Raw genomic sequence first — 57,671 nt, forward strand, 5'->3', positions numbered from 1 at the left:
ATCAACCAGTATATTCGTTCGGCTGAAGTTGCCGCGAAGCATAAAGTGATGATCGATATGCACGAACCTGTCCGCCCAACCGGGCTCCATCGCACCTGGCCTAATTTTGTTGCCTCTGAAGCTGGTCGCGGAAATGAATGGAATGCATTCAGCGAAGGCAGTCCGCCCGAGCATGAAACCATTCTTCCTTTTACCAGGCTGATGGGCGGCCCCATGGACTACACTCCGGGGATCTTTAAGCTCCGTGGATACGCTGCCGCTGACCCCAAACGTCAAATGCATACAACACTTGCCAAACAACTGGCCTTGTATGTTACGATGTACAGTCCATTGCAGATGGCAGCGGATCTTCCGGAGAACTATGAGCGGTATCCCGATGCCTTTCAATTCATCAGGGACGTTGCACTTGACTGGGACGATACAAAGGTCATCGAAGCGGAGCCGGGAGATTACCTGACCATTGCACGGAAAGAAAAGGCAAAGCCGAATTGGTTCATCGGTGCGATAACTGATGAGAACAGCAGAGAGAGTACGGTTAAGCTCGATTTTCTTGACAGGGATACAAAATATGACGCAATGATCTATGCAGATGCTGATAAGGCGGACTGGCAAACAAATCCCGAAGCGTATCAGATCCGCAAAATGACTGTTGACCGGAATACTGTTTTGAAATTGAAGTTGGCGAAGGGTGGAGGAGCTGCGGTCAGTATTGTTCCCGTTAAATAACTATTCCCTTAGAACATATCATTGATAATAATGTTAAGCTCGGAATCAAGTTTCGAGAGGTCTCGCTGTTTCTACAGGGAGGCCTTTTTTTTATGGGTGCGCGCTGAAGCCTGTCGCAGGTGTTGCCTGCATGAGAAAAAAGAAACGGTGAATGCTGCAAACCAAACGACAATGGGGTCAATCTGTGTAGGTCATTTCCTGGTCTTCTGCTTATAATTTCCTGATCTGAATATTGCTCAGATAATAAAGATTTTTTTCATTTACATAAAAACTCAATCCTTTTAGTATCGCAGCAGCAGGGAATCCCGAAGCGCATTCATATATTTTGCTGTTGTTGCACAAGACCACTACGCTTTCTCCTTTTCTTTGCAAACTGATCGTTGCTCTGTTTAGAGGCTTGCTGCCGGTGAACCCTGACAGTGAATAATAGCTGGATACTTTACAAGTGGTTAAACCGTTAATGATCACCCAACCTGCAGCATCAGCCCGGTTCATATCGCCCGGAGAGACATTGAGGGTGATGCTTTTTTCGCCGGTGCCACCGGTGAATTTCAGTTGCATATCTATTCCCGGAGTTCCCCAGGGTACGTCGCCCTTGCGTACGAGCAGATCATAACTCAGCTCAAAATCTCCGTTTATGTTTTGCGGGAAGTTCTTTGCTGTTGCCGTTCGTCTCAGTTGAAGCCAATTGCCATCTACCTTCTCTACGTTTGTTACTGAAACCTGTTCCCCTGACACTTCGCTTCGCTGGGTTGTCCAGCTTTGCGGAGGAGTACCTACGGCTGTACCGGAAAAATCTTCAAAGAACAGAATGGACTTATCGGACGCATTCTTTTTGGCAGCAGCGGAAAGTGTTACTGCCGGGCTGTTATTCTTTTGTCCATTTTCCGTCACTGCCCCGAGAGGTTTGTAAGGTTCGATCACTTTGTCATTCCCAAAGAAATAGCGGTATACATAGTCATAATTAAAACGGCTGACGAAATTATCCATCATTTGGACATTGCCCGTATAAGAAGCATTGAGAGGCCCATCGATCTTAAAAACGATCCATTGCGGAGCACCCGTTGCAAGCGCTTGCTTAACACCTTTCTTCAGGCGCAGCAAGGGGAAATTATTTTCTACCCAGCCGTTCTTTCCGGTTGTGACTGTTTCGGTCCTGATCCAGCTGATGTCTTTGCCTTCTTCTATCTGTGAAAAAGACAGCAGATCAATGCTGAGATCTGCATCCGGGCAATACACATACTTGCTCAACTGATCTTTGAATTTGTTTTTAAACAGCTGAAATCCTCGTTTCGCATCATCCACCACGCGTGGCATCCGTGTTGTCAGGCCATTGTTGACAGCCATTTTATGAAGCAGGGGGAATTGTGTTTCTATCCTGCTGATGAGCTCACCCATGGTGACCTGCTCAAATGGCAAGGGTTTTCGGTCCCGGGTCATGATAACTACATAGGTATGCGAATTATTGTTGATTGACTTTGCCGGCAATATATAATGTTCATAGTTTGCGAGGTTAGGACTTTTATTGAAGTTGCGGTATTCCAGGGCGGCGGGCATCCATTCTTTCTCGAACCTTCCTTTTATACCCGGCTCGTACCTGGGCATAATGCAGTAATAGTCGTCAGTGTATGAAAGCCCGATCACCTGCTTGCTGATCAGCTGCACGTTATTCGCCATGATATCAAGCCCCATGTAACAATGGTTGCCGGGTGTGGGCCAGAATTTTTTGGTAGCGGTTTTAGAAATGCATTGGTGGAACTTTGCAAATGCACCATATGTATTGGGTAAAGCATTGCGGTTATTCTTTTCAGCTTCATTGGAATCGTAGCTTTTGCTGCTTTCCGCGTAGGATGGTTCAGGGGCAAGCAGAGAAAGTTTAAGCTCTCCGAGCAGACCCAGCTGGGAGTACGTTTGCTGGATCCAGGATCCTATTTTCTGCGATGCATCTGTTTGAGCAGCAGTATAACTCCAGCCGTGTTGCGCAAACGGCTTTGACGGTTGTTTTACAACGATCGAATTCATCCATCCGAGATCAATATCTTCCAGGCTATTACCGACATAGATGCCACGGCTGTCGGGCGTTTGCGCCATAGCGTGAAAAGAGGAGAGCAGGAGAATAGCGATCAGATGCGGTTTCATGTGCTGGTTATTGATGGAAAGTGACGATTATGTGCGTTCTCAAAGATGGCGATTGCAGGTGGGAAAAATAATCGCTTGAAAAGGGGAGATTGAAGGTGGTTAGGATCCCCTTAAAAAGGGATGCGTGGATGTTATGCGTAGACCAGGTTCTACGCATAAGAAGGTGATATGCGTAGACCAGAGTCTACGCATATCAGAAGTAGACCAGAGTCTACGCATATCAGAGGATGTTGATTCAGCTGTTACCCTGGCCAGTACTGTTTATGTTGTCTGAGTGCGTCTGCCAAGGCATTCGAGATAGTCAATTGTTTAGCTGCGTCCCAATGTTTTGTTGAATTAGTTGCGTCGATATCGAAGAAGAGTTTACCAGGGTCGGTTTGAATGGTAATGTCAATAAAAACGCTCGCGTGTTGGTCATCCAGCAGAAAATGAAAACAATTCGGTCCCTTCTTTTCAGATTGAACGCCGAGTTTCCATTGCTCAAAATCTAAGGTGATTGGCCATTTGTTCATATAGCAAGATTTGTTATTCTTAAATTTAATCAAATCAGGAATAGAACGCTTGAATACCGTGACGTTTTATTCCCCTTGTTGAAAAAAAACACTGGCCTTTTTAAAAGGGCTTTTGATCCTATTCAAGACAAAAACGCGCCGGCAACAAACGGTTACCGGCGCGCAGTTTATTGAATACCAAAATGGTAGATGCTATTTCTTTCTCAGCACTACATGCATTGCCTGTTCCCCGTTGATCTTCTCCACCTCATTAAATCCCAGCTTCGGCAGATCCAGGCCTTCGAGCAGATGCTCACCTGAACCAAGCAGGACAGGGGAGATCGTCAATTGTATTTCATCGATCAAGCCGGCCTGCAGATACTGCCTGATGGTTGACGTGCCGCCGCCGATCCTGATATCCTTACCATTGGCCGCATCCTTTGCTTTTTCCAAAGCGGATACTATTCCGTCAGTGATAAAATAGAACGTTGTACCTCCCTTCATTTCCAATGGTTCTCTGGCATGATTGGTCAGAACAAATACGGGGCAATGATAAGGAGGCTCCGGGCCCCACCAGCCCTGCCATTCATTATCGGGCCAGGGGCCGCGGATCGGGCCAAACATGTTACGACCCATGATCCAGGCGCCGCAGTGTGCCATAGAGCTATTGGCAATGTCGTTATCCAGGCCTTCCGTTCCACCTTCTTTACCCATCATCTGGTGAAACATTTTGGTGGTCCTCATCCAGGTATGAAGATGTTCCGCGCCCACTCCCATTGGCTGTTCAAGTGTTTGGCCAGGCCCCGCTCCGTATCCATCGAGCGAAATAGTGAATGCTGTTACTTTGACTTTGCCCATACGTTATCGTTTTTTAATTGTAAATGCTGTTTTCGATGACCGGTGATCGGGAACAGCAGGCGAACTTGCTCTCCAAGATAATTAATTCAAAGGTCATTTCCCTTTGCCCGGGTGCGCTAAAGTTCCGAAGATCAGACAGGAGGGAAGAGGGCTGCAAGCGACAGTTTATGTGTCTATTCCGACAGTCTCCAACATAAATATCACTACACGTCGCAAACAGCCCGTTGAATGTCTGATACCACCTGCGTTCGAATGAGATCTTCGCCGCATCTTTGATGTGCTGACGTTCATAAACAAGCAACAGCAATATCAGTGGAGAAGCAACCACTCAAAAAAACGGGCGGAACCGAAAAGCCAGATGAGTAGGAATAAAAAAACATTTTATGGCAAATAATTCTGTTTCATTACACCGGGTGGTTAAAGCATCTCCGGAGAAAGTTTATCGCGCTTTTACAGAGGCGGCAGCAATGGCCTCGTGGCTTCCTCCGTATGGATTCGTATGCATAGTACACGAAATGAATGCAGAGAAAGGCGGCTCTTTCCGGATGTCATTCCAGAATTTTTCGACCGGTAATAGTCATTCTTTTGGAGGGGTATACGTAGAGCTTAAGCCAAATGAATTTTTGAAATACACGGATAAGTTTGATGATCCGAATCTGCCGGGTGAGATGACCACGACTGTTTCCCTGAGGAAAAATATTGCCGGAACGGAGATCAACATTACCCAGGAAGGGATCCCGGATATGATACCAGTGGAGATGTGCTATTTGGGCTGGCAGGAATCGCTGGATAAGCTCATGAGGTTGGTGGAGCCGAATATTCCGGATGCGTAGCAACTGTAACATTCTACCGGGCTGATCGTTTCAAACGATCAACTATGCGCAAGAACGTCTTTTTATTCCTGGTAATGGCGGCAGGCTGTCATTCCGGCCTTTACAGTCAGGTGAACCGCACGAGGCAGGTTCTCCTTGACAGTCTGACCAGCGTCGTTACGGCGGGGCAATATGAGGGCATTAACAGCATCCTGATCTCTCACCGGGGCAACCCGGTTTATGAGCGTTATTATGGCGGATGGACAAAAGATTCGTTACATGATTCCCGGTCAGCGTTCAAATCTGTTACCAGCCTGCTGATGGGTATTGCGATCGATCAGGGATTTATTAAGAACGCGCATCAGAAAGTGTATTCTTTCTTTCCGGAATTCCGCGGCTTTGCGGGTAAAGATTCGCTCAAGCGAAATATGACCATTGAAGATCTGCTGAACATGAAGGCGGGCTTTGATTGTGAAGAATTCAATGATGGTAAGGATTGCGAGTCTGCGATGTCCCTTTCAAATGACTGGGTACAATTCTCGCTGGCGATCCCGCTGAAGGACCCGCCCGGAACTGTCTGGGCTTACAACTCGAGTGCTCCCGTGATCCTCGGCGATATCATCAGCCGTGCGGCGGGGATGAGCATCATGGATTTTGCAAAACGCTATTTGTTTACTCCCCTGGGGATCACGCATTACAGATGGACGATCGATCCTGCGGGTCATGGCATGACTGCAGGATCATTTTATTTCCGCCCTGCTGATATGCTCAAGATCGGGGAACTGGTCCGGCAGCAGGGAATATGGAAGGGCAAAAGGATTGTTTCGGCGGCATGGATCAGGGCTTCGATGCAAACTCCGATCGGGATTGCCGATTTTTCCTTTGTGAAATTCAGCCGGTCTGCCGTGGCCATACCTCAGCCAACATACTATGGCTATTACTGGTATAAAGAGCGGATGGTCACAGCGAAATTCCAGGAAGATGTTTGGTTTGCATCAGGCAATGGCGGTCAATATATTCTGATTGTTCCGGGGCTCGACCTGGTAGTAGTGTTCATGCAGTCGAATTATAGTTCGTGGAAAGCGAAGAAAGCATTTGATCTCCTGATAAGATATATCCTGCCCGGATGGGAAGGGCGCAAGGATTTGCCGTATAAACAAACAACGCCCCATCGTCGATGACGAAATACAGGGTCAGTCCACAAGCCATTTGTATTTCATTTGTGATGGTAGATTCCAGCTGAGCAATCCATCGGCCATCGCTATCCGCCATCAGTCATGGGCCCTCAAAGCAGGTCAGTGAATGAGCTTGCCTTATGCATATATCCGGTTACCGGCAAATATGTGATACCGTTATTAACTTCCTTTCAACAGATAATCATTTCCATTAACCAAATATGTATCTTCGCGCCGCATTGGTTCAATTGATCCAACCTGGGTCACATTGATTAAAAGGGAATCAGGTGTAAATCCTGAGCAGACCCGCTACTGTAAGTTCTATAAAAACATTTTGACAATTCAGCCACTGTATGCTTAGGCGTATGGGAAGGCGTTCAAAATGAGAACAAGTCAGGAGACCTGCCAAAGCAGATATGTTTTAAGCTTTCGTGGAATGAAGCTTGGAATGCAAACCAATACTGACATTGTCAGTATTCCTTTGTTTTCTATTATCATCCTGTAAGCTATTTGATCATTTTATCAAATAGAAATGTCATTTTCTGTCATTCGGAGAGTGCTGCTGGCGCAGGCTTTGCTATTTGCCGTTGCTCAACTGGCTGCTCAGCAGGTTGATCCTGCCACTGTGTCAAAAACCGACACGGGAAAGGTGAAGTCATTGCCCGGCATCACAGTCTCGGCCGTTACGCATAAAGAAGTTATCCCGGCTCAAAAATTATCAGGGCAGGAACTGGAAAGCCTGAACAGCTTTTCTGTAGCGGACGCCATGCGATATTTCGCTGGTGTACAGGTGAAAGACTATGGTGGTATTGGCGGATTGAAAACTGTGGATATGCGCAGCATGGGAACCAATCACATGGGCGTTTTCTATGACGGCATTCAAATCGGCAATGCGCAAAATGGCCAGATCGACCTGGGCAGATTCTCCATGGACAATATCGAATCGATCTCACTTTATAATGGACAGAAGAGCGATATTTTCCAGCCGGCACGGGATTTTGGTTCCTCCGGTACTATTTACCTCAGAAGCAGGAGGCCCGTATTTGATTCAGCTGCTTCCATGCATTTTAAAGGTGTGGTGAAAGCGGGTTCATTCGACCTGATCAATCCATCTCTGTTATGGGAAAAGAAACTGAATGAGAAACTCCATTTCTCTTTAAGCAGTGAATACCTGCATTCATCAGGCAGGTATAAATTCCGTTACAAGCGGGTCTTTGAAGGGTCAGGCAATACCGCATGGGATACGACAGCAGTAAGGGAAAACGGAGATATCGAAGCGCAACGGGTGGAAGCTGGTTTATTCGGTAATGTCAAACGGGGACTGTGGAATGTTAAAGCTTATTTCTACAATTCGGGAAGAGGGATCCCCGGTGCGATCGTAAACAATGTATGGAAAAGAGCGCAGCGGCAGTGGGACAGGAACTTCTTTATTCAGGGATCTTTCCAGAAAAATATTGCACCGAAGTATGATCTCCAGGTTAACGCTAAATATGCGAATGACTACATGCGTTACCTGAATCCTGATACAACCTTGTTATACATAGATAACAACTTTCATCAGCAGGAATGGTATGTTTCAGCAGCAAATAAATATGCACTTGCAAGGAACTTCGACATTAACCTGTCAACCGACCTTCAATACAATACACTTACCTCTAACCTGGACGGGTTTGTGTTTCCCAAAAGATTTACGAGCCTGGTGGCCCTGGCTACTGCCGGAGAGATAGGAAGGGTAAAGTTACAGGCAAGCCTGCTTGCCACATTCGTTAGTGAATCTGTGACCCGCGGAAATAATGGTGGTGGGAATATCTCTGTCTCAGCCCCTTCCAAGCAGGAGTTTACCCCGGCATTTTTTCTTTCTTATAAACCTTTCCGGCAAAAAGAATTCAACATCCGTGCTTTTTATAAAAAGATCTTCCGGATGCCCACCTTCAATGATCTTTATTATACTGATATCGGTAATATTGCATTGCGTCCTGAATTCACTCACCAGTACAATCTCGGTTTTCAATATACCCGAAGTCCATTGCATTCCTTTTTGAAACGATGGCAACTACAGGCCGATGTCTATTACAACCGGGTCACCGATAAGATCATTGCCGTCCCAAAAGGCAGTGGCATGTATCGATGGATGATGATGAATATCGGCCTTGTTGAGATCAGAGGGATCGATGCGGTCTCTGATCAAAGCTTTCAATTGTCGCGGGACGCTGTTATTCATTTACGCGCTACATATACCTATCAGATGGCCCAGGATTTTACCACCCGGCGGAATCCGGATCTGCAGGCCGAAACCTGGGGTGGTCAAATTCCCTATATACCGTGGCATAGCGCATCGCTTATTGCAGGCATGCAGTATAAAAGCTGGAAGCTGAACTACAGTTATATCTACACCGGAGAACGGTATCATAATTCCGCGAATATCCCCGAGAATTATGAGCAACCCTGGTATACGAGCGATGTTTCCGCCGTGAAGAATTTCATCCTGAAACGTACTGCCTGCAAGATCTCAGCGGAGATCAATAACCTGTTCAGCCAGGATTGTGAAGTGGTGTTGAACTATCCGATGCCTAAACGTAATTATAAACTCATCTTATCTGTCGAGTTATGAAATTCAATTACATTATTTCAATAGTCATGTTGTTCGCGCTGGCCTCCTGCCGCAAGGATGTTGCTGTATTCATGAATGAGGATATTCCCGTTGATCCGCCGTCAGTGAATGGGTTCTCAGGATTCTACCTGCTGAATGAGGGCAATATGGGGAGTAATAAAAGCACGCTTGATTTCTTCGACTATAAAACGGGCGTGTATCAACGAAATATCTACGCAGCGGTGAATCCGACCGTTCCTAAAGAAATGGGAGATGTGGGAAATGATATCCGCATATATGGAGGCAGACTTTACGCTGTGATCAATGCTTCCAATAAAGTGGAAGTCATGAATGCAAAAACAGCGAAGCGGATCGGGCAGATCGATATTCCCAATTGCAGGTACATAAAGTTTGATAAGGGATTTGCCTATGTGACTTCTTATGCAGGACCAATTGAGATCAATCCAAACTATGCGCAAAAGGGTTATGTGGCAAAAGTTGATACCGCCACGCTGACGGTAGTGGATAAATGTATTGTCGGTTTTCAGCCAGATGAGTTGGAGATAACGGATGGAAAGATCTATGTGGCAAATTCAGGTGGTTATATGGGCGCTGGTAATACAGAAAAGTATGAACGAACGGTGTCAGTGATCGATCTGTCAACATTCACGGAAGACAAGAGGATCGATGTGGCATATAATCTTCATCATCTCAGAGCGGATAGGCGAGGGGATCTGTGGGTTACTTCAAGGGGTGACTATAAAACACTTCCTTCACGGCTCTTCTTTATCGATAAAGTGCAGCAGAAAGTAACGGACACATTGCCGATCGCTGTCAGCAACTTCTACCTGGAAGGAGACTCGCTGTATACATACAGCACCGAGTGGAGTTATATCACTTATTCAAATGTGATCACCTATAGTATCATCAATACGAGAACGCGTGAGATAGTCACTAACTCATTTATCTCTGACGGTACTGATAAACTGATAGAGATCCCCTATGGGATTATGGTGAATCCGCTCAATAAGGAGATCTATGTTACGGATGCCGGTAATTATGTTTCTCCGGGAATACTTTACTGCTTCGATAAGGAAGGTAAAAAGAAATGGAGTGTAAGGACCGGCGATATCCCGGCCCACTTTGCCTTATTGCCATGATCACCATGATCACCATGATTCTCAATAATGACCAACATAAATAACCAGAAACCAAAACGTATGAAAAGGATCACTTTTCTGACGCTGCTTACAGTCGTCATGTTTTTTATTTTCTCCTGCAGAAAGGGGGAATATTTCGCACCAACCATCTCTGATACCGGTAAGGATACGATCGTACTGAATATCGGCGATAAGACCATACTGGCTCCCGATATCAACAGCTTGTTGGGGAATACGTATAAATGGCTGGTGAATGGTACACAGGTTGCAACCGGAAACATCAATTACACATTCCAGGCAACGGAAGCCGGAAACTTTGATGTTGTACTGAAGGTGACCAGTTGGGGTGGCACTGATGAATATGCGTATAAGATCTTTGTAGAAAGACCCATTGTCGTCTCACTTGACAATATTCCTTCTGTGTCAATGTGTGAAGTACTGGAAGTGGTGCCGACAATTACTGGTCCGGATCGCAGGGATTACGAATACCAGTGGTCAATCGGGGATTCAGTGATCGGGAAAAAGCGTACGCTCAGTTTTATTTCTTTTCTGCCAGGAAATTATGAGCTGAAGCTTCGCGTTACTGCCGGGAAACAATCGACCACCTCCACAGGGTCTGTTACAGTAAAGCAGGCGCAGTACGTAAGAAATGCATACACTCTGCTGGAATATCTTCCCGCACCGGCCAGAAATCATAACTGGTCGATCATCGGTGCCGCACAAAACTGGGATTTTGGTTCTGAATTCCCTCTTGCATACAACGCATTTCTGGCGAAGGCCAGCGAATTGAGAAAACAAAACGCAGGCCCTGGGCTGCTACTGGGGTCATGGGGCGGATCAGCTACGCTCAGGTTTGATCATACGGTTGTTAACGTGCCGGGTAAAGCGGATATAGAATTGACGGCCATCATTTCCAATCTTGATCCGCCGGCTGTTTATGTCGCATACGACAGGAATAAAAATGGCAAGCCGGATACGGATGAATGGTATGAGATCAAGAACAAAGATTATGGCCTGGAGGATCTGCCTGCTTATGAAATGACATTCACCTATGACAGTACACTTGTTGATACCAGGCGCATATACACTTACTACAGCTGGAAAGATAACCAGCCGGAGCCTTCGAAGGGGCAGATCATGAATCAAAAGACATTCTCCAGTTCGCTTACCTATACCGGAGCATTTTCTGTAAGAGGTTTTTTTCCGGGTTATAATATGATCGATGTTGCGACAAAACAGGTGGGATTACTCGACGGTTGGAGCAATTCCTTTACGCGCAAGGGAAAGCGGATAACAAGGGATCTGTCGAGTGCCGGACAGTTCAGCCAGAAGCTGAATATCGATCTTGACCTGGCTGTTAACAGCAAAGGCGAGGCCGTTCAGCTGCCAGGCATCGATTTTATCAAGGTACAGAAAGTGGTGTATCCTTTCGCACGGGATATATTCAATCCGGGTGCGGGCGTACTTGATGCTAATATGAATGAAGACCGGATGCTGAGCGTATCTGGTATTTTGGATATGCATCTTAAAAACTAAAGCTGCGGGAGAACAGGACGCGCTTCCGGTCAAACGTTCCGGTGATAGCGGATCTCTCAGTAGTAATTGAACTTAAACTTATCAACCTGATAACATGAACAATAAACATAAATTTCTCGTTTGCCTGATCGGCATTTTATTTTTTATCGGCAGCTGCCGAAAAGAAACCATTGAGCAAATGGAAGAGGCGCCTGTTCTTTCAGGCATTGAGTCTGACTACTATGTTCTCGTGAGAGAGAGTATCGTTATCAGGCCTGCATTGCAGAACAGGATCGATTCGATCGAGTGGATCCTTGATGGCAGGAAAGTTGCCAGCGCATTGCAATACACTTTCCAGGCACCTGGCAATGCAGGTACGCACAGCCTGATCGTTATCGCGCACAATCGCGGCAATATCGTACAGGAGGTTGCTACCATCACTGTCGGAAGATATCAGCATGTGACGACGATGACCAATACGATCCTGAAAGTGGAAGCATCGCAAAAATTCGCCAATCTGACGGATGTGAAATGGGAAGTGCTTAATCCTCCATCTGAATTATTCAGGTTGTCGGATAACAGGACCTCCTCTGCATTATTCGCATCCGTTTCATTGGGAACTTACCAGCTGAAAGTGTCTTCAGGAGGGTTGGTTGATACGATCCTTGTTACTGTTCGTCAGCCGGACAAACCATATTCGCCCTATATCGCAAAAGTGTTTGATTACCTGCCTGCACCTGGTCAGTTTGTAAATGAGTTGCCGAAGTTCAACGCCGGAGATACCTATGAGACGATGATCACAAAGGTCAGTAACGACCTGGTGGGAGAGCAGACCAATATGATCACATTAGGAGGCTGGGGTGGTTATGTTGTAGTGGGATTTGATCACACCATTGTGAACGTGGCCGGCAGACGGGATTTCAGGATCGAAGGAAATGCGTTTGGCGCTGCTGCCAATCCCCGCCCCAATGCGCCTTTCGGTGGCAGTTGTGAACCCGGGGTCGTCATGGTTGCCTATGATAAAAATAAGAATGGAAAGCCTGATGAGGATGAATGGTATGAGATCCGTGGAAGCGCCAGTTTCTCTGCTCAACAGGAACCCTGGTACAGTCTGGCTGTGGCAAAAGGGATCGATGTTCGTACTTTCCGCGGTTATGAAATGACTTACCACCGCCCTGCATCTGAAATAGCAACCGGCGGACCTCAGAATCATATCGCCATACCTAATTATATCCGCTGGACGGATAACCAGGGACAGGATGGCTACAAGATCAAAAACACCTTCCATGCTCAGACTTACTACCCCGGATGGATCAGTGAAGATAAGATCACTTATAAGGGGATACGCCTCGCCAGGAATGGCGTAGACGAAAGTTCAGGAGGCAGCTACTACGTTTTGTATGGATTCAGATATGGCTATGTAGATAATTATCCGAATGCACATGATAATTCCGGCATTGATATCGATTGGGCCATTGATAAAGATGGTAACAGGGTAACCCTGCCGGGTATCGATTTTGTAAAAGTCTATAATGGAATTGACCAGGAAAATGGCTGGCTGGGTGAAGCATCCACTGAGATCGGAAGGGGCGAAGACCTGCACGTGGCAGGCAAGAAGATCGATACGATCAATCCGTAAGGATAGGGCTCAAAAGTTACCGGTTCAGACTACGGTTTTGTACTGGCTTTGATAATAACACTTTTACACGTTTAAACTTTCAACCGCTACGCGTACGCGCACACACACACAAACAAACAAACAAACATCACAAATAAACCAAAGAATGAACAAATCACTAATCGCCGCCGGTTCTCTTTTAACTTTAATGATCGCATCATGTTCAAAGGATGATGTGATCGAGCAGCCGGTTGCAACTCCTGAGATCTCGATCAGCAACATATCTTCAGAGAGCTCCGTTGCACAGGGAGACACGCTGTATTTCAAAGCTAAAGCCTCCGAAGGAAGTACCCTGTCATGGTCGGTGGATGGCACACCAGCTAGCGTTACAGACTCTGTTTTCAAATTCGTATCGGTTAAATTGGGAGCGCATACGATCGGCGTTACCGCTTCCAAAAGTGATAAGCAGTCTTCCGCGCAGACAGAAGTAACCGTTTATGGCAAGTACAGGAACGGAACCTTTATTCTGAATGAAGGAAACATGACGAGTGAGAACGGCTCCCTGACATTTATCAGCACTAAAGGTGTTGTTACGGACAGTGCTTATTTTAAAGCCAATGGCACGTTCCTGGGAAATGTAGCCCAGGATCTGTTTATCAATAACAATAAGATGTATATCATTTCCCAGAATGGGAAAACCAATGCAGTCGGTTCGGGTTTTGAAAATGATGGGATGCTGATCGTTGCAAATGCAGAGACATTAAAAAAAGAAGCGGCATACAATGAAGAGCTGACTGTACTTCGCTGGCCAACGCATGTTGCCGTGTTGAACGAGCAGAATATATTTCTTCGCGATAATAACGGTATTTATCGCTTCAATGCCACCACGAAAGTACTCACATTCATTAAGGGATCAAGGTCTGCGGCGAAGCTCACAATGGCAGTTTCCAATAACAAGGTCTTTGTGGCAGCTGGCACCAAAGTGTATGTAGTTGAAGCGGATAAGGACACGCTGACCGTTGCTATCGATATGAAAGCTTCTGTGAGCGGAGTAGTAAAAGCAAGCGACGGCAATGTCTGGGTGTCCACTACTACAGCTCCGGCAAAGATCTCGAAGATCAATTACCGGGATTATTCTCTGATCAAGGCGAATGAGATCAGCGCTGGTGCAGTTGGTGCAGGATTCGGAGCCACTCCGGGTATTACGGCAAAAGGGGACACGCTTTATTTCAGTAATGCAACAACAAGGATCTTCCGTCATATTTTCACCAGCAACTCTACGGAGTTCATGGTTGATGCCAAAACAATGGTTGAAGATGCAGGTATCGTCTATAACAATATTGCTGTACACCCTGTTACCGGGGAAGTTTACCTGAATACGATCAAAGGATATGGACTTAATTACCTGGTCAATAATATCAGCGTTTTTAATTTCAGCAGCGGTACAAAACTCAGCGCCAATTATAAGAATTACACAAATTTCCCTGCGGGGATCTTTTTTACCGACGGCTTTAAATAAGTCCGGGAGGTTGGTGCCTTTGTAAAATAAGGATTGATTTGTCTGTCAACCGCTATCTAAGCGGGCAGGAGGTCAGATGAACCTCCTGCCCGCTTTTTTACATTTGCATTTATGCAACAAAATTTGTTATTTCAGTGTCGGGAGAACATCCCGTATTGGTTTGGACGTTGTCCGCGAACAGCATTAATTTTCTGATGTATAGCTTACCCTGTCAGTATCAACCCCGATCTTTATGTGCTCCATAAAAAAACTCTTTATATTCTTTACCCTGTTCGTTTTTATTTCCGGGATCTCCGCTCAATCTAAGATCGCGGATTGCCTGCGTGAGGAGCTTATGACCTCTACGCCCCAGCAGTTGAACAAGTTGACTGATCAGCTTGTCCTTTCTCTACCTGGGAAACGCTTTTATCTTGTAGGGGAATCGCATACTTTTTTAGCTAATAATGACCTGCAGTTGGAGCTATTGAGATCATTGCATGGGCAGGGGGTATATAATGTTGCCTGCGAGCTACCACACGCAACCTGTTTTTTATATAATCAATTTCTTGAGACTGGTGACGAGCAGATCCTTGCGGATCTTCGGCCAGCCGCTACTTATAAGTTGTTGAAGAAGGTGAGGGAATTCAATCTGTCGCTGCCAAAGGAACAGCAGATCCGCTATTATGGGATTGACTATTCGGATCCGCAACACGGTCTTCGGAATCTTTATAAGTCTCTCCGTTCGATCCGCAGCTATGTTACGTCGAAGTCATTGCCTCTCGATACGCTGATCGGTCATTATCTGAGCAAGGATTCGATAAGTATGAGTGATGCAAGGTTATTGTGTCCGCAATTAAATGAATCCCTGCGATCGGAAGAGGAGCGATACAGGTCTCATTTTGGGATCTTCTATGATGACCTGTTATTGATGTCGTCAAATATGCTGGGATACAAAGCCAATCGTGACAACTCGATCTTTATGGGCTTTACACTGCTTTACCGGTTACTTGAAAAAAGGCAGCAGACTGCTCCGAAGTTCCTTGCTTTTTATGGTATTGGTCATATGGTTGATCTGGGAGGGATGCTGGAGGAGAATGATGGCTCGCCGGTAAAAGGTGGGGTGGTGAAGATCGGTATTCAATACGTCAATTGCTGGGGAGGATGGACTGTGCCCAGCCTGCAGACAACGGGTTTGTATAAAATGGATAAGAAAGAGCTTGCACAGCTCATTGCATATTGCGAAGCACAGCCTTGGCAGGCGGCATTGCTGGCGGGGAAGAATTGCCTGAGCGCAAAACGGGGAACTTCTCTTGATGCTGTCTTTATATTCAATCGTTATGGAGACAGGAAAATGAATTCATGGAAATTTGATTGAGATTGAAGTTTCATGTGGCCAATGGCAACGTAAACCAGAATTCGCTGCCGCGACCCAGCTGGCTGTTTACGCCGATCTCACAACCATGTTTCCGAATGATCTCTGCGGATATATACAGCCCGAGTCCGAGGCCGGAAATATTGGAGCCATCGTTATGAACGCGGTAGTAGCGTTTAAAAAGTTCCGGCAACCGTTCGCTTGCGATACCGGGTCCGTTATCGATGACCGTCACCCTGGCAAACCCTCCGTCCACTACCACCCGGATGCGTATTTCTTTGGAGGATGGCGCATACTTGACCGCGTTGTTGACAAAGTTTACAAGGACCTGGTCTATCTTATCCTTGTCTGCATGGACAGTTATATTCTTTTCACCTTCATAAACCAGCTGAAAATCTCCACCGACGCGTACATGCTGGCAGCACTCATTCACCAGTTCAGCGATCAGGAAATCGGAGGTGTTCAACTGCAGATGACCTTCCGTCATTTTCTTTGCGTCCAGCAGGTCATTGACCAGTATGCTGACTTTATTAAGGCTTTTGTTTGATTGCCCGATAAGGCGATGCATCAGTTCGGGATTGCCATCATTTTTGAATCGTTCCAGCAATTGAAGGGATGCTTTTAAGGCGGTGATAGGCGTTCTGAGCTCATGGCTTGCCACGCTGATAAAATCGTCTTTTTGCTGGATAGAGATACGCCGTTGTGTTACATCTGTAAAGGTGGCGATGCTCCCGGTTATATTGCCGGATTCATCGCGGATGGGTGCTGCGTTGATGGAAATGTAGAACATCTGACGGCCCGGCGGTTGGATGCCGATCTCAAAATCGTATACGGATTTCCCGGAACTCTGTGCTACTGCCTGTGGGTGTTCGGCATCGGGCAGGGGAGAGTCGTCCAGTTTGAATGCAGGCCATTTCGGGTTGTTATAATGACTGGAATCGTCGCTTGACTGGGTAATACCGAGGATCTTTTGCGCCATCGGGTTGGCGTAGGTAAGGGTCCCATCCAGGTCAAGGATCTCCACGCCTTCCGCCATGGTTTCGAGGATCCGGGTCAGTCGTTCCTGGTTGGTATATAATTCTTTTGTTCTTTGCTGTACTGTTTGCTCAAGGTTCGTATTAAGGTCGCGGGCTGTAAGCTGTGCTTCCAGTAGTTGCTGATTCTTTTCGCGCAGCAGTTGTTGCTGTTTCTTCTGATCAGTAAGGTCCGTAATGATCACGCTCATGAAATAGTTGCCGTCCAGTTGAAACGGTTTGAGCGATAACAGAACCGGCAATTCTTTCCGGAAGGAACTTGTTAAGGCCAGCTCCTGTTGCAGACCTGGTTGTTTCCAGGCGGTCTCCATAAGTTTGATGCATTCGCCGGCTTCCTGCGATGAAATAAAATCACAGAAGAATCTGCCTGCGACTTTTTCGAGCGGTTGATCAAGTAAAGTGGCAAAAGGGGAGTTGGCATAGAGGATAAAACCTTTATCGTCGAGTGTGGCAGCGCCAGTGGTCATTTGTTCGATAAAGATCCGGTAAGCTGCATCAGCGCTTTTAAGCGTGTAGAGCTGGTGTCCGTTATCGCCTTTTACCACGAGAGCGTCCACTTCACCGCTGCGGATCGCTTCGATCATATCATTTGCTTCTTCCAACCGGTACCGGGTTTCCAGCAATTGCTCATTGGCTTCGGCCAATGATGCTTTGAGTGCATCAATTTCGTCCTGCCGGGAATCATATGAAGGAGTTTGTTCCACAGTCATTTAAAAATGTATTATTCCAAGGCCACGTAATACGCGCTGCTTGTCAGACATATCGCCTACAAGAAAGCGTTTCGGATAGGGTGCATATTTTACCAGTAATGGTACGGCACTGATATTTTCCTGTTCGGCCAGCCCCGGCTGCTGGTATATGTCAATTATTTCCAGGTTGTAGCGGCTTTTAAGATTCTCTTCAAGGATCTTATTCAGGTTAGTGATCGCGCGCAACGAGGTAGTGGATGTGCCTGCCACAAACAGCCGAAGGGAATACACTGATTCTTCGTGTATTTCATCCGTCTCATTATTTCCAGTTTGTGAACTCATAGGTTATTCATTCAGTTTTCCCGCTGGCGTGGCCGTATGTCCAGGCCAACGAGCACTTTTTCTTCATTGGAGAGATCACCAATGATCTTGCGTACAGGCTCCGGTACTTTTTTTACCAGTGTCGGTATTGCAAGAATCTGGTCGCCTTCAGCCAGCTGGGGATTTACCAGCAGGTCGATCACTTCCAGTGAGTACTGTCCTTTCAGATGCTGTTCACAATATTGTTTGAGATTGCGGAGAGCCGTAACTGATTTCGCAGTTTTTCCTGCGACATATAAACGAAGTTCGTAGTATTCCTGTTCCACTATTTTTTCGATTTTCCCTTTTTAATAGTATTTGCTGACGCGTTTGAATCGGACCTGCGGAGATCAGATACTTTCCGGCGTGTTTCTTCCAGGACCTTTCTTTTGATATCTTCCTCCGTATAGATCTTATTCAACTCTTCTTCGGCGGATTCAAATTCGACTTTCAGGCTATCGATCTTCGCTTCCAGCACTTTCCGTTTGCGAAGGACTTCGCGATCTTTACGGTCAACCGCATGGGTACGCAATACATGACCAGTTTCTTCCAGCAGCGTTTGTTGCTCGCGTGCGGAACCGGTGAGCACTCCTTCCGGACCAAGGTATACGTCAACAAGATCCAGGCCATCGCTGGTGATAACAAATTCACGGACCTGGTTGGAGTGTTTCATGCCACGTGATTTCATGATATACAAACCGCGGTTCCGTTCGCCATTGTTTTCAATATCCCTGATCAATAGCCATGCATCCACCAATGAAGAAACACCTTCGTCTGTCTGTTCGTTCACAATATTGTTCAGGCTTAGTGCTGTGAACATTACAGTGATCTGTTCCTTCTGCAGGAAGTCGATCAGGCGGATCAGCATGGATTTTACATCGCCTACCGTTCCAACCGTAATGAGATTAGTGATCGGATCCACTACCACTACATTGGGTTTGAATTTTTTGATGGCTTTGTAAATAGCCACCAGGTGCATTTCCAGCCCATACATGGTCGGGCGTGCTGCATAGAACTGCAGCGTGCCTTTGTCGATATGAGTCTGAAGGTCGATCCCGATCGAAGTCATATTTCTTGCGATCTGCTGGGGTGACTCTTCAAAGGCAAAATATAAGCACTTTTCTTTCCGTTTGCAGGTGGCGTCGGCAAAACTTGCCGCAATACTTGTTTTACCTGTTCCGGCCGTACCGGACACAAGAATACTGCTGCCTTTATAAAAACCGGAATGCCCAAGCATTTTATCCAATGGCGCGATGCCGGATGAAACGGATTGTGTAGATACTTTTGCGTTCAGCTGGAGTGAGGTGACCGGCAAAACAGAGATCCCGTCTGCATCGATCAGAAACGGGTATTCATTGGTGCCATGTACAGATCCCCTGTATTTGACGATACGTAACCTGCGTGTGGAGATCTGGTTAATGATCCGGTGATCCAGCAGGATCACACAATCTGATACGTATTCTTCCAGCCCCTGGCGCGTGAGACTGTTATCGCCTTTTTCACCGGTTATGACTGCGGTCACATTCCGGTCTTTCAAAAATTTGAACAAACGGCGAAGCTCTGCTCTCAGGATCGCCTGGTTGGATAATCCCGCAAACAGATTCTCGATCGTATCGAGTACGACACGCTTTGCTTTGACGCTGTCAATCGCATGTCCAAGGCGGATGAACAGACCTTCCAGGTCATATTCGCCGGTTTCTTCTATCTCGGTTTTGTCAACATGAACGTAGTCGATCTTCATCTTCTTATCGCGCTGCAGTTTGTCGAGGTCAAAACCAAGCGAGGCAACATTCACTGCTAACTCATCTGCTTTTTCTTCGAATGTGACAAACACACCGGGTTCGTTGAACTGCAGTGCACCTCTTACAATAAATTCAATTGCGAAAAGAGTTTTGCCACAACCGGGTCCGCCGCAGATCAGTGTTGGTCTTCCGGCTGGCAGACCACCGAGCGTGATCTCGTCAAGACCATGGATGCCAGTAGGCGTTTTTAACAGGGTATTAGTAGGCTTTGCTATGGGTTTCGTACTTGTAGAGGCCATTCAGATTCAATTAACTACGGTGAAATTATTGATTTTATGGTAGAACTGTGGCCAAACGTCCAGGTATCCTCTAAAATAGTGCGATGTCTTTGCGCTGGCTCCGGTTCAGATCAGGAATCCAAACATGTGCCAAAGTAACATGTCTACATTAGTCCTTGATGAGAACAGTATCCGGGAAAACCATGAGGAAATGATCAGGGCTGAACTGTGTATAACCTTACACATAAATGTTGTTGATGTTTGCCAGGCTTAGGCGGACCATGCCAAATGCGGTTGATGCGATGGGGAGGACAGGACGGAAGATGATGGACTGCAAAAATGTATTACCCGGTTTGACTCTTTGGAGCGGGCAGGGGTGTTAGTTCAGTTATTATAAAAGTGGCTGACCAGTTCAGCACTTTCGATAGATGAAAAGACAGAGAGCAGCGCTTGTTTATTTTCTATGATCCACTCAGGCAATAATAGTTCGGGTCCGAACTGCCAATGACTGCGACCTCCTATCAATGTGAAATAGGATCTTTGTCCGGATTCGTCTGCTGTGTTCACATCGTATACAAAGTCAGTTCGCTTGCTTAAATTGTATTCCAGCATGAGTGGGGATGTTCTGACAACGAGTGTAATTTGAATAAGCCTCTTTTCCATTTTAATGTTTTCAGCTATACAACTCTATCCTTTTTGGTATTGAAGTACGATCTTAAGCAATTTGATCTTTTCCAGAATCTTTGTCTTCAGCCTGAAATTATTTCCCGTGCGTTTGATCTCTGCCAGCGCTGTGTGATACTGACTGATAGCCAGTTCGAAGTTGCAATCATTTTCACTCTTTAGTGCTATATGAAAAAACTTTACCGAATTGCTGTACCTGCGAAGTCGCCTTAAATAAAAAAAGTAGAACAGCAGGAATAGTATCAGAGCTGTTGCGGTGGTGTAAAGAACAAACATGGTGAATGTTTACTGTGATGATTGTTCAAAGGTCGTGTATTTACCAGGATGGATATTTTTTATTTATCAATAACGTATGTGATCCGGTTTAACTTTGGTCCTCAAATTCCTGATGTTAAAAAAATAATGTATTTCTATTTCTGCGATGATGAAGAGGCTTACTAATGACGGATCGGTAACATCACTGAATAAGTTATGTGACGTTAAAAATGCTGATGGGTTCGTTCCATCTGATCAATATCCCGCTTATTTGTTCTGCCGACGACCGGATATGATCCTTTCACTTCACTATGCAATAAAGCACTCTTTTTCCGAAGATGAAGTAGCAGACGCGATGCGCTGACCGGTGTGATGAAGCACTATCTATTAAGGCTTTAACCCGCAGCCACGGATTTTACTTTGCACGGTATAAGAATAAATGCGGTCAAAAGCGTTTGTATGCCTATCTTCACTTAATACAGATAAGCACTTCATCACACAGCCTGGATCAGTTCTGATTTTTACGCTTCCTACGGTAATCATTTTTCCTCCTCTTTGCGCCTGCTGTTGTTCTTCTGTTATTATTTGATAATTAAAATGTTTATTATGAACATGTATGTATCTAACCTTGACTTCAATGCAAGGGATGAGGATCTGAAACAACTTTTTATTCCTTTTGGAGAGGTTGCATCTGCAAAGGTGGTCCGCGATAAAGTAACAGGCCGCAGCCGTGGATTCGGTTTTGTAGAAATGCAGTCGGAAGAAGAGGGAACAAAGGCGATGACCGACCTTAACGGAAAAGATCTCAATGGACGCACACTTTCTGTTTCGCTGGCGAAACAAAAAGCAAGAGTTGACGTAAAAAGCGTTTGGATGTAAATTGTAACAATACAATTTCATCAGGGGTAAGTCCCAACTCATTTACGCAGGTGAATTGTTCTTTTCTCCATGTAACCGGCTTACAATCCATTTTAAAATGGAAACACAACGAAACAGGGTCATCTCAAATTTCAGGGAGTCAGCCGTGAGGGTCTTTCTGAACCTGTGGTTTGATTTCGAGAAAAAGGTGAGAAGCCTGAATCGTCAGGAGGATAATAACCTGTTTGATCAGTTGCAAAGCCGCTATACTAGTAGCTTAAAAGTTGAGTTGCTCAAGCATGCCGAGATATGTTTGAGCGAATACTGTGGCGACAGGAGTTCATTAAGAAAAAACCTGAACGACCAGGTGGCGCAAAATATTTCTGCTTTTATTACGAAGGCAAGGCTATTGTAAGCTTTGTACACTTTCCCGTTACAACTCCGGTGACAGGTGCATGTTCCATGCTTTTCAATTACCTGACGATTACCGGATCTTCCTTACTATGTTTGTTCAGGTTGCGCCCGGGGAGACGAGTTCCGCAGGGCGGGTCATCCCATTTTCCAGTCTTTGGATCGCTGTTAGGCCTGACAGACGGGTGGGATCAGATAATTTGTGATACAGATGGGAAACGCCTATTTTTAGGATACCATCTAAACCACAAACTCCACTATGTTTGCTAGAATATCGGGAATTCTCCTTCTCCTGGGCCTTTACGTATCTGCCTCAGCACAATCCTCCACGTATTTCAAAAGCAGTGATAATCTCTATCATATTTACCTGCCGGGTGGATGGACAAAGCAGGCATCCACGAAAGGTATGCCCCTGTCGTTGCAGCCTCCCGATAGCAAGAAAACAGATTTTCCAACTGCGCTTACACTTGAAACAGGTTCGCTTGCGGCCGGATACGAGAAAGCCGGCATCCGTGAAATTGCCAAAGCGGAGGAAGCGATCATGAAGCAGCAATTTGGCCAAACTCTTACGATCACCTCCAATGAATTCCGGATAATCAACAATAAGGAATGGTGGCATTTTGTTTTTTCGGTCAAAGCATCAAAGAAATTGAGCTATCGTTTCAATATTTTCAAAACGATTCATAACCAGGTCACCTATACATTATCTTACCGGGGTGAGGAAGGCGAGTATTATGCTAACCAGCAGCCGGCGATCAATGCGATCTGGTCATTCATGTTCTATACCTCTGACGATACTGAATACAAAGACAGCCAGGGTGCAATAGATAACGCTACGGCCCTGCGTCAGCTTCAGCCTTTTTCCGGTACGTATGTTTTCTTCATAGAAGACAATTCGGGAAGAGTAAAACAAACGATCACCATCGGGGACTCTGCGCAGGGAAAATACAAGGCGATGGAGAGAAGAGAGATCTTCAGAAACGGGAAGAACAACCTGTTCGAGGCAGCACTCAGGCCTGAGTCGATAGAGGGTGATGTCATCACGCTTTCCACAGATGCGGTGAGCATTTTTGACAATACGCTGAACCTTCGCAAGGCCAGCTATAAACTTCAAAAGAACAGCGAGGGTTTTGCGGCGGTGATGTGGGCAAGAGATTCGACGTTCAAGTCGATGGACATGGTCTTTGTGAAACAAAAATCTCCCGTTCAAACGAAGGCGCAGGTGGTTCCGGCAACAGCTGGTGTCAAAAATGAGGTTGATGGCCTCGGCGTTATAAAAGACCCGATGACAGCTGCGGATGAAGCGGATAACCTGAAAAGATTTGGAAACGGTAAAGTAAGCCGGGCTCTTCCCAATGAGTTAAAACTTGTCACATCGGGCAACAAGACAGTTTCGCTGAAAGATGATGGTTCCACTTCTTATAAATTCCTGGGGTCTGTAAAAGAATTGAATAGTTATGTCATCCAGCGGCTGGAAGAAGAGGATGTACTGAGCTATATTGTCGTGAATAAAACAACGGGGGCCGTCTCCGATCTTCCTGCCCTGGACTACAGGTTGTCGCCAGACAAAAAATGGATGGTTGTTTATAACAATGCGCTTTCCGCGCAGGATCTTGAGTCGGCAAGTTTTATACGGATCCTTTCTGTTTCTGATGCCGGTATAAAAGAGTCATACGAGGTTACCACGGCTGAGCCGGGGAGTAAAAAGGGTTGGGCGCCAGCTTCTGTCAAATGGGCTGGAAACAGTTCGATCGAAGTGGAGAAGGAAGCGATCGTTTCAGGAAAGAAAGGAGCAGCCGGTAAAACTTCCCTGAACTTCAACAATGGGAAATGGGTCATGGCTGCGGCACAGCAGCAACCGGTACCTGGTGCAACACTTGTTCCATCTGTGACAGACAGGGTAATGAAGGGCGGTAAAACGCCGGATGAGCTGGGTAGGATCCTTCTTGCCGCGATGAAGAGCAATGACGTTAAAACATGGTATGCCTGCATCATGGAAGGCAGCCTGGAGGAAGTGACCGCCTCGTTTAAAAAGGTCAGGGAGCATTTTACAACCCAGGGTTTGAGCGACTGGAGTAAAGTGCAATTCAGCAGGGTCACTTATTCGAAAGACTCCTATAATACAGATCCAGAGAGATCGATCTTTACTTTTTACAATATCGAGTTCACCTACGAGAAGGATTTTATCGGGTTGCTTAAAGGCTCTGTGAACAGTGCACGAATAGAACTCATCGGGGGTAAATATTACCTGCTGCGCGGCTTGAATGATGGTGGCATGATGAGGAAGGGGCAGTATAACAGGTAGGGCAGGTCTCTCCACACTTTTCATTTCGCGGGTATCCGCAGCAATCGGGGTGATCGACGTGTTCCCGTCCCGGGAAGGATCTGCTTTCATCTCTGAAAGTGAACCCGGGGACAGGCAGGTTGTTAATTTCGATCGGCAAACTTTTCATGATTCTTGTTCTCCTGAGAAGCTGCCCGCATATGTGGCGGATGCTTCCGGAATGCCGAAAGGTGGGATAAGACATGGATAGGGCATGCCAGCCGGATGCTTTTTTCAGGCTATCGCTAAGCTAAGGGCATACTACCCTGATGCTATTCCCATGCTATCGCGATGCTTAATTGATGCTTCAACCATGCTATAACCATGCTATAACCATGCTTCCCTAATGCTTCACCATGCTGAAAAGGGCAGGATCTGGTACTATTCCGAAGCTGGTTTACTCAAGCCGGGGACGACCATAATTGGTCTTTATTTTTCGGCAGGGCCTGGCGGGAGGCATCCAGGACCCGGGCAATTCAGCTAAGGCTTATCGGATCAATTTCAGGTTCAGGAACTTTTCTGTACGGACACCAATGCCGCGTTGATCACAGGTAAAACATCCTGATCCCGGAATGGTTTTGAAATATAGCCGGCGGGGCATAATCTTTTCACGTCTTCATCAATATGATCGTAGGTATTTGCCGAGATAAAAATAAACGGGATGTTCTGGTCGCGCAGCCTTTCTGCGATCTGCAGACCGGTTTCGGAGCCGCGTAAAAAGATGTCAAGGCAAACGAGATCGGGGCGACGGGACGCGATCATGGCAAAGGCTTCGGTAGCGTGGTGGGCAATGCCCAGCACCTCTATGCCATTGTTTTCAAGAATGAGCTGCAGGTCAAATGCTCCGATGAACATGTCATCTACGATCAATACGCTCCCGTTCATGCGGTGATTGTTTGGGTTCCGGGATAATGCTCTTCCATGCTCTCAGCCATGTTATTGTTGTCAAAGGTGATTGATACTTCAGTTCCTTTTGCGGAGTGGATCTTCAGCTCTCCATTCAGTTCACCGCTGAAGCCCCTGATGAGTTTCATGCCGAGCGAAGAAAATCCTGACAGGGAAATCTCACCCGGCATGCCGATGCCATTATCCCTGATCGATAAGAACAGGCGGCTTTGACCGGCTGTTTTAAAGGACACAGTGATCTGTCCTGTCCGCTGATCCGGAAAAGCATGCTTGAGTGCGTTGTTGACAGCTTCATTGAGGATGAGGCCAACAGGAACTGCCTGTGAAGGATCAAGCTCAACGGGCTCGGCCTGAAGCACGAAACGAATACGGTTGACAGTATCAAATGCGATCTTATAATAATCGAGCAGTTCTTCAAAATATACCGCCATATTAACGGATGATATATTCTCTGACTGATAAAGTTTTTTATGAATGAGGGACATGGAGTGAATACGGTGCTGACTGTTCCTGATCGCCTCTTTTGCCGTTTCATCATTCAGGAAATAAGACTGCGTATTGAGAAGGCTCATTACTACCTGGAGGTTGTTCTTTACCCGGTGATGGATCTCCTTCAGCAGCCAGTCTTTTTCCTCAAGCAGTCCTTCTTTTTCCTGCAGCAGGTTTTCCTTATCGGTCAACAGTTTTTCCAGCTCTCTATTTTTTGATGCGATCTCTTTTCTGCGTTTCTGATTTAGCCTGTACTGACGAACGATCAGGCCAACTATCATCGATAACAGAATGATGCCGCTGAGGCTGAGGTTCTTTTGATAATTGGCTTTTGCTGCGCGCGCAGACTGCAGTTCTGTTTCCTGTTTAAGGAGGGCGTTGTCTTTTTTCCTCTTATCCACATCATACTGTACTTCAAGTTCTGTTAATTGCCGGTTCTTATGAAGGTTAAAAATGCTGTCTTCGTATCTTCCTGCCAGCTGATAGTTTCTGATGGCTCCGATGTAATTTCCGTTCAGCGAATCGATCGAGAATTGCATGTAGTGGGCTAGTGGTTTATCGTACAGCATGATCTCACCCGTTTCGAGGTAAAGGTCCAGGTAGTGCTGACCAAGGGTTACATTTTTATGGTAAATGTGATATTGTGTAAGGGCCGCATAAACATCTTTCCGGGCCATTCTTTCAATGCGGCCATTAAGCTGATGCATCTGTGGCAGCAGTTGCTGATAGGTTTTTTCCGCCCGGGAGTAGCTGCCGGTGGAAATGTGGTGTGAAAGTACTGCAGCCAGGCTTTGAAGCAGCAGGGTGGGATTGCATTGTGAGTAGTTCTTCTCGATAAGCGCTATCACATCTTCGGATTCTTTGATCTTTCCGGTCTTTACCATCAATCGCTGAAGTTTCAGGGCAATATCGCTCTCCACCATTCTATCGGCGTATTTTGCAGCAACGGCGAGGGCTTTTTGATAATAATGTTCTGCAGTTTCCCATCTCTCGGTCTTATTCGAGATATCAGCGTATCCATCATACAGGTATATCATGTAGTAAGTCTGGTCACCCAGTTCTTCTGCAAGATTGAGCGCTTTGCTGATGGTGGTGAAAGCTTTTTCGTGCTCGCCTGACTGGTTATATATCCAGGCTTGTGATGTCAATAAATGCTGGATATCTTTTTTACCCGTTGCGGTATAGTACATGATCGCAGAGTCGAGTAAATGGGATATTTCGTTTTTCAGGTTGCGGTATTTCGTATTATCTGCCAGGTCTTCATAGGCTGCACCAAGAACCCTTTTCGTGCCGATCTTTTTTGCAAGGGACATGTTCTCTGCTGTAATGATCCGGGTGCTATCGGTATTATATACATACACGAATGCCCTGAACAGCGTTCTGCTCGCATTAAACACGCCTGTATCGTTTTTGACGGAGGCAGACAGATCAACTGCTTTTCTGGCAAAGTTTATACTTTCAGGATACCTGCTGGCATAGTTATAGGCTTTCGAATAAAGGATGTAGGTGTCTGAAAGATCCTGTGCCGAGCCTGTACTCTTTGCAAGGTCTTCACACTGCTTTGCCAAAGACAGGGCCGTATCCAGTGACTGAGGGAACGCAACCATATACGATTGTTCTACATGATAATCTCCCATAGCCAGCATCGCCCTGATCTTTTGCTGACCCTGGGATGCACTACGTAAGTTTTTAGTCAGCTGGTTGTAGAGAGGCCTGTTCCATTGCGCGTGCACAAACTGTGCATGCAAAGTGAGTACTAAAATCAGGAGAAAAGACTTTGATTGCATAACAACCAGATGGTTAAAATTTGAGTCAGTTAAATGGCGTTGTTGAAATAAAAGTAATGATAAACCATACTACAAACCATGTACTATAGCAGAAAAAAACAAAAAAGACTTGAGCAGTTCTTCTGTTAGCGATATTTCATTAATCATGCTTTATAACCTCAAACCTCAGTAACGATATTTCGCTAATTTCTTGAAATGCCGTTGATGATTTTTATGTCATGTTGACTCTGTAAATGAAAATGAACAACTTAACAAGTGGTATGAATTTTAGTTCCCGGTACACGATCAAACAAGTAATCATTCTTAAAACAAACTTATTATGAAGAAGATCTTTTCGCTTGTGTTCTTTTTAACTATTTCCCTGTTAACGATGGCCTGTGAGAAATGCTACAACAACAAGGATTTTGAAATCAGTTCCACAACTGTTACCCACAACAAAGAACTGGGTGTAACTGTCTGGGAGATCAAAGTAAAAGGGAAAGCGGGACAAACAACTCCGAAGGGAGTTGGTAAGCTCAACGGTGCTCCGGTATTGGGATATGTTTTTCCCACTACATTGAAACCATCCGATGTCGGCTTTAGTGAAACCGAAGGTATTCTTGCGCTTGCGTTAACATCGCATCCAGATTTTGATGATACTCCCATGTGGGATGAAAATGTGGACCGCAATTACGGAAACGATGGCGTCATCTGGCATCCGCATTGGGTCGTGTTGCAAAAGGATGCACGTGTGGCTGGTGGTCTCTCTGTGACGCAGTTCACTAAGGGAGATCCGGGAGTGGTACTGCCTGCGAATAACCCCGGCATGGAAATGTATATGGACAGTCCCGGATTTAATGTAGTGACCAATGGAAATACGATCCGTGTGATCGTTCCCGATTACAGGATCAGCAATAAAACGGATTTCAGGTTTGACGCGGTTGCGTGTTTTATGATGGTTGATACAGGTGGGGAAGAAGGCAGCATGGGCGCAACGAATATGCCGATGCTGGGAGTGTATAAAGTTTATTCGGTTGCGAGTAAGGATCTTTCGCTTCCCTATAAAGTAAAATAATTATCAGACAGCAGTATCAAGGTGAACAGAGGGGTTCTTCAGTAGTTGAAGGGCCTCTTTTTTATTGCGGCCTCGTTGATGAGTGGCGCAGGTTTCCGCTGAATTGAGCTGATATGCCTGCAGATGTTCTGATATTATTCTTTAACCGGTATCATCGTGTATGCAGGAGCGGCGTAACCGAATGCATGAGGGAAATGAAGTCTTTTATTAGCGATATTTCGAAATCATTATTCAAATATCGCTAATGCTCACCGATGCGTTTTTCATAATGCATTGATAGAGAATGGTAATATTTGGCGGCGCGTAGTTTGTATAGCAGACAGTAACTCAAACCAACTGTTATGAAAAAGTACGTCGTTTTATTTCTCCTGTCCTTCGCTTCATTAGTTTCACATGCGCAAAGCGATGCGCTGAACAGTAAAACACAATTCGCGGAGCTATCCGGAAGAAAGCTTGCTTACCGCTCTATTGGGAAAGGCTCGCCTGTTATACTGGTTAACCGGTTCAGAGGTACGCTGGATACCTGGGATCCTTTGTTCCTTGATCAGCTGGCGGCACATCATCGCGTGATCACGTTTGACTATTCAGGGATCGGGTATTCTACTGGTGAACTTCCTGCTGATATTACTAAAGTTGCTGCAGACGTCAGCGATCTTGCGAAGTATCTGAAACTTGATCAGGTCATCGTGATCGGATGGTCGTATGGCGGGCTTGTATCTCAGGTGGCCGCACTGCAAAATCCGAACCTCGTTACGCATACCATATTGCTGGGCACGGGCCCTGTGGGAAAAAGAGAAGTACCGCTGGATCAGGCATTCCTGGATCCCGCATTAAAACCTGTAAATGATCTTAATGATGAGATCGTCCTGTTTTTTGAGCCGGCTTCAGTTACATCCCGCGAAGCGGCTAAAGCTTCGCATGACAGAATAGCCCGCAGGTTAGATGTATCCAGGATCCCTTCCACGATGAATGTTTTCGAGAGATATTTCAAAGGGGGAACCATGGCCGCGGAAGACGCAGCAGGATTCCGGGGCCAACTGATGACAACCAAAATGCCGATACTGGTGATCTCGGGTGACCATGATATCAGCTTTGCTGTGGAGAACTGGTTTCCGCTTGTAAGGAAATTGCCAACAACACAGCTGATCGTGCTGCCGTTGACGGGACATGCACCACAGCATCAACATCCTGCACTTGTGGTGTCTTATATCGAAGGATTTCTGGCGCGTTAGTCCATCCTCAGATCGTATCACGCACGGAGCAGAAAATGTCACAATCGTTTAAAGTCGTTATTCAAACAAACCGATAAAACATCAATGTAATTCAAAAACAAAAAAGTATGAAACCATTATCATTACCAACTGTATTTGCAATGGCCCTTCTTGCGGGCGTTCCGGTACTTGTTTCCTGCAATTCAAGTGGAAACAGTGCTCCGGCAGCAGAAAATATATCAAAAGCGGAAACCTCATCACCGGTAAATTATGCCAGCGATCCTCATCTGAGTGCTGCAACAAAAGAATTCCTGAAACCACTTAATTCAGGAGGAAAGCCACTGGAAACATTGCCGGTTGAAGACGCAAGAAATGTGTTGGTGGGTGCACAGGGCGGAGCCACGGTAGATCTTTCCGGCATCGATGAATCAACAAAGGAAATTCAGCAGGATGGGATGACGATCACGCTGAACATCGTAAGAACCAAAGGCGCTAAGGGTGTGCAGCCAGGGTTTATGTATATACACGGAGGCGGATGGGTGCTGGGAGACTATCCCACACATAAACGGATGGTCCGCGATCTGGTTGTACTGACAGGATATACAGCCGTATTTGTAGAGTATAAACGTGCGCCTGAATTCAAATATCCTTACCAGGTAAATGAAGTCTATGCTGCTGCAAAATGGCTTGCTGATCATGGAGCGGAGGTTGGACTGGATGGTAAGAATATGGCGATCATCGGAAACAGCGCCGGAGGAAATCTTGCAACAGCAGCCGCATTGATGGCAAAAGAAAAAGGAGGCGTGGCATTTAAAACACAGATCCTGTTCTGGCCGGTGACGGATGCAGATTTTAGCAGGGAATCCTGGAAGCTGTATGGAGAACAACGCTTTCTTACCGCTTCGCTGATGAAATGGATGTGGGATCAGTACATCCCGGCAGAGAAAAGAAAAGAGATCTATGCATCACCATTGCAGGCTACCGTTGAACAATTGAAAGGTTTGCCACCTACATTGATACAGGTAGCGGAAAATGATATTCTGCGTGACGAAGGCGAAGCGTACGGCCGGAAATTACTGGAGGCGGGTGTTGACGTAACAACAGTACGTTACAATGACGTGATACATGATTGGGGATTACTCAACGGACTCGCGGGTATTCCTCAGACAAAAGCATTATTCATTCAAACCGCGGCCGAACTGAAAAAACATTTAAAATGATCTCATAGCAGGTGGTTTGTTGATTTCAGCCGGGGGCAAACAGGTGTTTGCTCCCGGCATTTTATGTAAAAAATCTATTCAATTTATTTATCGATCTATCATGAGTAATAACAAGCTTACGACTACAACGGGAACACCGGTTCCCGATAATCAGAATATAATGACAGCCGGCGATCGCGGGCCTGCATTGCTGCAGGATTTCTGGTTCCTGGAAAAGATGGCGCATTTTGACCGTGAAGTAATTCCAGAACGCAGGATGCATGCCAAGGGATCGGGTGCTTATGGAGAGTTCACTGTAACGCATGATATCACCCGGTATACGAAGGCAGCGATCTTTTCACAGATCGGGAAGGTGACACCAATGTTTGTGCGTTTTTCTACCGTGGCGGGAGAACGAGGGGCCGCGGATGCGGAAAGAGATATCCGGGGGTTCGCGCTAAAATTCTATACGGAAGAAGGCAACTGGGATCTTGTGGGAAATAACACGCCTGTGTTCTTTCTCCGTGACCCGATGAAGTTTCCCGATCTTAATCATGCTGTTAAACGAGACCCGAGAACGAACCTGCGCAGTGCGGACAATAACTGGGATTTCTGGACATTACTGCCGGAAGCATTACACCAGGTGACGATCACGATGTCAAGCCGCGGTATTCCGCGAACATATCGCCATATGCACGGATTCGGAAGCCATACGTTCAGTTTTATCAATGCCGCCGGTGAAAGATCCTGGGTGAAATTCCATTACCGCACGATGCAGGGGATCGAAAACCTTTCCAATGAAGAGGCGACTGCATTGATCGGGAATGACCGGGAATCTCATCAGCGTGACCTGTATGATTCGATCGAAAAAGGAGCGTACCCGGAATGGCAGTTCTTTGTGCAGGTGATGCCCGAGGCAGATGCTGAGCAGTATCCTATCAATCCTTTTGATTTGACAAAAGTGTGGCCGCATGGTGATTATCCGCTGATCCCTGTTGGCAAATTCGTACTGAACAGAAACCCCGATAATTATTTTGCGGAGGTAGAACAGGCTGCATTCAACCCGGTAAATATTGTTCCGGGCATCGGATTCTCTCCGGATAAAATGTTGCAGGGGCGGTTGTTTTCTTATGGCGATGCACAGCGCTATCGTCTGGGAGTGAACAATGCGCAGATCCCCGTGAATGCATCGCGTTGTCCCTATCATGCCTATCATCGTGACGGCGCCATGAGAGTAGATGGCAACTACGGAAGTGCGAAAGGATACCAGCCAAACAGCTTTGGAGAATGGAAGGAACAGCCTGCATACAAAGAACCGCCACTGAAATTAAAAGGGGATGCGTATGCATTTTACCACCGGAGTGACAGCGATTACTACAGCCAGCCGGGAAACCTGTTCAGGTTGCTCTCCGAAAATGAACAACAGTTGCTTTTCACGAATACAGCCGCGGCGATGGGAGATGCGCTGGACTTTATCAAAAGAAGGCATATCCGTAACTGCTTCAAAGCTGATCCAAAGTATGGTGAAGGTGTGGCATCAGCATTGGGAATGGAGATGGCAACAGTGTGGCAGGATAAGGAAGACTAAGCGGGGATTATCGATATTTCGCTAATAACTGCGTGTCGATTTGTGATATTTCGAGGTGATAACGGCCGGGATCCGGGGGAGAGGTGATGGATGATCCGCTAAACTTCTGGCTGTAAGCAGGATGGAGAAAGCTATCAGCCTTTTGGATTTCTGGCGTAATCTGTGCGAACCTACCGAAACCGGAAGCGATGCAGCTTAACCCCGGTTCTTATACCAGATATGAATAGTGTGTTGAGCCTGGCAGTTATCATTTCGGTTATCATCACTGCAGCTGTAGTGCTATTGAGTTGCCGGTTCTATGTGGCAGGCATCAGGCGAAAAGCAGACCAGCTTGTTTTGGAAAAACAGTCATCGATAATAAAGATCACTCACCTATCTGAGCGGTTAGCGGAAGATAAGAAATGGCTGATGCAGGAGATCCATCACCGGGTGAAGAATAATCTCCAGATCATTATGAGCCTGTTGAACAGTCAATCGGCTTTTTTAAAAGATAATGCTGCTATTGCAGCCATCAGGACGAGCAAGCAACGCGTTTCTGCCATGTCGCTGATCCATAAACGTCTTTATACAGAAGAGGACCTGTCAGGGATCTGTTTGAGGGATTACGTGATGGAGCTGTTGGAATTCCTGAAGGAAAGTTTTCAGCTGGACCGGGAGATCAGGTTTGTGGTGAATGTTGAGAAAGTGAAAACAGATGCAACTACTGCTATCCCTTTAGGACTGATCCTGAATGAAGCGATCACTAATGCGATCACGCATGCGTTTCCATCAGGAAAAGGAGAGGTGAGCATCAGCATTCAGGTTGACCATCGGCGGCAGCTCAACGTGATAGTAGAAGACAATGGTATAGGGATACCGGCATCAGTCAGTTTATCCAGCCCGGGAAGTTTTGGCATGAAGCTGATCAAAGGCCTGGCGGGTGAGTTGAACGCAAGCCTGGAACTGGATGGAAAACAAACCGGTGGTACAGTGATCCGCTTATCGTTCACGTGTAAGGAATATGTGTTGTGTTGACGGCGGTTGAAAGATGAACAAGGTTCGATGATCGATGGTCGTAGGGCAATCGTAAAGAATACGGTAAATCCATTCAATTTGAGATCCGGGTTCGGTGCAGGTTTCTCAGAAGATCCGTAGTGTATATTCGCTGTGGGTTCGTCGGACAGGCCGGCTGTCGAATGTTACGATTATTAATTTTATACATGAAGCAGAAAATATTAATTGTAGAAGACCAGTTCATAGAAGCGAATGATATTGAGATCATGCTTATCAAGGCTGGATACCAGGTAACGGGGATCGCGCATTCGGTGCAGCAAGCGCTTCAGCTCATTTCACAGCAGGTGCCGGAATTGGTGCTGGTTGATATTTTCCTGAAAGGAGATCGCACAGGTATTGATCTTGCTGAAATACTAAGGGAGAAAAATATTCCGTTCATATTTGTTTCCGCCAATTCCAATCATGAAGTGCTGGTGGCAGCAAAAGCTACCCAGCCGTATGGTTTCATTGTAAAACCATTTCGTGAAAGGGATCTGACCGTGACCCTTGAGATTGCACAGTACCGGTATGAGAACAGTGTGGAAGCTGCTGTTCGCAAAGAGGATGTGCTCACTGAAAAGCTGAAACAGATCATTCAGTGTAAGAATAGCTGGGAAGAAAAAATGCAGCAAACCGCTGTTGCGCTTCAACACTGTCTTGCGTTTGATCATATAGAAGTAGCAAGAAAGTCAGAAGCTGAAGCATCTTATACGGCTGTGAGCTTTCTGCGGATCGGCTTCAACGAATATCAGCAACTGGGTCTGAACGAACTGCAGACGATCACAAAAACAACCATGAAGCAACTCGGGGAGTTGCAGAACGTGATATTTCCGGCAGAAGAGGCAATGACCTTCAGCGGAAATGAATTTGCGGAGATGACGCAGAAGCCTTCGATGCGTAAACTGATCGCCGAACATTTTGGCATGAAGTCTTTACTGGTGCTTCCCTTGAAACTTTCAAACGGAGAGATAATTCTTTTCTCTTTTTACAGCAGGAAGCCGGATGCATATAAACGGGATCAGCTTGTCCTGATGAAGACATTTCGTTCAATTCTCACTGTAGCAGTGGAGCAAATGTTTTTGATGGGAAGAATGCCGGCAGCTGTAACAGCAAGGGTGGCGGTTAATTCAGCAGTATCTTCCCAGGCTGCTTTATTTCCCGGCATCATTGGTAAGAGTCCACGGTTGCTCGAAGTTTTTGACAATATAACCCAGGTAGCACCGGCGGATACCACGGTGCTGATCCTGGGAGAGAGTGGCACCGGGAAAGAAAGGATCGCGCAGTCGATCCATGATCTGTCGAAGAGAAGTAAACAGCCTTTTATAAAGATCAACTGTGCCGCATTGCCTGCTAATCTTATCGAATCGGAATTGTTTGGACACGAGAAGGGCGCTTTTACCGGTGCAATGGATAAGAGGATCGGAAAATTTGAGATGGCTAATAAGGGAACGATCTTCCTGGATGAGATAGGGGAGATGCCAATAGAGTTACAATCGAAATTGCTCAGGGTGCTGCAGGAAAAGGAGATCGAACGGATCGGCGCGAACGCGCCGGTCAGGATCGATGTACGGATCATTACCGCCACGAACAGAAGCCTGGAGAAGGAAGTAGCCGCAGGCCGCTTCAGGTTGGATCTTTATTACCGCTTGAATATTTTCCCTGTATCACTTCCCTCATTACGTGAAAGGAAGGAAGATATTCCTTTGCTGGCGGAGCATTTTGTGAACCTGTGTAGTCAAAAACTTGGTAAGTCGCTGCAGCTTTCTCCCGCAGCACTCGATAGCGCGATGGACTATGACTGGCCGGGAAATATCCGGGAACTGGAGAACCTGGTAGAAAGGTCGGCTGTAATTGCAAAAGGAGAGCTGATCACTCGTCTGCATTTGCCGGAACCTCCGGTAGTGGATGAGCCGTCGCCATCGCCGGGTTTTGAGTTTATGACAAATGAGGATAATGAACGGGATCATATTATAAGAGCGTTAAAAAAATGCCATGGAAAAGTTTGGGGAGCTGGTGGTGCCGCTGAGCTGCTGGATCTGCATCCGTCAACGCTGAATTCGAAGATCAAAAAGCTCGGGATCAGAAAAATGCCCTTTTGAAATTGTAGAACAGGAATAGAAGCAGGCAGGTGCGAGGCTGTGTGCCGAAATGATAACCCGTATGGGTTATTAAGTTAGATAGTTTTTGAACTATCTTTCTTTTATGAAAATCAGCCGCTTCTTAAAAAAGCAAATCAAGCAATCGCTGATCTTTTTACTGGTTGCTTTTTTACTGACAGGTGCCGGTTCCCTGATCTGTTATCTATATTTATACAAAAACAGTTTCTGGATAGATGCAACCGGTTATCTTCTCATCATATTCGGCTGGCTGTGTGTGTTATATCCGCTGGCCAGCGTCCACCTGCTTATTAAAAATAAAGAAACGGGCCGCTCATCAGCAGTAAGAAAAGCAGCGCACGCGCTGTTCTTCCTTGTTTACCCGGTTTGGCTTGCAGCACTGGTAGCAGGTTTCGTTGAACTGGGGATTTTATCGGAACAACGGGTTAAAAAAATACTTTCGTCAGAGGAAGTTGCTTTCTCTACAGCAAGGGTAATGCGAATTGAAACGCGGCGTACCAGGGGAAGTTCGCGTACCTATGCAGTAATTGAGTACAATACACCAGGAGAGAAAGTACAGCAGGCAATAAGGGATGAAAGAGGATCATATCAACCGGGGAAGGAAATTGAGATAAGGTATGCTCAAAAATATCCTGATATGTTTGCTGTCGTTGAATTGAAATATTAAGAATCTGAGCGGGCCGCTGTTTCGAAGATAAGAGCAGCTCTCCGTCCTTCTACCGATATGCAGGTAAGCGTCGAGCTTTTTCAACGGTATGACTGATCCCCATGCCTGATTTTCCCTGATCATCTTTACCATTTACCATCTAATGCGCTCCCTATTTGTTCTCAAATAGGGAGATTTCTGTATGCCCCTCATCGTCCCTTGAGTGTTTTGAAAATAAGCTCAGGCCGTGATGACTGTTGTAGCTGGACTATTAAATATTGTATGATCTGGATCATAAAGGTGGTCCAGCAACGGGTTAACTTGCATCAGCAATCAGGTAAGCCGCAGATGAACGAACGAAATTCTTAATAGTGGGATAGTGGAACACCAGTGATCAGGTCAATCTACTATTAACGGCATTTCGAGGTTTTGGTGAGATAAAGTAAACCCGGATCGATTGGCGATAGTACTATGAGTTGAGAATGAGTTGATTGTTTTTTGGTATGCCGTTTATTCAGCATGAGCAATGGTGCAGCTTTTCCTGAGTCTTTGAATGGTTGTCTTTTATCTCTGCCTGAAGCCGATGCAGCAGCATTTAAACGGAGGGTCCGGATAGGTGGCCTGAGCAACATACATCGCTGTTGGTGGAGATCGCGGAGGCTTTGAAGACTTAGCGGATTGACTGCATTTTCAGATCATGAACAAACATTTCATCATTTTCAAAAAACATTATTATGCTTAATCAACAACACGTGGTTTTTATCACCGGCGCTTTCGTAAGTCACACAACCTGGGATCGATGGATCAGTCTTTTTTCCTCGAATGGATATAAAGCGATCGCTCCACCCTGGCCATTTAAGAACGCATCGGCGGCTGCGCTTCGAAACATACGCCCGGATGATACCGGACTTGCGGAGTTAACGCTGACCGGTCTTGTAAAGCATTACGAGAATATAGTAAAATCTCTGCCTGAAAAGCCGGTGATCATCGGACACTCGCTGGGTGGATTGATCGCTCAGATCCTGATCAACAGGGGCCTTGGTACGGCGGGTGTTGCGATACATCCGGTGGCACCGCAAGGAGTCTTTCCCTATGAATTCACGTTTTTGAGAGCTACCTGGAAACTGCTGGGTATTTTCTCTTCGACGCGTAAAACGCATATGGTGAGTTTTGAAGATTTCAGCCGGACTTTTGCAAACGGACTCAGTAAGGAAGAACAGCATCTGGCGTATGATCTGTATGCGATTCCGGAATCCAGGACGGTGGCAAGGGGTGGGCTTACAAATGCGGCAGCGGTTGACTTCAATAAACCTCATGTGCCATTGCTGATCACATCAGGTGGCAAAGACCAATTGATACCCGCTCACCTTAATTTCCGAAACTTCAAGCGGTACTCGCGTCAACATTCTGTAACTGATTATTGTGAGTTTCCAGAAAGTACGCACGGCATCCTGACGAATTCAAACTGGCGTGATGAAGCTGATTTTATACTGGACTGGTTGAATGAAAATGAGGTCAGGGCTATTGCCAGGCAAATTGGGCGGCAGATGGCCGGGGAAGAAGCTTCGATCTTGTATAATTGATACGGGAGGTCGCGCCGGCGGGGATGAGTCTTTGTGAAGGGCAGGATCTGGTATCCTTTGCCGGCAGACTTTCTTTTTGTCAGAGCTAAGCATAGCTTCCGGGTTTACTTCCGTTTGATATTCCTCCGGATTTATTCATTTTTTAAAATTTATCAATCATGAACACCAACACAATTCCTACACTGGTTCACCGGAGATCGATCCCGGGTTCCAGGTTTTATTCCATCAATGATCTTAAACTATGGATCAGGAAGAATACAGCTGCCTGGGAGTACAACAGGATCGGCATTGCTTCTACCGGAATATTTTTGAATGTAACTTTTGCAGCCGTCATGATCATCCTCGCGGGGGCTTCAGGTGGTGCGCCGGTTATCTTTGGTACCGGGATCTTTTTTGCCTTTTTTGCAAATGCGCTGATCCTTGCACAAGTTAAGATGCATTGGATCTTTGCCGTACTGGCGATCAGTTTTCTTGTTAATGTGTCAATCGCCATTTATTTGACTACACTTCTGTAGGCGTTTGCGGGTCATCCCGTTAATTCAACCTGGTACGAAGTCAGTATATGGATGATTATGGGGAATGGGATAGCCAAACCGGGAAAGTTATTGGGGGTGAATCAGCGTAGGTCTGGCGCCGCTAATTGCGAGGGGAAGGGGACGTTAAATAGCCTTTGACAATAGTATCAGCTCTTTTAGCCAAGTAACTTGTGTAATACGTTTTCAAAAGCTTGCGGGTCATAAGGTTTGGGCAATACCGCATCGGCGTGGCAAGTCTTTGCAATGGCCTGGATATTATCATTTCCGGAAAACAGCACGATGGGGATCTGCTGCGTCCAGTCAGAACTTTTCAGGAGATGGCAAAGGCTGCCGCCATCAAGTCCGTTCATGGTAATATCCATCAGGATCAGATCTGGGCGATGCTGATGAACGCTGTCCAGGAAATGCTCTCCATTGAAGCTGGTTTCGACGGTATAGCCGGCCTTACTCAGTTTGGCCTTCAGCAGGATCAGGATATCCATTTCGTCATCAACCAGTAATATTGTCGGATGTAGGGTATGGTTCATAAAAGTTATAGGTCAAAATACCCGCCAGTTTTACATCCACTGTTATTCAGGTAAGAATTTCCCGGATTCAGCTGTTGGCCGTACGACGTTAGGCGTTTGCCGGGCTCTTTTATGCTCGTTTCCGGCAGAAGGGATTGTCTTTCCAGGGGAGATCTGTTAAGCAGAAAAAGGGAGGGCTAATGGTTTGATCTGGTGCATTGGTCAAAGGTCATCGTCCAAAGACGCTTATCCTGCATGATCATCCGCAGCTGCCGGTGACGCAAACGCGCAAAGTGCAGCATTGGACGTATGAATCTCAAAAGGTTTGGCGATAAACCTGCCCGCTCCGGTATCTAACGGTACTTTCCGGCCATGGGTTTTCGAGACGGTAATAATTTGCGCACTTTGTTTACTTCCGGGGAAATCCGGGTTATTCGATCGTTACCGGGGAAAATGTTTACCTGGGCAACGTGAACCAGAAGGTGGAACCGATCCCTTTTTCACTTTCCACGCCTATCTGACCTCCATGCGCACGCATGATCTGTTCTGAAATGTATAGCCCGAGTCCATATCCTTCAATGCCGCGTGTGGCATCAACCCGTGTAAATTTCTTAAAGACCATGGCTGTCTTATCCGGTTCGATACCGATGCCTTTATCTGTTACGCATACTTTGATATCAGTTGAATTTAGAGACACATCGATGATGACTTCGGAATCCCGGGGTGAGTATTTGACCGCGTTGCTGAGCAGGTTTACGAGCACCTGTTCGATACGGAACCTGTCAGCCCTGATATTGATATCCGAGGCGCCGGTAATAGAGAAGAGGTTAGAGCGTGTTCCGGCGTGAGCGGTGGCGATGCTATCTTCTATAACGCGGTGAAGGTTCACGATCTCCGGTTTGAGGTCTAATTCCCCGGCGGTAATCTTAGAAACGTTGAGCAGCTCGGTGGTCATGGCGATGAGACGGCGAACCTGTTCCTGTGCTTTTTCCAAAAGCAAGCGCTGGTCGCGTGGTTCAAGGAGGACGCTTAATAAATCGAGGGCAAGACGCAAGCTTGTCATCGGATTGCGCAACTCATGGCTGGCAATGGCGATCATTTCCTCCCGCTTTTGTTCAAGCTCCCTGTGTTCGGTAAAATCAAGTGCTGTTCCAACGATGCGGACAGGGGTTCCTGCTTTGTCAACAATAACACGGCCTTCAATACGGACCCAGGAGATGGCGCCTCCGTGGTGAATGATCCGCGCTTCATAAAAGAGCCTGCCTGTTTGTAAAGCCTCCTTATGTGCTCGTTCACGTATGGGTCTGTCTTCCGGATGGATGCGGTTAACCAGCTCTGCATGCGGAGTGCTGGCATCAGCATCAAAGATCTCCAGGAAGCGGGGAGAAGTGATGGCGGTTGCTCCAATGATATTAAAATCGAAGGTTCCAAGATTTGCCGCTTCTGTTGCGAGACGGGCGCGTTCTTCCGCTTCTTCCAGTTGGAGGCGTGCCATTACCTGTTCCGTTACATCGATCGTAACGGCGATCACTCCTTCGATCTCACCTTTGCTGTCTCGCAAAGGTTCGTAGACAAAATTCTGATAGACTGTTTCCATCGCACCGTCACGGAGTAATTCTACCGGCCGTTCCTGTGCTGTAAAGCGCGTTCCGGTGGCGTAAACCTTATCAAGCAAATCTTCAAGCCCCTGGCCGCGTGCATCGGGCAAGCCATCAAAAATGGGGCGATGCATGACCTGTTTTTTAGGCTTACCCCAAAGCCGGATCATCCGTTCATTGGCAATCGCGACGATGTGCTGGGGACCTTTCAATACGCACATCGCTACGGGAGCCTGCTCTACCAGGTTGCTAAGGTTCTGCTCGCTTTCCGCCATCAACTGGCGAGTGCGACTTTTCTCAGTGATATCTTCCATGGTGCCGCTGAAGCGATAGGCTTTTCGGTTCTCATCAAAGAAGGGTCGCCCCTTCACCAGCACTATTGTTTCAACACCCGTCACCGGGTGAACGATCGTGTATTCAAGATCATAAGGCAACTGGCGATCATAGTCGAGTGCGGCCTCAATACTTTCGATGACGCGTTGCCTGTCTTTTGCTGCGATAGAGCTGATGGCGAGACCAAGATCAGTTTCATGCTCCGGTCCAAGGCCGAACCAGCTCTTGAGACGTGCGTTGCCCATGAAGGTTCCGGTTAAAGGATCATAATCCCAGGTGCCGAGGTCAGCAGCTTCTGTAGCGAATTGCAGAAGGTTGTTGGTTTCTTTTAATTCCCGGAGGCCGAGCACCTTTTCCGTGGTCTCCACACAGGTGACCAGTATGCCAAAGGGATCACCTTCATCATTGTTGAGGCGACTGTAGCTGAATGTCCAGTAAACATCTTCTATAGAAGCGTTGCGATAGATAGGTACGAGCTGATCTTCACTCCAGGTGGCCTCTCCGCCATCCAATACCTGCTTGATCAATGGATAAATGATCGGCCAGATCTCGGCCCAGGCTTCCGCTGCCGGTTCGCCGAGAATCGATGGATGTTTGCCGTCTTTGCCCAAACTCGGCCGGTAAGCATCATTGTAAAAACAGCGCAGTTCAGGTCCCCACCAAATGAACATGGGGAACTTGGAGTGCAGAATAATGCCGAGAGCAGTTTGAAGACTTAATGGCCATTTTGCCGGAGGGCCAAGCGGAGAGTTGGTCCAGTCTTTTTTGCGCATGATGCCTGCCATTTCGCCGGGATAGGAGAGGAAAGTTGGTTGTTTGGTTGTCATACACAGAAAGTTGGCGATGCTAATTTACCATATTCGGAGAACGCCACCCAGTAAACCTGGGAAGTTAGGGGTTTTCCCGGACCGGGATGATGTCAGTGGAGGTTCTTAGAACATCGGCAGTCAGGCTGAATTGCCGCGCGTACCCCCTTGATCTGCTTACTGAACTATTTACCATATGGTAAATAAATGCCCGCAGTAATCCCGAAATTTAACCTATGAAAGAGTTCATAGACTATCTATTACAATTTGGAAATCTGAACAAGCAACAGACAGACCTCATTACAGGCAAGGCAAAAGAGCTTTTACTTGAGAAGGACGAATATTTTTCCGAAGCCGGAAAGATCCCGAGGCAAGTTGGTTTTATTCTTGAGGGTGTCGTTCGTTTCTGCTATTACAACAACAAAGGAGAAGAGATCACTCATTTTTTTATTGATGAGAATAATTTTGTTTCTGATCAGCAAAAGTTTGAAGCGCAAGTGGTGGCTTCCGAGTATATACAGGCTGTTACCAATTGTACGCTGCTTGTATTTTCAAAGAAAGATTGGGACGAGATCGGTAACACGATTGTGGGATGGCATACTATTACAAACCTGATACTTAAAAACTGTTTGTTGAAAACGATCGAAAGACGTAGCCCGTTAGTTTCAGAAGATGCTACCACCCGTTATTTATCGTTCATTGAACAGTTTCCGGGTCTTGTCAATCGCATTCCGCTTTCTCATATTGCATCTTACCTGGGGATCACGCAACAATCATTAAGCAGAATAAGGAAGAATATCCGTTGAAAGTCCTTTTTACCAAATGGTAAATGTTTTCATTTTTTATAATCCAACCTTTGCTTCATTATCTTAAATAACAAAAAAAATGAGCAAAAAGGTTGTATTGATAACAGGAACGAACAGCGGTTTTGGATGGCTTACCGCTCATTCCGTTGCAGCGCTGGGGCATAAAGTTTATGCCACCATGAGAGACACTGAAGGAAAGAATGCGGATAAGGCAAAGGCTCTGGCACAGGTAGAAAATGTAACTGTGCTGGATGTATCGCTGACAGATGAGGCAAGTGTTAAAAATGCCTTTGATACCATTATAGCTGCGGAAGGCAAGATCGATGTATTGGTCAACAATGCGGGTGCTGCGATGTTCGGCGTGGCTGAAAGCGCGACTGTTGCAGACGTTCAGCGGATCTTTGATGTAAATGTATTTGCGCCCTGGAGGCTGATGAAACTGGCTTTACCGTCCATGCGTAAGCAATCGGATGGTTTGATCATCAATATTTCAAGCGGGTTCGGAACGTTCTCCTTTCCCTTTTCCGCAGTATATGGTGCTTCAAAGTTTGGTTTGGAGGGAATAAGCGAAGGTCTGCATTATGAATTAAGGCCTTTGGGAGTGGATGTGGCCATCATTCAGCCCGGAACTTTTCCTACTGAAATGTCTCAGAAAGTACAGTTTGGCGCTGACGCATCAGTTGCTGACGATTACCAGGCGATCGCGGAATACCCCAATAAAATGTTCGCCGCCATTGGTCAAATGGTTGAAGCTGCAAAGCCTGACCCTCAGGATGTGGCAGATGCTGTGGTGAAACTGATCAATTTACCAAATGGACAAAGGCCATTAAGAACCACGGTTGATCCCACTTCAGGAGAAATTGTTAAACGAGCTAACGATGCCGTAAGTGTCGAATATGCAAAGGCATTGAAGTTATTTGGCCTGGGAGACCTGTTAAAGTAAGTTGGTCAGTTACCTGGTCGTTCTATCAAGCGGGGCCCGGAACATCGTCCGCCAGAAATGGTGTGCAGCTTTCAATGATTTGGAATTGGCTTGGGGAAGTAATTCAAAGTCCGCCGGTATAACCGCGGACTTTGAATCTTCAACTATTATCTGTTCTCAGGCAGCCGGCTACTGCCATCAACAGAATAGACAACCTGGTCTCATTGACGGGATAAGTGAAACGTACCGCCACCGCTTGCAGCTGAACCACTGCCGTAAGAACCGGCCATCGAGCTGCCGTCACTCGAAGCAGTAGTGGAAAAGCTGCCTGTGATGGTCCCGGTAAAGTAGGTATAGCTGGTGGTGATGGTGCTTCCATCGACCTTGTAAGTGCCTTCCGCCTTAGGCCCTTTACTTGTATCGCTTGACTGCGAGTACACTCTTACAGTTCCGTTGGGTCTGAATAATACTGCGTAAGGCTGGCTTGGTGTTAAGGAGCCACTGGCATATAATCCTTTCCAGTATCCCGCCGGATCTTCATTTTCTTCTTTATCTTTTTTACAGGCGCTTAAAAGGACAACGAATAAAGCGATACAGGAAAGCCATTTTTTGCTTTTGGTGGAGATCATAATGATGAGTTTCCGTATTATCGTTCCAGGACGGAAATGGTCATCACCGCTTAGAAGATATTTTTCTGGCAGTTCTCTTCGGGTAGTTTGATTTATATAATGGTTGCCATGGCTGTTTTCACCGCGCCCGTTGCGCATCGTTCCGCCGCGTCCCTCTACGCCCGTCATTAAGCGCTATATCAATCACTCGTCTTAAAAAGTTTTAACCCAAACAACATGATCACCGCATAGCAAATGATCGGCAAATAATACGCTGAAGCGACGTCCTTATTTGCAACCAGTCCCATCAACGGAGGGAAGACCGCTCCGCCAACAACGCCCATCACAATAAACGAAGAAGCTTGTTGCGTATGCCGTCCGAGATCTTTAAGCCCAAGGCTGAAGATCGTTGGGAACATGATGCTGAAAAAGAAATTGATCATCAGTAAGGCAATGAATGAGATCCAGCCCGCGCTCTGTGCTACGATAATACACATCACTATATTCCCAAAAGCGAATAAGGCCAGTAAACGATTTGGCTTTACATAACGCATCAGGAATGTTCCCGCAAACCGGCCCACCATCATCAGCACCATACTGAAACTAAAATAATAGGATGCTTTTTCATCACTCAGTCCCATCTTTTCATGCCCGTAGTTAATGAAAAATGCCCAGGTCCCGCCCTGTGCAGCAACGTTGAAGAACTGTGCAACGATCGCCCAGATAAAATGTTTATGCTGGAACAGCCGTTTCGGTGCGGATACGAGTTTCTGATCAACGCTTTGATCCTGGTGGGGATCAAATGATGTGTTGATCGACGGGATTTTTATCAGCGAGAACGCAATGGCGACGGCAACAACGATCACTCCAATGATGATATATACCTGTTTTACACTTTCAAGATCGGCAGCTACAGCACTGCTCAGGATGAACATTCCGCCTACGGCCGGACCGATGATCGTTCCGACCCCGTTGAATGCCTGCGCAAAATTCAGTCGCTGGTCGCTTGTCGATTGAGGTCCCAGTGAAGCAACAAAAGGATGCGCTACTGTTTCCAGTGTGGCCATGCCGCAGGCCAGTATAAAAAGAGAAAAGCGGAAGAAGGAGAAAGATGCTGCATTCGCAGCCGGAATAAACAGGAAGGCGCCTGCGGCAAAAAGCAAGAGGCCAAGTAAAACACCACGCTGGTAGCCGAATCTTTTCATAAAAAGTCCTGCGGGAATCCCCATGACGGCATAGGCGCCGAAAACGGAGAACTGGACCAACCCGGATTGTGATTTACTTACATGAAGAACGTTCTGGAAATGTTTATTTAGTACATCGCCCATGGTCATTGCAACGCCCCACATCATGAACAGGCTTATTACGAACGCTAATGTGACGAGGTATTTCTTTTCGGTAAATGCTGCTTTCATTGAAGTAAATCTTTGAGATGATTATTTTTGTTCAGCAACCGCAACAGCGATCTTGGAATCGGCGGTTCCGTAATAAAGAAACCATTTGTCTTTGAATGGTGCCAGTCCTTCGATAAAGCAAACATTATTGACCTGCCCGGTGATCTCATAATCCTTTTCCGGTTTGAAAAAGTAATTATCACTTCTGTCGATCACTTTGAACGGATCATTTTTATCCAGCAGGATCTGCCCGGCTGCATAAGTGCCGTTAGCAAGGGATCTATCTCCGAAGGATGGGCTGTTCTTACTGTTATAGAAAAATAAAATGCCCGCATCTGTCAACAACGCCGGTGGGCCGGGTTCTACGAGTTCGCTGTCAAATTTTCCTTTACGCGGTCCGAATACGATCCTGAAGGCGGGATATTTCCGCAGAGAATCATACTGGTATTTTGAAGGATCGGTTTCAGGAACGGGAGTCCAATCCACCAGGTTATCAGAGGTTGCCATATAGATATTTGATTCACCCCAATACATCTGGTATTTGCCATTGATCTTTGTGGCAACAAGTTTTTCTCCGTCCCTGCGGGCAACGACGGATCCTGATTTGGACCAGTAACTGATATACTTTCCACCTTCTGCATTTTTAAATACAGAACCATGTTTGACCCATTTTACAAGATCCGTCGACGTAGCTATGAAAAGCCTTGCGGTTTTTCCGTCATACGCAGTATATGTCATGTAATAAGTGCCCTTTTCATCTTCGACGATCCGGGGATCTTCACATCCGCCTTCCCATTCATATTTTTTGAATGCGTCATTCGCGGGATAAAGCACGGGAGCATTCTCCCGGGTAAAATGCAAACCGTCTTCACTGGAAGCGAGGCCGATCCTCGACGTACCGGCAAAGCGCCCGATGGTATCCTCTGCACGGTATAACAGGTACACTTTTCCATTGCGGACAACGGCAGCAGGATTAAAAACATCCTTTGCTTCCCAGGCCACGTCAGCATTCAATATAGGATCCCTGAAAACAACGGGCGAGGGTTTGAGGACCGGGTTGACCGCATCCTGCTTCACGAAAGGCTGAACCATCCATGCCTGGACAGTTGACTTTGTCATAGCAGTATCGGAAGATGAATTTGTAATTTCTTTCTCCGGCTGTGAATCGCCGCATGAGGTCATTATGATCTGTAAATAGGCCAATGCAAGAAAAAGGATTTGTTTCATTAATTGAAGGTTTTAAAGTTTCAAGTATCGAAGGTTTGATTGTTTTACGATGCGGCTTTATTGATATCCCGGGTTTTGTTGCAATCCGATCAGGTCCACTTCGCGTTGAGGAATAGGGAGAATGGCATTTGCGGGTTTATAACCGGTGCCGTAATCATTGTGGCCGGTCAGAGGATCTGCGTCAGGCTTTTGCGCCAGCACGGTCTGGGCTATTTTCCAGCGGACAAGATCATAGTAGCGGTGCCATTCGAAAGCCAGTTCAACGCGTCGTTCATGCCTGATTGCGGCAAGCAGATCTGCCTGTACGTTTGCGGTTACAGCCGGCAAAGCTGTTGCAGGATTCGCGGCGTTGCTTCTTGCGCGGGCTCTTACGCGTTCAAGTGCAGTTCTTGCTTCCGGTAATTTGTTCAATTGGGTCAAACATTCGGCCTTCCATAATAAGACATCTGCAAAGCGGATGTAGATAAAGTCAATGCCGCCATCATCAGAGGGAGAACTGTTTGAAAGGAATTTTCTTGCATTAAAACCAGTAATGGAATTGGCAGGGTTATAAGCTGTGCCGTCAAACCATGTATCACCTGATTTGAATACGGTAGCAGATAAGCGGGGATCGCCTGTTTCAAACTCTGCGACCAGGTTATCTGTAGGAAGGTTGAAGTTCCAGCCATAGCCCTGTCTTCCGAATACAGCATTGAAGATGGAACCCTTTTGCGGAGTTTGCCCCGGATCGTGCCGCCCGACAAAGATCTTTTCTGCACCCTGCTCGCCCGCACCATTGAAGTTGTCGGCAAACTTTGGAAGGAGATTGTAGCTGAGCGCTTCCACTTTGGCAATTTCATCAAGACAACTTTGCCATTGTTCCTGGTAAAGAAATGTTTTTGCCTTCAATGCATATGCTGCTCCTTTGGTGGCGCGCTGATAGTTGGCCGCATCATAAGAAGGTTCCAGCATTGCTGCAGCATTGTCGAGGTCTTCGCGGATCTGTGTGTACACCTGTTCTGCAGTTGCACGGCTGGTGTTATCGGTCATGCTCTTTTCGGGGATCAGCAGCGGAACACCTCCGTAATTCTGTACCAGCCGGAAGTAATAAAATGCACGCAGGAAAAGCATTTCACCTTTCATCCGTTTCCATACGTTAGCGTCAAGCCCCGGAATGGAAGATCCATCCTGTGCGAGAACGATATTGGCTGCATTCACTCCTTTGAAATTATAGCGCCAGATACCAAGTACATTGTTGTTGGTCGGGAAGATGGTGAAAGTTTCCATACGACGCATGTCTTCCTGGTCACCAAGACCGCCACCACCTTTCACGGCATCATCGCTCATGAGATCGCCTACAACAAAATCGCGGGGTATGGATGCCCCATTATCCCATTCCCAGTTACCGCGGAAGCGATTGGTCAGCGGTTCATAAGCTGCATCAACAGCCAGTGTAAAATCGCCTGGTTGCCTGAACACATTTTCTTCCGTTAATACGCCCTGCGGTTGAAGATCCAGTTTCTTGCTGCAGGCCGTGATGATCATTGCAGCGGTGATTATATAGAATAGCTTTTTCATATTGTTTATTTACAGATCAATCAAACGTTAATTAAAAAGAAAGCTGAACACCGAATGTGATCGTGCGGGATGGAGGATAGGTTCCCATATCAATACCCACACCGAGATCTCCATAGTTAGCCAGGTTGTCATTCGTATACAGTTCCGGATCAAATCCTTTATAACCGGTAATGGTGAAAAGATTTTGTACACTGGCGTAGATCCTTGCTTGCGTAAAACCTGCGCGGCCCATCATTTTGGAAGAAAGGTTATAGCCGATCATTGCATTTCTCAATCGCAGGTAGGAGCCGTCTTCAACGTAACGGTCGGAAGTGCGTCGATTATTATTTCCATCGAGGAAGGTCGCTCTTGGTGTAGTAGTGCTCGTACCATCACCATGCCAGCGGGTATCATAAAAATCAAGTTTGGTATTGAATCCACGGGAGTCGAAACTGTTAATGATATTATCCACTTCGTTGTAAATATCATTACCGGTAACACCATTAAAGAATAAAGTGAGATCGAATTGTTTGTAACGGACGGTTGCATTCAGACTGTACAGAAGTTCAGGCAGGCCATGTCCGATGATGCCTCTGTCCTTATCATCGATAACGCCATCGCCGTTGATATCAGCAAACCGGATATCGCCTGGCTTTGCCACTGGCTGGTACAGGTCGCCGTCTTTATTGACATAGTTAGTGACTTCTGCTGCATTCTGGAAGATCCCTGCCGTTGTATAGCCATAAAAGGATCCGATGGCTTCGCCCGGTTTAAGCAGGATCTGGCCGTTGCCTGCACTGATCAGCTGATCTTTGGTCTTATACAAGGATGTTACCTTATTGCTCAGGGTGGTCACATTAGCGGTAAGATCCCAGGAGAAGCCGCTCTGAGTTTGCTTGTTATAATTTACCGAGATATCCCATCCTTTATTGGTCATTGCGGCGCCATTGACATAAGGAGGAGCGGCATCACCATTGGTATAGGATACCGGAAGCTGGATCAGGATATCGCTGCTGTTTCGTTTATACCAGTCGATGGAGAAACGGATCCGTCCGTTCATCATTGCGCCGTCCAGGCCGATATCTGTTTGTTCTGTTTCTTCCCATTTCACATCGGGATTACCTTGCGTGGCAACGGTCAGCACGCCATTGTTGGTACTGTAGATCGTAGCGAAGGGATAGTTGCCGATCTGCTGGTTTCCCAGTTTACCCCAACTTCCTCTCAGCTTTAGTTCACTGAACATCCCTATATCTTTCATGAATGATTCGCGCATGATATTCCAGCCGACAGAAGCGGAGGGGAAATAACCGGTGCGGTTCGCTTTGCTGAATCTTGATGACTGATCAGCACGAAGTGTTGCAGACAGGAGATACCGGTTATCATACGCGTATCCGATTCTTCCGAAATAAGACATGAGGGCGGATTCCTGTTTGGTACCGCCAATGCCTTGTGTACCCGTTCCATAGTCAAGGAACTGGAGGCTTGGATTATCGTCGGTCCTGGTATCAAATCCTGAGCGGAAACCGGAGAGATAGTCAGTGATCTCTTTCACGTATTCGGTACCAGCCAGAACGGATATATCATGCACTCCATTAAAAACATGGTTGTAATTCGCGGTATTGGTCCAGGTGAGCGCGCTTTGACGGTGACGATATTTATCCACGCCTTTGTCGTTGGGATTCATGATCGTCCTGTCGCCGGGGATCTGCCCGTTGTAAGCCTGTTGCTCCAGTATATTGAAGTCGACGCCAAGACTGGTCCGCAACCGTATATCTTTTATTGGCCTGATCTCTGCAAATACGTTTCCAAGGATTCGATAGCGATCGGCGGTACGATTCCGATACTGCGCGATGGCTAACGGATTTTTTCCATCACCATAAAGATTGGAGTTCTGGTAAAGTCCGGCAGGAGGCAGATCGGTCAGCAGGCCTGTTGCAGGATCGTATACAGGAATGGCATTGGGCCTGATGAGTGCATATCTTACCACACCGGGAAGTGCACCTGGCCGGCCGCCATCACCGGAAGCGCCGATGTACTGATTACTTTCATAGGTAAAGTTGAGGTTCTCACCGATCCTCAGCCAGCTTTTCACATCGGAAGTGACGTTGGATCGCAGGCCATACCGTTTGAAGTTAGAGTATTCAATGGTGCCATCCTGGTTCACATAGTTACCGGATATAAAGTAACGTGTCTTATCAGTGCCGCCTGCAAATGCAAGACTGTAACGCTGGGTGATCGCCTGCCGGAAAAGCACATCCAGCCAGTCAGTGTTGGGCAGGTTCGCGGCATTGTCATTGTTGCGGTTTGTACTTCCGTCATTTGCAAATGCTTCGTTCTGCAGTTCGACGAACTGGCTTGTACTGACCATCTTTGGAAGACCCATCGCATTGGCAAGACCCAGTGATGCGTCTACGGTGATCGTGTTCTTTCCGGCTTTGCCGGATTTTGTGGTAACAAGTATCACACCGTTGGAAGCGCGGGCGCCATATATCGCGGCAGCAGATGCATCCTTTAATATTTCGAGGCTTTCGATATCGTTTGGAGAAATTGTGGTCAGCCCGCTGTTCACCTGTATTCCATCAATCACATACAGCGGTTCATTATTGTTGAGTGAACCGATGCCGCGTATCCGGACAACTGCATTTGTGCCGGGAGCGCCGGTGGGAGAGGTTACGTTCACACCGGCAGCCTGCCCCTGCAGCGCAGTACCGATATCAATGGCCTGGGTCTTCGCCAGCTCGGCGCCTTTGACGGAGGAAACAGCGCCGGTGAGTGTCGACTTTCGCTGGGTGCCGTATCCTACAACTACCACTTCTTCAAGAGAACCCGATAAAGGAACAAGGGTAATGCTCAGGGCGGAGCCCTGGTAGGGGACAGTTTGTTTGGTAAAACCGACCATAGAAATTTCAAGATTGGAAGGCGATCCTGACAGCAGCAGCAGGCTGAAACTTCCGTCGGCAGCGGTGGAAGTACCATTGGTCGTATTCTGCTGGACGATGTTAACACCCTGCAGCGGAGCGTTCTTATCGTCAGTAATCCTGCCTGTCACTGGTTGCTGGGCCAGGGCAGGCAGGCAGTATAACACGCAGGCAAATGCGGGGAGCAGTTGTAGCAATCGTTTCATAGCAATAATTTTAGTTAAGATACCCGGAAGGGTAAGAAACGCTGCTATACTATGATCCCAAAACACTGTACATGCGTGAGAAGGCACCTATTTAAGAAAGCACCGGAGTGATTTACAGTTGGTTAGAAACACTAGCTCAGTTAAGGTCACAACTCCGTATGCGAAACTTTATTTGCATTTCTATACTCATTCGGAGAAGTTTGGTACTTTTTCTTGAACTCGCGGAAGAAGTATGACTGATTGTTGAAGCCGGTTTGATAAAAGATCTCTGACACGGTGAGCTTTGTTGTTTCCAGCAAGGCCGCTGCTTTCTGTAACCTGATAGTACGGATGAATTCGGCTGGTGTCATGCCTGAGATCGTTTTGATCTTCCGGTAAAGCTGCATGCGGCTCATTGCCAAGGCAGATTCCAGGTCGGATGCATCGAGGTCGCAATTAGTAAGGTCAGCATTGATGATCTGGAGAAGATGTTCAAGAAATGCGCGATCAGCATCATCCATGCCCTGCGGTGGTTCTGCACCAGGCATCGCTTTATTGCGGAAGTAATCATGTAACCTGCGACGGTTATCCAGCAATTGATTCACCCTGGCCAGCAGGTGCTGATTGTGGAATGGCTTCGGCAGATATGCATCGGCACCGGCTTCATACCCTTCCTGTTGCTGCTCCATGGAACCACGGGCCGAAAGTAACAATACAGGAACATGACAGGTATCCGGGATGTGTTTGATCTTTTTGCAAAGTTCCAGCCCATTCATGTCATCCATCATGATGTCGGTTATGACCAGGTGCGGAATAAGCCGGGTCATGCAAGCCAATGCTTCCGCTCCATTTGAAGCTTCATAAATCAGAAAATCTTTACCAAGCACCTGCCTGATCAATTGCCGGATCGGGACTTCATCTTCCACGATCAGGATCACCGGTCGTTGATCTTCTCCAAGACTTTGTAACAAGGCCTCCTTATTATTAGCTGCGGCGCTCATCTGTTCTTTCTGTGGACGCGCTTTCGCAATGGTCCTGATGAGTAAGGACGGTTGTACCGGTGCAACGGATGAACGCGCGCTGATATCGACATGTTGCAATGGAAAACTCACTTCAAAACAAGCCCAGTTATTTTTGCAGTAGGCCTGCATATTTCCGTCGAGTACCTGTACAAGTTGTTTGGTGAATGCGAGGCCAAGCCCTGAACTGAACTTCTGCGAGGAGTTGCCGGTAAAGAACCGGTCGAATAGTTTTTGCATTTCCGCTGATGAGATATCGTGTCCTGAATTTGCGACGGATAGTTCCAGTGACGAGGTCTCGTCATTGCGGCAAACACGGAAATAGATCTTCTCACCGGGAGAAGTATATTTGAAAGCATTGGAAAGAAGGTTGAAGGTGATCTTCTCCAACTTGTCAGGATCATTATCAATAAAAAGGCCTTCCTGTATTTCGTAATTATAATCAATGCCGCTTTGTTCCCGGAAATGAATAAAGAGCCGGGCGATACTGGAGAAGAAAGCGGAGGCGTCCATTAATTGACGGTCTGCTCTCAGGTATCCTTCTTCCGCCTTCCGGAATTCCATCAGTTGCTCAATCAGGTAAGCCAACCGGGATGCCTGCTGGTGCACGAGGCCGAGCACATTGGAAGATGGATGCGAAACCTGTTGTTGCTGTTGCTGATGCTCTACGGAACCCATGATCAGTGTCAGAGGCGTCTGTAATTCGTGAGCGATATTGGTAAAGAAATCAAGCTTTTCCGCATGCAGTTTTTCTTCTTTTAACCGCAGACGGTATTCCATTTCAAGCTGGTGTTTCATTTCTGTTTTGCTCTTGCGGTAGGTATAGATCACATAAATGAATATGGCTGAAAGTACATAGTATAACAGGAAAGCGGCGGGTGTTAACCACAGGTACTGTTCGACGGTAAGCAAACAGAGCGACTGTTCATTGGTCCAGCGTCCTTCACCGTTTGACCATTTTACTTTTAAGGTATAGTCGCCGGCCGGCAGATTACCATAAGATATATAGCCGGATGAACCAGGGTAATGCCAGTTCTTATCAAAGCCGTCAAGCCGGTAGGCGAATTCGGATTTGCCGGGGCTGGTAAAATCGATGGCATTTAAAGAAAGGTCAAAATAGTTGTGGTGGCGGCTTAATGTAAATTCCGGCACTGTATTTCCTGCGCGGGGTTGCAGTACCATGTAACCGCCATCAGCCATTGTTCTGCCTCCAAATTTCAGGTTAGTGACCTGCAGGTTTGGCTGACTGGAATTGACGGTGATCTTAGCAGGTTCACAATAATTGAACCCATAGATACCACCGAAGAATATTGTGCCTTCATTGCTGTTCCAGACGGCGCCGTCAGAGAATTCATTGCTTTGCAATCCATCCGGTTCACGGAACCGCATCACGTCACTGCTTTTACTGTTGAGCCGCGCCAGTCCGTTATTAGTACTTACCCAGATCAGGCCCTGGCTATCTTCTGCAATTCCATGAATAGTGTTATTGGGAAGTCCTTCAGTAGTGGTGAAATGCTGAACAGTCTTGCCCTCGTAATCACAATCAACCCTGTTCAAACCAAAGCTTGTTCCTATCCACATGGATCCGCTTTTGTCTGCCAGCACGGAGAGCACATCGTTATGCGATAGTCCGTTCTTATCAACGCCGGAGCGAATGGTTTTAAATTGGCCGGTTTGTTTGTCCAGGATACTGACTCCGCCGTATCTGCAACCCAGCCAGATCCTGTTTCGCTGGTCTTTGGTAATTGAAAAGATGATATCGCTGGCGGGTCCGGCATTGGTGCCGGTGAATTTATATTGCTTAAGATAAACGAGTGAAGGCTCATCAATACCTTCGATCTTCAGATGGATCAATCCATAACCGCTGGTGCCAAGCCATACGGAACCGTCAGTATCAGGTAGTATTGAATAAACAGAGCGGAAAGATGGCGCTGATCCTTTGACTTCACTCCATTGAACAAATTTCTTTTTTTGCTGATTGTATAAAAGCAGACCGTCACCGTCAGAACCTATGTATGTCCAGGTATCATTTATTTTCCTGATCGTGTAAACGGCATTATTGCTGAGCCCATCCGCTTCGCTGTATACATGTGATGTAATGGCGCCTGACCATGGCCAGGAGAAGGCCAGAATGCCATTCCCTTTTGTTCCTACCCAAAGCTCCGTTCCTACTTTCTCAAATGTTCTGACCTGTTTATCTTTCAATCCGACACTTGTATTACTTACAGCAGTGAATGGCCTGCGGACAGGGGAAAGCCGGGCTATTCCGCTTCCATCTGTTCCAAACCAGATCGTTTTATCGGTTCCAGCATAGATCGTTGTGATCTGCGATTCCTGTAAAGAAGCTATTTCCTGTTCAAGAAAGCGCGATACTCTGAAATCTTTATCAACGACCTTGCAACCTTTTTTCTCGAGAGCGATGATGTAATGATCTTCATATGGAATGATCGCCCTGACCGGGGATCTGAAATTACTGAGTACGGTTTGTTCGGTGGCATTGATCCGTTCGATGTTCCCATCCTTTGATACGACGAGCAAGTTCTCATCCAGTTCATAGATGGAATGAATGTTATTCCTGTAACCGGACGAATGCTTTGGAAGGATGGCATGTTGACGGATGGTATAGCTGCCGAGACGGCCATCATTTAACAGCACCCACAGATCGCCGTTCTCCGAAAAAACAAATTGCCTGATATTTTTATCCGGAAGATCGACCGGTAGCGGTATGAATGAGTTAGTCCTGAAGTCAAATTGCTGCAACCCTGAAGCCAACGAATAGATATAAGGAATTTTCTGTTTGTCTGTAAAAAGAAGGAACTGCTTTTCGCTTACCTGTTTTGCATTGCTGCTGTAGAAGTAGTGGCTGAATTCTCCTGAAGAAGGTTTATAGCGGGAGATGCCTTCCACTGTGGAGATCCAGATATTGTGTTCTGCATCTTCGGCGATTTCTTCAACAACATTATTCCTGATGCCTTTTCCCGGGAGCTGGTTATAGTTGAAGGTTTTGAAGGAGGAGCCATTGAAAGCGTTCAGTCCATCCCATGTTCCCACCCAAAGCACCCTGTCGTTTCCCTGGTAAATAGCATTTACGGAGCTATTGGAAAGTCCATTACGGCTATCGATCCTTTGCAATGTGTACGAGAGGTCCTGCGTATAAACAAGACGACATGGCGCGAGTGCCAGTACAAGCAAAAAGCCTACAGGCGAGATTTTCATATAGCTGATTAGCACACTAAATGTAGGATTTTTCTGCGAGGGGGTGGGAGCCAATTTATATCCAATCTCGTTTAGTTAAAAGCACGAAGGAACGCTGCGGACGCGGCGATACGCGGAGAGCGCGGCGAAAATACAAGATGTTCTATGGCTGTTTTCGCTGCGTCCGCTGCGTATCGCCGTGTCCGCCGCGTTACTTATACACCAGGCAAACCTTAAGTTGACCTGTATTGAGGTACGCCGGGGCCACTAAACTAAACGACATTGGATTGAAATTGTTGACCGGGGTGGTATTTATGCTGTTGCCGACGCACTACTGGGCAGACTGATGCTTTAGCACAGCTTGCTCCGGACGGAGAGCCGGAGCCGGGCAAAGGATAAGAAGGCTTCCCCTGGAAGAGCAAGCCCGACGAGCGCAATACGCGATAACCGGCTTTCGGTCATCATCCCGCCGCATCCTTCTTCAGCCCCGCAACATACGAAGACGGCGATTCTCCAAACTGTTTATGAAAATCCCTTGAGAAATTGCTGTTCACGGTATAGCCCACCATACCCGCCACTTCATTGATCTTATACTCTCCGCTTGCCAGCAGCTCCGCCGCCTGTTTCAATCTTGATATATTGATGAGCTCGTTTGGAGTGAGATCAGAGATGGCTTTGATCTTCCGGTAGAAACTTGTTCTGCTCATGTTCATCATGCGGGACAATTTATCAACGTCAAGATCCATGTCGGTGATATTGGCCTGGATCACGCGGTTCAATTCATCCAGGAAGTTCTTATCGGCTTTGGAAGAGACCATGCCTTTAAGATGCACGAGCGGCGATTTTGCGAAGTATTCACGGATGATCTGGCGGTTGGCGAGCAGGTTATTGATCTGCGCCTGCAGATGTTCCAGATCGAAAGGTTTTTCGATATACGCATCGGCGCCTACTTCAAGGCCTTCGATCTTTGAGTGAAGTGTATTGCGCGCCGTAAGGAGAATGATGGGTATATGACTGTACTGGATATCCGTCTTCATCCTTTTGCATAGCTCGATGCCGTCCATCACGGGCATCATGATATCGCTGATCACGAGCGCAATATTTTCTTTCGAAAGCACTTCAATGGCATCCTCGCCATTGTGCGCACGATAGATGGAGAACTGGCTGCTTAATTCCCGCTGAATGAATTGAAGAATTTCCTTATTATCCTCCACGATCAGCAAGGGCGTTTTGCTGTTATCGGGTTCTTCTGTCAGTTCAGGCGTCTTTGGAGTTGCTGTTTCAAATGTTTCATACTCCTGCAGGTTGATCTCATTTTCCTGGTGAATGGGAACTGATAACTGGAATATGTTCATCCCGTTCTGCGGATCTTTCAACTCAAGCACACCCTTGTGCAATTCCGCGAGGGAGCGCGCCAGCGGCAGGCCTATTCCTGTGCCGGCCTGCTTGGATGTTTCCTTCAGGCGATAGAACGGCTCAAAAACTTTCTGGCGGTGTTCTGCGGGGATAATAAACCCGTCATTGCGGATCTCTATATGAAACACCTTGTCTTCACTGCTGAAAGACAGGAGCCGTATGGACACGGTGCTGTCTGCATACTTGATCGCATTATTGACGAGGTTGCCCAGTATTTTCCTGAAAGCTTCCGGATCGATAGATGCCTGCAAAGGCATCCGCGGAAGTTCCAGGCGGAAAATAAGTTCCTTCTGTTCGGCAGCCGGTTTGAAAGCTGTATAAACTTCCTTCAGTAGCTCGGATATATTAGTCCAGATAAAATTCAGGCTGAAGTTATTGGCTTCTGCCTTGCGGAAGTCGAGCAATTGATCGGTCAGGTCGATCAGCCGGTTTGTATTCTTTTTCATCATGGTCAGGCTTTCTGAGA

At 46.7% G+C, this 57,671-nt stretch carries 43 protein-coding genes and 1 riboswitch (2 of these 44 cut by a window edge); of the genes, 23 read left to right on the forward strand and 20 right to left on the reverse strand.

From position 1 onward, the window contains the following. On the forward strand, window positions 1-726 hold the 3' end of the coding sequence (locus LZZ85_RS12270) for a glycoside hydrolase family 97 protein (protein WP_237872068.1). 1,392 nt of this gene lie to the left of the window's left edge; only the last 726 of its 2,118 coding nucleotides appear in the window; its start codon lies off the left edge, out of view; the stop codon is at window positions 724-726. A gap of 210 nt (window positions 727-936) precedes the next feature. Here the strand turns inward: LZZ85_RS12270 and LZZ85_RS12275 are convergent, their stop codons facing one another. The 3 genes from LZZ85_RS12275 to LZZ85_RS12285 form a co-directional block, all read right to left on the reverse strand. Further along, a complete protein-coding gene (locus LZZ85_RS12275; RefSeq protein WP_237872070.1) occupies window positions 937-2,865 on the reverse strand; it encodes a hypothetical protein in 1,929 nt (642 codons plus the stop codon). A gap of 242 nt (window positions 2,866-3,107) precedes the next feature. After that, entirely contained in the window at window positions 3,108-3,377 is a 270-nt protein-coding gene (locus tag LZZ85_RS12280) for a hypothetical protein (RefSeq protein WP_237872072.1), read from the reverse strand. Between the two features lie 192 nt (window positions 3,378-3,569). After that, the gene (locus LZZ85_RS12285) at window positions 3,570-4,214 is read right to left on the reverse strand and encodes a dihydrofolate reductase family protein (protein ID WP_237872074.1); all 645 of its coding nucleotides are present in this window, start codon (window positions 4,212-4,214) and stop codon (window positions 3,570-3,572) included. 383 nt (window positions 4,215-4,597) lie between these two features. On the opposite strand from LZZ85_RS12285, the gene LZZ85_RS12290 reads away from it, so the two are divergent. The 8 genes from LZZ85_RS12290 to LZZ85_RS12325 all read left to right on the forward strand — a co-directional run bounded on the left by LZZ85_RS12290 (window position 4,598) and on the right by LZZ85_RS12325 (window position 15,957). Then, window positions 4,598-5,047 carry an SRPBCC family protein gene (locus LZZ85_RS12290; protein ID WP_237872076.1) on the forward strand — a complete coding sequence of 150 codons (450 nt, stop codon included), beginning with the start codon at window positions 4,598-4,600 and terminating at the stop codon, window positions 5,045-5,047. A gap of 44 nt (window positions 5,048-5,091) precedes the next feature. After that, a complete protein-coding gene (locus LZZ85_RS12295; protein ID WP_237872079.1) occupies window positions 5,092-6,207 on the forward strand; it encodes a serine hydrolase domain-containing protein in 1,116 nt (371 codons plus the stop codon). A 217-nt stretch (window positions 6,208-6,424) separates the two neighbouring features. Beyond that, window positions 6,425-6,625: riboswitch (cobalamin riboswitch) on the forward strand. A 108-nt stretch (window positions 6,626-6,733) separates the two neighbouring features. Next, window positions 6,734-8,812: a TonB-dependent receptor gene (locus tag LZZ85_RS12300; RefSeq protein ID WP_237872080.1), complete on the forward strand. Its 2,079-nt coding sequence runs from the start codon at window positions 6,734-6,736 to the stop codon at window positions 8,810-8,812. Further along, window positions 8,809-9,951 carry a YncE family protein gene (locus LZZ85_RS12305; protein ID WP_237872082.1) on the forward strand — a complete coding sequence of 381 codons (1,143 nt, stop codon included), beginning with the start codon at window positions 8,809-8,811 and terminating at the stop codon, window positions 9,949-9,951. The genes LZZ85_RS12300 and LZZ85_RS12305 overlap by 4 nt, the downstream gene beginning before the upstream one ends. 60 nt (window positions 9,952-10,011) lie before the next feature. Continuing rightward, window positions 10,012-11,487, forward strand: a complete 1,476-nt coding sequence (locus LZZ85_RS12310; protein WP_237872084.1) for a PKD-like domain-containing protein — start codon at window positions 10,012-10,014, stop codon at window positions 11,485-11,487. Between the two features lie 94 nt (window positions 11,488-11,581). After that, window positions 11,582-13,105, forward strand: a complete 1,524-nt coding sequence (locus LZZ85_RS12315; protein WP_237872086.1) for a hypothetical protein — start codon at window positions 11,582-11,584, stop codon at window positions 13,103-13,105. Between the two features lie 145 nt (window positions 13,106-13,250). Then, complete coding sequence (locus tag LZZ85_RS12320) at window positions 13,251-14,603, forward strand: DUF5074 domain-containing protein (protein WP_237872088.1); 1,353 nt, start codon at window positions 13,251-13,253, stop codon at window positions 14,601-14,603. Between the two features lie 232 nt (window positions 14,604-14,835). After that, entirely contained in the window at window positions 14,836-15,957 is a 1,122-nt protein-coding gene (locus tag LZZ85_RS12325) for a TraB/GumN family protein (protein ID WP_237872091.1), read from the forward strand. A gap of 10 nt (window positions 15,958-15,967) precedes the next feature. Here the strand turns inward: LZZ85_RS12325 and LZZ85_RS12330 are convergent, their stop codons facing one another. The 6 genes from LZZ85_RS12330 to LZZ85_RS12355 form a co-directional block, all read right to left on the reverse strand. Further along, a complete protein-coding gene (locus tag LZZ85_RS12330) occupies window positions 15,968-17,698 on the reverse strand; it encodes a PAS domain-containing sensor histidine kinase (protein WP_237872094.1) in 1,731 nt (576 codons plus the stop codon). Beyond that, a complete protein-coding gene (locus LZZ85_RS12335) occupies window positions 17,699-18,019 on the reverse strand; it encodes a circadian clock KaiB family protein (RefSeq protein WP_237872096.1) in 321 nt (106 codons plus the stop codon). An 11-nt stretch (window positions 18,020-18,030) separates the two neighbouring features. Next, window positions 18,031-18,324 (reverse strand): circadian clock protein KaiB, encoded by a 294-nt coding sequence (gene kaiB / locus LZZ85_RS12340; RefSeq protein ID WP_237872098.1) that lies wholly within the window; start codon window positions 18,322-18,324, stop codon window positions 18,031-18,033. Then, entirely contained in the window at window positions 18,324-20,078 is a 1,755-nt protein-coding gene (gene kaiC / locus LZZ85_RS12345; RefSeq protein ID WP_237872100.1) for a circadian clock protein KaiC, read from the reverse strand. The genes kaiB and kaiC overlap by 1 nt, the downstream gene beginning before the upstream one ends. A 363-nt stretch (window positions 20,079-20,441) precedes the next feature. Further along, window positions 20,442-20,720, reverse strand: coding sequence for a hypothetical protein (locus LZZ85_RS12350; RefSeq protein ID WP_237872102.1), 279 nt, complete (start codon window positions 20,718-20,720; stop codon window positions 20,442-20,444). Between the two features lie 24 nt (window positions 20,721-20,744). Continuing rightward, window positions 20,745-21,017, reverse strand: coding sequence for a hypothetical protein (locus LZZ85_RS12355; RefSeq protein ID WP_237872104.1), 273 nt, complete (start codon window positions 21,015-21,017; stop codon window positions 20,745-20,747). Between the two features lie 585 nt (window positions 21,018-21,602). Here LZZ85_RS12355 and rbp point away from each other — a divergent pair. From rbp to LZZ85_RS12370, 3 genes are all read left to right on the forward strand, one after another. Next, window positions 21,603-21,875 carry an RNA-binding regulator gene (gene rbp, locus LZZ85_RS12360; RefSeq protein WP_237872106.1) on the forward strand — a complete coding sequence of 91 codons (273 nt, stop codon included), beginning with the start codon at window positions 21,603-21,605 and terminating at the stop codon, window positions 21,873-21,875. A gap of 97 nt (window positions 21,876-21,972) precedes the next feature. Continuing rightward, a complete protein-coding gene (locus LZZ85_RS12365) occupies window positions 21,973-22,269 on the forward strand; it encodes a hypothetical protein (RefSeq protein ID WP_237872108.1) in 297 nt (98 codons plus the stop codon). 255 nt (window positions 22,270-22,524) lie between these two features. Next, complete coding sequence (locus LZZ85_RS12370) at window positions 22,525-24,570, forward strand: hypothetical protein (protein WP_237872110.1); 2,046 nt, start codon at window positions 22,525-22,527, stop codon at window positions 24,568-24,570. Window positions 24,571-25,095: 525 nt separating this feature from the next. Here LZZ85_RS12370 and LZZ85_RS12375 read toward each other — a convergent pair. Continuing rightward, window positions 25,096-25,473, reverse strand: a complete 378-nt coding sequence (locus tag LZZ85_RS12375) for a response regulator (RefSeq protein WP_237872112.1) — start codon at window positions 25,471-25,473, stop codon at window positions 25,096-25,098. Then, on the reverse strand, window positions 25,470-27,770 hold the full coding sequence (locus LZZ85_RS12380) for a histidine kinase dimerization/phosphoacceptor domain -containing protein (RefSeq protein WP_237872114.1): 2,301 nt from the start codon (window positions 27,768-27,770) through the stop codon (window positions 25,470-25,472). Before LZZ85_RS12380 ends, LZZ85_RS12375 begins: the two co-directional genes overlap by 4 nt. Window positions 27,771-28,089: 319 nt before the next feature. Between LZZ85_RS12380 and LZZ85_RS12385 the strand changes: the two genes are divergently transcribed. From LZZ85_RS12385 to LZZ85_RS12425, 9 genes are all read left to right on the forward strand, one after another. Continuing rightward, window positions 28,090-28,824 carry a hypothetical protein gene (locus LZZ85_RS12385; protein WP_237872116.1) on the forward strand — a complete coding sequence of 245 codons (735 nt, stop codon included), beginning with the start codon at window positions 28,090-28,092 and terminating at the stop codon, window positions 28,822-28,824. A gap of 341 nt (window positions 28,825-29,165) precedes the next feature. Then, a complete protein-coding gene (locus LZZ85_RS12390) occupies window positions 29,166-30,056 on the forward strand; it encodes an alpha/beta fold hydrolase (RefSeq protein WP_237872118.1) in 891 nt (296 codons plus the stop codon). A 107-nt stretch (window positions 30,057-30,163) separates the two neighbouring features. After that, complete coding sequence (locus LZZ85_RS12395) at window positions 30,164-31,255, forward strand: alpha/beta hydrolase (RefSeq protein WP_237872120.1); 1,092 nt, start codon at window positions 30,164-30,166, stop codon at window positions 31,253-31,255. 100 nt (window positions 31,256-31,355) lie between these two features. Continuing rightward, window positions 31,356-32,822, forward strand: a complete 1,467-nt coding sequence (locus tag LZZ85_RS12400) for a catalase (protein ID WP_237872123.1) — start codon at window positions 31,356-31,358, stop codon at window positions 32,820-32,822. A 219-nt stretch (window positions 32,823-33,041) separates the two neighbouring features. Continuing rightward, window positions 33,042-33,836 (forward strand): sensor histidine kinase, encoded by a 795-nt coding sequence (locus LZZ85_RS12405; protein WP_237872125.1) that lies wholly within the window; start codon window positions 33,042-33,044, stop codon window positions 33,834-33,836. A gap of 185 nt (window positions 33,837-34,021) precedes the next feature. After that, the gene (locus LZZ85_RS12410) at window positions 34,022-35,953 is read left to right on the forward strand and encodes a sigma 54-interacting transcriptional regulator (RefSeq protein ID WP_237872127.1); all 1,932 of its coding nucleotides are present in this window, start codon (window positions 34,022-34,024) and stop codon (window positions 35,951-35,953) included. A 103-nt stretch (window positions 35,954-36,056) separates the two neighbouring features. Further along, window positions 36,057-36,638: a DUF3592 domain-containing protein gene (locus LZZ85_RS12415; RefSeq protein WP_237872129.1), complete on the forward strand. Its 582-nt coding sequence runs from the start codon at window positions 36,057-36,059 to the stop codon at window positions 36,636-36,638. Between the two features lie 713 nt (window positions 36,639-37,351). Then, complete coding sequence (locus tag LZZ85_RS12420; protein WP_237872131.1) at window positions 37,352-38,200, forward strand: alpha/beta hydrolase; 849 nt, start codon at window positions 37,352-37,354, stop codon at window positions 38,198-38,200. A gap of 158 nt (window positions 38,201-38,358) precedes the next feature. Continuing rightward, on the forward strand, window positions 38,359-38,715 hold the full coding sequence (locus LZZ85_RS12425; protein ID WP_237872133.1) for a hypothetical protein: 357 nt from the start codon (window positions 38,359-38,361) through the stop codon (window positions 38,713-38,715). 176 nt (window positions 38,716-38,891) lie between these two features. On the opposite strand, the gene LZZ85_RS12430 is transcribed toward LZZ85_RS12425, so the two are convergent. After that, window positions 38,892-39,263 (reverse strand): response regulator, encoded by a 372-nt coding sequence (locus LZZ85_RS12430; RefSeq protein ID WP_237872135.1) that lies wholly within the window; start codon window positions 39,261-39,263, stop codon window positions 38,892-38,894. Between the two features lie 436 nt (window positions 39,264-39,699). Beyond that, a complete protein-coding gene (locus LZZ85_RS12435) occupies window positions 39,700-42,000 on the reverse strand; it encodes a PAS domain-containing sensor histidine kinase (protein ID WP_237872136.1) in 2,301 nt (766 codons plus the stop codon). 215 nt (window positions 42,001-42,215) lie between these two features. Between LZZ85_RS12435 and LZZ85_RS12440 the strand changes: the two genes are divergently transcribed. Next, the gene (locus tag LZZ85_RS12440) at window positions 42,216-42,785 is read left to right on the forward strand and encodes a Crp/Fnr family transcriptional regulator (RefSeq protein WP_237872138.1); all 570 of its coding nucleotides are present in this window, start codon (window positions 42,216-42,218) and stop codon (window positions 42,783-42,785) included. Window positions 42,786-42,864: 79 nt separating this feature from the next. Beyond that, window positions 42,865-43,728 carry an SDR family oxidoreductase gene (locus LZZ85_RS12445; RefSeq protein WP_237872140.1) on the forward strand — a complete coding sequence of 288 codons (864 nt, stop codon included), beginning with the start codon at window positions 42,865-42,867 and terminating at the stop codon, window positions 43,726-43,728. 200 nt (window positions 43,729-43,928) lie between these two features. Here the strand turns inward: LZZ85_RS12445 and LZZ85_RS12450 are convergent, their stop codons facing one another. The 7 genes from LZZ85_RS12450 to LZZ85_RS12480 form a co-directional block, all read right to left on the reverse strand. Beyond that, window positions 43,929-44,336, reverse strand: coding sequence for a hypothetical protein (locus LZZ85_RS12450; protein WP_237872142.1), 408 nt, complete (start codon window positions 44,334-44,336; stop codon window positions 43,929-43,931). Between the two features lie 179 nt (window positions 44,337-44,515). Then, the gene (locus tag LZZ85_RS12455) at window positions 44,516-45,730 is read right to left on the reverse strand and encodes a sugar MFS transporter (protein ID WP_237872144.1); all 1,215 of its coding nucleotides are present in this window, start codon (window positions 45,728-45,730) and stop codon (window positions 44,516-44,518) included. Between the two features lie 21 nt (window positions 45,731-45,751). Next, complete coding sequence (locus LZZ85_RS12460; protein WP_237872145.1) at window positions 45,752-46,936, reverse strand: glycoside hydrolase family 130 protein; 1,185 nt, start codon at window positions 46,934-46,936, stop codon at window positions 45,752-45,754. 57 nt (window positions 46,937-46,993) lie between these two features. Further along, window positions 46,994-48,493, reverse strand: a complete 1,500-nt coding sequence (locus LZZ85_RS12465) for a RagB/SusD family nutrient uptake outer membrane protein (protein WP_237872146.1) — start codon at window positions 48,491-48,493, stop codon at window positions 46,994-46,996. A 31-nt stretch (window positions 48,494-48,524) separates the two neighbouring features. Then, a complete protein-coding gene (locus tag LZZ85_RS12470) occupies window positions 48,525-51,596 on the reverse strand; it encodes a SusC/RagA family TonB-linked outer membrane protein (protein WP_237872147.1) in 3,072 nt (1,023 codons plus the stop codon). Window positions 51,597-51,742: 146 nt separating this feature from the next. Then, window positions 51,743-55,810, reverse strand: a complete 4,068-nt coding sequence (locus tag LZZ85_RS12475; RefSeq protein ID WP_237872150.1) for a two-component regulator propeller domain-containing protein — start codon at window positions 55,808-55,810, stop codon at window positions 51,743-51,745. A 440-nt stretch (window positions 55,811-56,250) separates the two neighbouring features. Continuing rightward, a protein-coding gene (locus LZZ85_RS12480; protein ID WP_237872152.1) for a hybrid sensor histidine kinase/response regulator transcription factor crosses the window boundary here: on the reverse strand, window positions 56,251-57,671 show its 3' portion. 2,539 nt of this gene lie beyond the right edge of the window; the window shows 1,421 of its 3,960 coding nt (coding positions 2,540-3,960); its start codon lies beyond the right edge, outside the window; the stop codon is at window positions 56,251-56,253.

This window comes from Terrimonas ginsenosidimutans (assembly GCF_022012415.1).
GTDB lineage: Bacteria > Bacteroidota > Bacteroidia > Chitinophagales > Chitinophagaceae > Terrimonas_A > Terrimonas_A ginsenosidimutans.

Bases quoted from the DNA above. Each gene is read 5' to 3' on its own strand.
- LZZ85_RS12380 (WP_237872114.1), bottom strand. From the start codon at position 27,770: ATGCAATCAAAGTCTTTTCTCCTGATTTTAGTACTCACTTTGCATGCA.
- LZZ85_RS12315 (WP_237872086.1), top strand. From the start codon at position 11,582: ATGAACAATAAACATAAATTTCTCGTTTGCCTGATCGGCATTTTATTT.
- LZZ85_RS12335 (WP_237872096.1), bottom strand. From the start codon at position 18,019: ATGAGTTCACAAACTGGAAATAATGAGACGGATGAAATACACGAAGAA.
- LZZ85_RS12330 (WP_237872094.1), bottom strand. From the start codon at position 17,698: ATGACTGTGGAACAAACTCCTTCATATGATTCCCGGCAGGACGAAATT.
- LZZ85_RS12405 (WP_237872125.1), top strand. From the start codon at position 33,042: ATGAATAGTGTGTTGAGCCTGGCAGTTATCATTTCGGTTATCATCACT.
- LZZ85_RS12440 (WP_237872138.1), top strand. From the start codon at position 42,216: ATGAAAGAGTTCATAGACTATCTATTACAATTTGGAAATCTGAACAAG.
- LZZ85_RS12430 (WP_237872135.1), bottom strand. From the start codon at position 39,263: ATGAACCATACCCTACATCCGACAATATTACTGGTTGATGACGAAATG.
- LZZ85_RS12375 (WP_237872112.1), bottom strand. From the start codon at position 25,473: ATGAACGGGAGCGTATTGATCGTAGATGACATGTTCATCGGAGCATTT.
- LZZ85_RS12395 (WP_237872120.1), top strand. From the start codon at position 30,164: ATGAAACCATTATCATTACCAACTGTATTTGCAATGGCCCTTCTTGCG.
- LZZ85_RS12290 (WP_237872076.1), top strand. From the start codon at position 4,598: ATGGCAAATAATTCTGTTTCATTACACCGGGTGGTTAAAGCATCTCCG.
- LZZ85_RS12475 (WP_237872150.1), bottom strand. From the start codon at position 55,810: ATGAAAATCTCGCCTGTAGGCTTTTTGCTTGTACTGGCACTCGCGCCA.
- LZZ85_RS12365 (WP_237872108.1), top strand. From the start codon at position 21,973: ATGGAAACACAACGAAACAGGGTCATCTCAAATTTCAGGGAGTCAGCC.
- LZZ85_RS12445 (WP_237872140.1), top strand. From the start codon at position 42,865: ATGAGCAAAAAGGTTGTATTGATAACAGGAACGAACAGCGGTTTTGGA.
- LZZ85_RS12355 (WP_237872104.1), bottom strand. From the start codon at position 21,017: ATGTTTGTTCTTTACACCACCGCAACAGCTCTGATACTATTCCTGCTG.
- LZZ85_RS12295 (WP_237872079.1), top strand. From the start codon at position 5,092: ATGCGCAAGAACGTCTTTTTATTCCTGGTAATGGCGGCAGGCTGTCAT.
- LZZ85_RS12455 (WP_237872144.1), bottom strand. From the start codon at position 45,730: ATGAAAGCAGCATTTACCGAAAAGAAATACCTCGTCACATTAGCGTTC.
- LZZ85_RS12325 (WP_237872091.1), top strand. From the start codon at position 14,836: ATGTGCTCCATAAAAAAACTCTTTATATTCTTTACCCTGTTCGTTTTT.
- LZZ85_RS12400 (WP_237872123.1), top strand. From the start codon at position 31,356: ATGAGTAATAACAAGCTTACGACTACAACGGGAACACCGGTTCCCGAT.
- kaiC (WP_237872100.1), bottom strand. From the start codon at position 20,078: ATGGCCTCTACAAGTACGAAACCCATAGCAAAGCCTACTAATACCCTG.
- rbp (WP_237872106.1), top strand. From the start codon at position 21,603: ATGAACATGTATGTATCTAACCTTGACTTCAATGCAAGGGATGAGGAT.
- LZZ85_RS12370 (WP_237872110.1), top strand. From the start codon at position 22,525: ATGTTTGCTAGAATATCGGGAATTCTCCTTCTCCTGGGCCTTTACGTA.
- LZZ85_RS12285 (WP_237872074.1), bottom strand. From the start codon at position 4,214: ATGGGCAAAGTCAAAGTAACAGCATTCACTATTTCGCTCGATGGATAC.
- LZZ85_RS12435 (WP_237872136.1), bottom strand. From the start codon at position 42,000: ATGACAACCAAACAACCAACTTTCCTCTCCTATCCCGGCGAAATGGCA.
- LZZ85_RS12450 (WP_237872142.1), bottom strand. From the start codon at position 44,336: ATGATCTCCACCAAAAGCAAAAAATGGCTTTCCTGTATCGCTTTATTC.
- LZZ85_RS12350 (WP_237872102.1), bottom strand. From the start codon at position 20,720: ATGGAAAAGAGGCTTATTCAAATTACACTCGTTGTCAGAACATCCCCA.
- LZZ85_RS12465 (WP_237872146.1), bottom strand. From the start codon at position 48,493: ATGAAAAAGCTATTCTATATAATCACCGCTGCAATGATCATCACGGCC.
- LZZ85_RS12415 (WP_237872129.1), top strand. From the start codon at position 36,057: ATGAAAATCAGCCGCTTCTTAAAAAAGCAAATCAAGCAATCGCTGATC.
- LZZ85_RS12310 (WP_237872084.1), top strand. From the start codon at position 10,012: ATGAAAAGGATCACTTTTCTGACGCTGCTTACAGTCGTCATGTTTTTT.
- LZZ85_RS12280 (WP_237872072.1), bottom strand. From the start codon at position 3,377: ATGAACAAATGGCCAATCACCTTAGATTTTGAGCAATGGAAACTCGGC.
- LZZ85_RS12460 (WP_237872145.1), bottom strand. From the start codon at position 46,936: ATGAAACAAATCCTTTTTCTTGCATTGGCCTATTTACAGATCATAATG.
- LZZ85_RS12305 (WP_237872082.1), top strand. From the start codon at position 8,809: ATGAAATTCAATTACATTATTTCAATAGTCATGTTGTTCGCGCTGGCC.
- LZZ85_RS12320 (WP_237872088.1), top strand. From the start codon at position 13,251: ATGAACAAATCACTAATCGCCGCCGGTTCTCTTTTAACTTTAATGATC.
- LZZ85_RS12390 (WP_237872118.1), top strand. From the start codon at position 29,166: ATGAAAAAGTACGTCGTTTTATTTCTCCTGTCCTTCGCTTCATTAGTT.
- LZZ85_RS12385 (WP_237872116.1), top strand. From the start codon at position 28,090: ATGAAGAAGATCTTTTCGCTTGTGTTCTTTTTAACTATTTCCCTGTTA.
- LZZ85_RS12470 (WP_237872147.1), bottom strand. From the start codon at position 51,596: ATGAAACGATTGCTACAACTGCTCCCCGCATTTGCCTGCGTGTTATAC.
- LZZ85_RS12425 (WP_237872133.1), top strand. From the start codon at position 38,359: ATGAACACCAACACAATTCCTACACTGGTTCACCGGAGATCGATCCCG.
- LZZ85_RS12275 (WP_237872070.1), bottom strand. From the start codon at position 2,865: ATGAAACCGCATCTGATCGCTATTCTCCTGCTCTCCTCTTTTCACGCT.
- LZZ85_RS12300 (WP_237872080.1), top strand. From the start codon at position 6,734: ATGTCATTTTCTGTCATTCGGAGAGTGCTGCTGGCGCAGGCTTTGCTA.
- LZZ85_RS12410 (WP_237872127.1), top strand. From the start codon at position 34,022: ATGAAGCAGAAAATATTAATTGTAGAAGACCAGTTCATAGAAGCGAAT.
- LZZ85_RS12420 (WP_237872131.1), top strand. From the start codon at position 37,352: ATGCTTAATCAACAACACGTGGTTTTTATCACCGGCGCTTTCGTAAGT.